Raw genomic sequence first — 56,413 nt, 5'->3', positions numbered from 1 at the left:
CTTGAGGTCCGCGATTTCGGTGATGACGGGCATATCGGGTCTCTTTCTGCCGTATTGGTTAGGTTCTATTACCAATTTGGCAAATTGAGGGCAATCTCAGACTTCGCCCCCCGTCGACGCCCCGTTGCAAAGCTTGGATTTATGCGGCGTGTGGTTCCCCAATGTCTGCGCAAGCGGGGAGCCTCAGCTATGGCTGGTGTCGAGGCCATTTTTGAAGGCAGCGCCGGTCGCGCGCATGTCTTGAGTGGAGTTACACCTGAGGGCGGGGGGCCAAAGGCCCCGGCATAACACGTGCTGTTTCACCGACAGTGTCGGTCAGGCTCTATGGGCGCCATCCGCGAGCGATTTCACGAAGGCCAGTACCTCTGCGGGGCTTTCCCCGTCCGCGATTTTCTGGACGATAGCGGAGCCAACGACCGTCCCGTCAGCCACCCCGGCAATCGCCTCGGCAGTCTCCGGGGTCTTGACCCCGAAGCCCACAATAATCGGCAGGTCTGTGCTCTCTTTCATCCGTGCCACCTCGGGCGCCACATCGCTCGCCTGGGCCTCCGCAGCGCCGGTGATCCCCGTGATCGAGACGTAATAAACGAACCCGGATGTGTTCTGCAAAACCTTCGGCAACCGCTTGGCATCCGTTGTCGGCGTCGCCAGCCGGATAAAGTTCAGCCCCGCGTTCTGGGCGGGGATGCACAGCTCGCTATCTTCCTCTGGCGGCAGGTCCACCACGATCAACCCGTCCACGCCTGCTTCCTTGGCGTCCGCCAAGAAGGCATCCACCCCGTGGCTATAGATCGGGTTGTAATAGCCCATGATCACAATCGGTGTCTCCGCGTCGCCTTCGCGAAAGTCGCTGACCATCTGTAGCGTCTTTTTCAGGGTCATGCCGCCTTCCAACGCCCTTTGCCCGGCCAATTGGATCGTCGCCCCATCCGCCATCGGGTCGGTGAACGGCAAGCCCAGCTCAATGATGTCCACGCCCGCCGCCGGCAGGCCTTTCACAATCTCCAGCGAGGTGTCGTAGTCGGGGTCCGCCGCCATCACATAGGTGACGAAGGCCTTCTTGCCGGCGGCGTTCAGGCGGGCGAATGTGTCGTCGATGCGGGTCATGGCGGTCTCTTTCACTGGTGGTGGCGCAGTCTTGCCGCAGGTGGCGGGGATGTTCAATCGCGCAATCGTGCCTATATGGGGGTCATGAACTACGTTTTGGCCCTTTTTCTGCCCCCGCTGTCGATCCTGCTGCTTGGCAGGGTGTTCCTTGCGATATTCGTGTTCCTCATCTGGATCCCCGCGCTGATCTTTTCGGGCGGGTTGACGCACCCGATGTTCATCGCGCTCGCCTGGCTGCTGATCTTCCAGGCGCAGGAGGACCGGCGCGCCCGCTAAGCCTTGCACGTGCAGGCCCTTCGCCTTAGACGCAGGCGAGAATTACGCCAGAATTACGAGGGAGCGGATCATGGGTTTCAAGATGGGTATCGTCGGCATGCCGAATGTCGGCAAATCGACGCTGTTTAACGCGCTGACCAAGACAGCCGCTGCGCAGGCCGCCAACTTCCCGTTTTGCACCATCGAGCCCAATGTGGGTGAGGTCGCCGTCCCTGATGCGCGGCTCGACAAGCTGGCCGCGATTGCGTCCTCCAAGCAGATTATCCCGACCCGCATGACCTTTGTGGACATCGCCGGTCTGGTGAAGGGGGCCTCCAAAGGCGAAGGTCTGGGCAACCAGTTCCTCGCCAACATCCGCGAGACAGATGCCATTGCGCATGTGCTGCGCTGCTTTGAAGACGGCGACATTACCCATGTCGATGGCCGCGTCGATCCCGTGGCCGACGCCGACACGATCGAAACCGAGCTGATGCTCGCTGATCTCGAATCCATCGAAAAGCGCCTTGTGAACATCGTGCGCAAGGTGCGTGGCGGCGACAAGGAGGCGGTGCAGCAGGAACGCCTGCTCAAGGCAGCCGCAAAGGCTTTAGAAAACGGCAAGCCGGCCCGCACGGTAGACGTGGACGCCGACGACGCCAAAGCCTGGACAGGTCTGCAGCTTTTGACGACCAAACCGATCCTCTATGTCTGCAACGTCGACGAGGGATCTGCGGCAAACGGCAATGCCTTCTCCGATGCGGTCGCCAAAATGGCGGCAGAGCAGGGGGCAGGGACCGTCGTCATCTCTGCCCAAATTGAGGAAGATATCTCCCAGCTTGACGCAGACGACGCAGAGATGTTCCTGGAAGAAATGGGCTTGGAGGAAGCCGGTCTCGACCGCCTGATCCGCGCGGGCTACGAGTTGTTGCATCTGCAAACCTACTTCACCGTGGGTCCCAAAGAGGCCCGCGCCTGGACCATCCGCGAAGGCACATTGGCTCCCCAAGCCGCCGGCGTCATCCACGGCGATTTCGAAAAAGGTTTCATCCGGGCTGAAACGATTGCCTATGACGACTTTGTGGACCTAGGCGGCGAGCAGCCAGCCAAAGAAGCCGGAAAGATGCGCGCAGAGGGCAAGGGCTATACCGTCAAGGACGGCGACGTGTTGCATTTCCTGTTCAACACCTGAACTTCGATACGTCATACGCTCCGCACTTCCGCTTTCAGAAAATTGCCAGCTCTATCCGCCGTACCGCAGAGCCGGAGTTTTGCCAAGTATCGCCAAGCGGTATCAACTTTCGACAAGCGCGCCTAAGCTTAACGGTCAAATCGGGCTCTCCCTGTTCAAGGCGCCGAACCAATGCGTTCGTTGAAGCTAGGATGGGCCGTCATATGCCAGCCGAATTTTTTGCTTCCGAATGTGTTTTGCCACGCGAAGGTGGTTGCCAAATCTGCGGCGTATCTATGCTTGCGGTCCCCAGCCACCCCCGCTAAACGGGTCAACGGAGACGTGGCCGAGTGGTCGAAGGCGCTCCCCTGCTAAGGGAGTAGGCCCGGAAGGGTCTCGAGGGTTCGAATCCCTTCGTCTCCGCCACTTACTGCATTTTGACCTCTGCTTTTTGTAGATATTTGCGGAATTCGGATTTTTCGTTTCCACACCTGTTCCCGCGTTTGGCAATCGGTCGTTTGACCTAGTCTGCCTTCTTCAATCATCTAAGTCGTCTTCCGACTCGCCAGTCACTAGGGCGCGTTGGCGTTCGCGGCTGATTTGGCCGGAGCTGCGCAGTGTCGTGAGAACGTCTTTGTGGCCGAGGTTTATCGAACAGATCGGACTTTGTACGAGGGTAAGCAAATCCGCCATTGAAGAAGACTACCAAAAGTCTAAACCTAACCTTAGCTCATTGGCTTTTTCGGCGAATTTTTTAGTGACTGTTGACGATTCTGATTTTTGGACAGCTGGGCTTGGTGCGCAAGACCTTACCGTTGGCGAGTTTTCTGAGTTGGGCCGCTCCGAAAGGTTCGACGTTGTCCCCTTGAGCGGTCAAATCGGACAGAGTGATGCGGCATTTGTGCCAGAGGCTCTGAATGAGCCGCTGTTTGGCGCGCTTTCCACCTCATCTGATGAGACCTCACCAAAAACCTACGCCATCCTCGATGCGGCCAAAATATTCGGACTGCCTGAACTTCTTGCCACCTCAGGCCTAGAGCATCGGTGTTTCTATAAAGGTGACATGCTCGATGAACTTGGCGATGTAGCCCCATGGATTGTGCGCCTGGAGGCCCAGAATCGATTGACCCAAAACCTCTTCACCCAAGGCGATGCAGCTTGGCATCTTTGGAAAGATGAGGCTGGTATCTTTCTAAGATCTTCCCAAAGTCTCAAAACATTGTGGCAGCATTTTCGGAAATTTACCAAGGTTCAAAACAGCTCCGGCGAGTCCGTTTACTTCCGCTTTTGGGAGCCGCATGTCGCGCAAGCCTACCTCAGCGTGGGCGGGGCAGATGCCAGTGGGAGCCCGTCGCTTTTTCACACCTCAAATGGCAAGATAGTCGACGCCGTGATCTGTTTCGGGACGCAAGATGTCTCGACGGTGCACTATGCGCCAGAGGCCTTTTCGGAGCCGGGCTACCGGCTGACATCCGCGCAAGAACGTGCCCTGGCCCAAGGCGAAGAACGACGGCGGCGTGCAGATATTGCGACCGCTCTGCGTCGATGCTTTCCTGACCAAACGGAAGATGTGCCACAACCAGCATTGATCGATACCGTAGGACGCGTGGCCCACCGAATGGGGGCGTTTGGCATCCGCAAAGTGCGCAACATTCATGTGCTTGCCGGGTGGCAGCTTTTCTACGGCGAACTTTTTGAGCGCCGTGATCCGCACGGAGAGCTTTACAATATCTGTCGGTCTGGGCTGGGCGAGGACGCCAAGCTGGTTCAGATGCAAAACCGCATGGACACGCTGCATAGTGCGGGGGTGTTCTAGATGGCCGATGGCAACCCACAGACGCCTAGCCCCGGCGCGATTGCGGCACAGGCGCAAGCAGGCGCTCCCGCCTCGCAGGGCGAGATGGGCCGCATTTGCTTGCCTTGTTCAGGGCAAGTTATGGTCGAGGCCTGCTATCTGGACGCTTGGAATACCCCACTGACAGACGCCTGTGTGAAAGTGGAGGATTCGACTGGCATTGTCGTCGATGGCGCAATTCGCACTGAACCGCTGGCAGCGCATGGCCAAAAGGACGGCGACGCGCCAACTGCGCCGCTTGTGACGATGGGAACCACGCCGCTCATTGAGGTGGCCCACGGGATCACCGACGTGTCGCTCATCCCCCAAGGGGCGGGGGAGGCCGATAGCGGCATGGCGGAACTTGGCACTGCGCTGACGGCTTTTCGAGATGGTGCCCTAACGAAGTTGCGACCCTACGTGGCCGAATGGGAGCAAAAAGGTCTTCTGTCCATCCCAGAGGCCCGATTGCGCGGCGTCGGCAAAGGTCTGTCGTCTTGGTATGAGGGCGAAGCGAGTTTCTGGGGCGGCGTCAGCGAGAAGGCGATCTCGGCCTACCAAAGCGCGCAGAACTGGCACGACGCCTACGTGGCGCGGCAAAGCCCGCTCGAGCAAGGTCTGCTGAAATGGGGCGGGCCATTGGGGGCCATGGTGGTCTACGGGACCTCACTAGGGGAATCCGCTGTGGAATCGGTGTCGGAATGGATCGGCGGCATTGGCGACTTGTCCGACTACATCGACATCATCATGGCGGCGATCCGCAATCTGGCCTCCGGCACGGTGGATTTGATGGAGGCCGCGCTCGACACGCTGCGTGATCTGCCCGGCGATCTGGGAAAGCTATTCGCGCAGCTCATCGACAACGGCCAAGACTGGATCGAGGCCATGGTGCTGATTGCCAGCGAGACCAACGCGTTCGAATACGTCTTCCACATCGTTATGGCTGTGGCCATGAATATGGTCCCCAACTTCTGGTCCGAGATGGTCGGGGTTGTGACAGGGTTTATCCTGCCTGAAGTGCTGATCGAGATCATTCTCGCGGTCATCGCGGCTCTGACCGTTGGCGGTGGGAGTGTCTTGGTCGCAGGACGTCTGGCGACGTTTGTTATCAAACTGCGCGGTTTGGCGGTGAAGGCCAAAAGCCTTGGTGTCTTGGCTGATATTCTTGAGGCCTTCGGGAAGGCCATCACAGCCCTCGCCAAAATTGGCAAGGGCCTGCATGACGAGATCGAAGCCATGACCCGCGCCGGTGCCGACGGGGTCGCGCGTATTCGGCTTAGGTTGAGGCAGTACAAGCTCGAAGTCGACCAAAACACCTTGGGCATGAACGGTGGCCCCATTCGTCTCAGGCGAAAAATCAACTTAAGCAGACATCGCGCGCCGGGTGTTGATGAACTCGATCAGCGGCGTGTACGACAGTTTACCGCGAACAATGAACAGGGCGGCAAGCCGGATATGGCCGAGGGTATTGGCAGCGCAAGGTACGAAGGGCTTCAAGGGCGCCAAATGCAAAACTCGACAACCGAAGGATTTGATATTGTCGATGGGGATACAAATGTTCAACTCAAGGGGCCGCTTGTCAACAAAAAAACCGGCGAGCTATTATCGATCAACGATCAGATGGTTGAAGGTCTCGCGGACGCTGTTATTCATGATGCAACTTCAAATGTTGCTTCCTCAAGATTGGTCGTAGACACATTGGGAATGACACCCGCACAGCGTAACTCTCTCGTTTCTCGGATAACAGATGGTTTAGCTAACACACCACATCTTGGAAAAGAGATCATTATTCTGGAGTAAAAATGGCGCATTCATTTTTAACATACAAAAACCGATCCGACATGATGCGGGACCGTGATATTTTCATGCTTTTGGGTGTTCTGCGAGCACATGTTGGGCCAGATCAACTTGGTGTACGTAGCTTACTCGACGGATGGTTCTTTAGTTATGACGAAATGCCATCTGGAGCGATTAACCTCAATCTGGATCAAGCTCTTTCTGACGCCCGTGTTGCAGAGGCATTCCGGAAAGCCGTGGACGATGCTATGCAGACAGTTCTTTCTTTAGGCGATACAGTCTCGGCAGAGTGGTTGACGCAGGTTCTAGACGATGGTGACGGCATTGTTTATCAGAGTCTACCAAGCGATGATGTGCTGGATAAGTTAAAGCGTTTTGGCGCGGTGATTGCGTCGAGCTAATGCCGTCCTATCGTAATTAGAACTGCGATTGAAGGCATCAGGAAGCCAGCATTAAGATATCGGCGGCGAAATTGAATCTGCGACCCGCGCCTGTGTAACGGAGTGGCGCTCCATTCTGCACACGGCGGAAAGACCTCACCTGAGACAAAAGCAGAGCGCGATGTCGGTTTCTCATATGGAATTGTAACAAGACTTTAGAATGTCGCTAGATGTTACCCAATACACAGACCTTGAAGAGCCCGAGCACGCAGCAGTCTTGGCGAAACACCTACTTCTGTCTGGTTATTCTGATCGTGAAGATTGGTCGAAGACTTTTCCTGCAGGTCCGTTCGATACAGAAATTCTTCGAGATGAAGAAGTCCGACAAAGCAGCCATGTTATTGAATGATGAAAGATTTGGTGCGTTGGAAGAATGAACTTGTGGCGGTTGGGTTTCTGGCGTTTCTTGGACCCTACTTCAAAGAAATCACATTGTGGGCCTGCGGTTTGACTTCTGCCTTGTTCGCCCAAGCCTGCATCAGTTCGCGACGTTTGTCGAAAAGGTCAGATCGCGCATAAGCCGCTTCGGCCTTGTCTTTGATCCCATGAGCCAGCACCGCTTCGATCCGTTGGCGCACGCGTTTGGCAGTTTCGGGTTTTTGCGACCGGATTGGCTTTAGCGCCCCAACTACATCTGCTGTGGCGATCTTTGTGACCTGCATGCTGCCAAGGGTGGGGAACACGTAAGCCTCTAGGGTCGAGCTCTATTTGGCAGCGTGTTATACATTCTTCCATCCTGGCCGTTTGCTCTGGATCAATTCTAAGGTGGCGTCTTTGAAGGTCTTGGGCTTGGCTTGGCGGCGTTTGGCTATCGGGTCATCTCCTTCCAAGATCAATCGCCTTGCATCTGTCGCCCTTTGGCGCGCCATGGCCAAGGTCACGTCAGGATAGACCCCAAGCCCAAGATCATGGCGTCGCCCCTGTACCTGATACCTGAGAACCGATGAGCGTGCGCCAGTCGGCTTCACATAAAGGAACAGCCCGCGCCCGTCGCCGTGACGCCCAGCCTTTGCCGTTTCAACCTTGTCTTAAGAGGCCTGCTTTGACGCGGGCATTTGCACCACATGTAGCATGCCGCGGAGGCCCAAAAGGCGCGCGGTGACTTCTTGCATTGTGTCGCCTCCTCAGCGCCATCAAAGGGTTCGAGGCCAGCTCACGTCAATTTTGGTCTTCAAATGACCTGCCTCGTAATTAGTTTCATTCCCAAAGCGACAACCAAAGCAATCGCCAAACCAATGTCGATATAGACCACCTTTGCAATTGACGGCTGGTAACTGCCTACGGTCCAAGCCAGAAAAATAAAGCTGGCGACACTGATAAGAGCTGCAATCAGAGCAATCAATTCCAAGTTCGAGTTGAACGTGGCGTAGATTAGAAACGCGCCCAGCAGGCCAAACAGAACAGCGCGGTGACGCATCAGAATTTCCAGATCTGACCCCTCGATACTGACCGCATATAGGGAATGGAGTTGCCCCACACCCAAGGCTCCCATCAGTGGAAGTAGATGGATGACACCTGTGGTGAACAAAACAATCTTAATGATTGCGGGCATAGTGACATCCTGGGTTTGTTTTCAGTACTCAATAATTGCATGCTGGATATGAGTTTGCAACTCAGCTATCATATGGCGATGGAACAAGACGTATATCTTGGGCGCTCTCCCATATCGCCCCGCGAATGCAACTTGGCAAGAGCGCTCGATTTGATTGGCGATCGATGGTCCTTGCTGATCCTGCGCTCCGTGCTCTATGGCGTTTGGCGCTTCGACGACCTGCAAGCTGAGAATGACATTCCGAGATCGGTTCTGAGTGCACGGCTGAAACTTCTCTGCACACAAGGGTTCCTTGAAAGGCGGGCCTACAAGCCCAATAAGGGGCGTACGCGTTTCGAGTATCTGCCGACACCCAAAGCAACGGCATTTATTTTGCCGTTTGTGGCGATCACCCAATGGTCGGATGCCTGGTTGGACGAAAGCGATGAAAAGCCGGTTACTTTTGTAGATGCCAAGGCGTCCAGCCCAATATCCGTCGGCTTTGTTGGCGCGGACGGGCAGGCGGTCCCGTTGGGTCAGGTGAAGCCGGTGTTTTCGAAAGCGCCACAACCTTAGCCACGGCTGAGTGTCGTCAACCTATGCCCGCAGGTCTTGCAATGTGCCGCTTGGCGCAATCTTCTTGCTTGAATCCGAGAATCCGAATTACCTGATTTTACCTAACTGGGCAGCGGGGTGTCTTCCGGACCCGCCCAACGTCTTATGCCGACGTGTGAAATCCCCGAGAAACCGGCCTCAGGATTGATGGCTTATTTCGAACGCCGCAGGGATCGAGACCTGTGCGGAAAATGACGGGGAGTATTCATATGAAGACCGTAGGACTTGTCGGTATCGGCGATATGGGCAGTGGGTTGGCAAAGAACCTGCTGAAGCACGGCTATCAAACAACTGGGACTGATCTCAATGCCGAAAGAATGCGGGCTTTCACCCATATGGGTGGTCTGGCCGTATCTTCCCCAAGTGAGGTCGGCAAAAATTCTGAGGCCGTCTTTGTCATGGTTATGACAGGTGACGAGGCGAAGGCCGTGATCCTCGGGGAAAACGGTTTGCTGTCTCAGTTGCCCAAAGGCGGCGCCGTGATCCTCAGCGCCACGATCAAGCCACGCGAAGCGATTGAGATTGGCGCGGCGATGGATGGGTCCGGTGTACATTTGATCGATACGCCCGTTTCCGGCGGATACCCGGGAGCACAGGCGGGCACGCTCACGATGATGTCCGCCGCGCCAACTGAGGTGTTGGACGAATTTGCACCGGTGATGGAGGCCGTTTCGGCAAACATTCACCGGGTTGGCACGAAACCGGGAGATGGACAGACCGTAAAGGCATGTCTTCAGTCACTGATAGGGGCGCAGTTCTCCGCCACTTTTGAAGCGGCGGCATTGGCCGCAAAGGCCGGGGTGCCGGGTCAAGTCCTGCTGGACGTATTTTCCACCTCATCTGCGGGATGTGGTGTTGTTGACAACGCGCTTGAGAAAATCATCGACCGTCAATTTGAAGGCACCGGCAGCCATATCAACACCATGCATAAGGACCTGACGATATCTATGGACTTGGGGGTCGACTTGGGCGTGCCGCTACACACGGCTGCCGCGGCAATGCAGATATTTCACGCGGGCCGAAGCAAGTATCCAAACGGTGACAATTGGGCGTGCGCGCGCGTCATTGAAGACATTGTCGGGGCCGAGCTGCATCGAAAGACAGCCAAATGAAGTTGGGTGTCATATGTGACGGTATCAGTCGCGATCTAGCCCATGCACTCGATGTGATGGATGAATTTGATCTTGAATATGCGGAGTTGCAATTTGTCGGCGACAAGGAAGTCGGTGATCACTCCCGTGCTGAGATAGCAGAGATAGACGCCTTGTTGCGGGACCGCGGCAAACCCGTTTCCTGTCTATCTCGACACGTATTTGCCGGCATGACCGCAGCGAACACGCCGGGCGATGCATTGCATACTTCACACATGGATGCGCTCAAGCATGTCATCGAGATGGCGCATGTGGTCGGAGCGCCTTTGGTGCGCATCATGACCCAGCGGAAAGAACAGATATTGTGGGGCAAAAACGGCGCCGAGAAATGGAACGTCGCCCACGGCGTCTGGGACACGATGGCACCCATGATTGCGCCTGCGGTCGAGCTTGCAAAGGCCGAGGGTGTGGTGCTGGTCGTGGAAACCGGCAACGGGACGCTTGTGAATTCCAACTATACGGCGCGTAAGCTGATTGACGAGCTGGACGCCAGGGACGTGCTAAAGGTCCTTTGGGACCCCGGGAACAATTGTTGGTGTCATGAACTTGCCTACCCAGACGGCTATGACGAACTACGCGGGGGGTATCTGGGCCACATTCATATCAAGGACGTCCGCGTGGACACGCCGCGTGCGACGCTCGAAGTCTGCCGCCTGGGTGAAGGCCAGCTTGGCGATCTCTTTGAGCCAATCTCCCAAGCGCTCAAGGCGGATGGCTATGCCGGCGTCATTTCGCTTGAGAGTGTATACCATCCGGGGAATGGGGACTTTGAGGAAGGGTTCCGTCTTTGTGTGGAAAAATTCAAAGAGATCTTTGGGTAGTCATTAGGGGCAGTCGGCCGGGACAGTATTTGCATGGATTTTGCTGGAGGAAGGCGACGTTTTGAATAAGGTGGTTGCTCCCCGAAACCGGTTTCGGTTAGGGTTTTGGCAACCAGGGGGATTCGATGTCAGGAAAACCGGTCAGCTTGAAAGTGCTCGCGGCGCATCTGGGGCTTACTGTCGGGACAGTGAGCCGGGCACTGAACGGCTACAAGGACATCAACCGCGATACGCGCGATCGGGTGCAGCGCGCCGCCGACGAATTGGGGTACCGCCCAAACCAAAATGCGCGGCGTCTTTCCATCGGGGTGCCCGAGACGATTTGCTATCTGATGCCCCGGTACAGCAGTTCGCTGGCCCAGCCTTTCGTGGCGCAGTTGCTTCAAGGGCTCGGCGAGGCCTTGAGCAAACGCAACTGGGACCTGCTGGTCAGCCATGCGGAATCTTCCAAGGACGAACTCGCCCAGATTGACCGTCTTGTACGCTCTGGCCGGGTTGGTGGGTTGGTTATCTCTCGGCCATTGAAGAACGACCCCCGGATCAGGTTGATTCAGGATCTGAAATGCCCGTTTGTCGTGCATGGGCGGACGGGATCCTGCGATGACTATGCATGGTACGATGTGGATGGCGATGCTGCGTTTGTTGAGGCGGTAAACCATCTGGTGTCCCTCGGGCACAGTGACGTGGCATTTGTGGGTGCCCCGCTTCAGCATCAATTCGCGCAGGACCGGTTGAACGGTTACCAGCGCGCGGTGGTCGATAACGGCCTGAGCGTTAACCCCGAATATGTTCAGATCACGGATTTCAGTGACGAAGGCGGCGAGATCGCAACCAATATGCTGCTCGATCTCCCGTCCCCTCCCACGGCAATTGTCTGCGTTTCGGACATGGTGGCGCTGGGCGCAATGGCTGCCATTCGCGGGCGCGGGCTTGTCCCCGGCCGGGACATCTCGGTCATCGGGTATGACGGGTTGAAATTCGGCACGCATTCCAACCCGCCACTGTCGACCATGGCGCAACCGCAGGCGCATGCGGGTCGCAGGTTGGGGGACATGCTGTTGTCGATCATCGACGGCGACGACCCGAAAAAGCACCAGGAATTGCAGCGCGCGCATCTGTTGCGCCGCCAATCAGACGGACCAATGCAGCCTGCATCGGCCGAAAATACCGTTTCTGAAAGGGAGGAACTTCAATGAAACGCACGACAACCTTTATGGCCGGATTGCTGGTCTCTACGGCACTGGTCACGGCGGCGAATGCCGACACCATCCGGTTCTGGACCATGGAAGTTCAGCCTGAGCGGATCGCTGTTCAAGAAGAAATGGCCGCAGGCTTCGAGGCCGCGACAGGCCACAAGGTCGAAATCATTCCCGTCGAAGAATCCGACATCCAGACCCGTGCGACGGCGGCCTTTGCGGCAGGCGATTTGCCTGACGTGTTGAACCATACCGTGCAGCACCTGTTGCCATATGCAGAGGCTGGCCTGCTGGACACCGCAGCAGCCACGGAAGTTGTTGAGGATCTGGGCGTTGACAGCTTCGCCTCTGGCCCCGTCCGCATGGCGATGTCTGACGGCGAAATCGTCTCCGTACCGACGGATGGCTGGACCCAGTTGGTGGTCTACCGCTCCGACTTGTTTGCGGACAAAGGGCTTGCAGCTCCGACGACGTTTGAAGCCATGTCTGCGGCGATGGACGCGCTGCACAACCCGCCAGAGATGTACGGCTTTGTGGCTGCAACCAAGATCGACGAAGGCTACATGATGCAGTTGATCGAGCATCTGTCGCTGGCAACAGGCTACTCGCCGATCAATGCAGATGGCTCGATCAACGAGGATACCACAAATCTTGTTCAGCTTCTGGAGCTGTACAAAAAGATGGTCGAGAACTCGCCAGAAGGTGACCTCTACTGGTCGCAATCGCGCGAGCTGTATCTCGACGGCAAGGCCGCGATGGTGATCTGGTCGCCGTCCATCCTGGACGAGCTGGGCGGCCTGCGCGACAGCGCGCCTGTCACGATCTCCGATGATCCAACCACCAAAGAGCTGGCCCAGGCGACAGGCTTCTCTACCGTCATCGCGGGTCCCGGCAACGCGGATGGTGCGGCCTACGCCGACGTTCGCTACCTTGGTATTACGGCAGATGCCAACACGGAAGTCGCGCAGGATTTCGTGAAATACGTGGTGTCCGAAGGCTACGGCCAGTGGCTGAGCCAAGCTCCTGAGGGCAAGTTCCCGGTCCGTCGCGGCAATGCCGCCGGGGACACATCTTACGAGACCACTTGGGCCGGATTGGACGTTGGCGTGGACCGCAAGGCCCCGCTTGCCGACATCTACCCACAGCAAGTGATTGACGACATCGTGGCGGGTCTGTCCGTGGGCGACCGCTGGGGCGTGGCTGATGGCCAACTGGCCACGGCGTCCAAGATCGTCAACAGCCAGGTCATGTCTCAGGTCATTCGTCAGATGACCGACGGCGAATTGTCCGTGCAGGAAGCCGCTGACAAGATCGTCGCAGAGCACAAAGCGCTGGGCCTCTAAGACCATAACGGGTGGCGCGGGGATCTCCCGCGCCACCCGACATTTGGACGCACGTCATGACAGATCAAAGCAAACCGCAGCCGCCAAAAGGCTTGGGGCCACTGGCCAAGCGCGAAATGCGTTTCGCCTATGCGCTGCTGCTGCCCACGTTTTTGATCGTTTTGTCGGTCGTTCTGTTTCCGCTGGTCGCGAATGTGTGGATCAGCTTCAAACCGGTCACATTGGGCGACCTGCGCGCCCCCTCTATCTTGATCAATGAACGGGTCATGGGTGATTTGGAAGCCGTCGGCGACGAGGCCGACATTCGGTACCGCGCCCGCAACTCGTCGCGCAAAAGCGCGATTGCAGATGTGGTCATGACCGACACGTTGCCCGCCTCGCTCACCGTGCTGAGCGTAGACGACCGTTGCACCTTGGATGGCCTCGATCTGCGCTGCGAGCTGGGCGATTACGAGGCAGGGCAGCGCGAGGATATCCTGGTTCGCGTCGCTGCTACCGCCGCGTTTCTAAGTGATCCGCCCAACGTCAAAGATACCAAGCCGGACTTTGACTTCGTCCCCGAAAACATCCTGACCAATAACGACTTCACGCTCGACAACTTCCGCAAGGTTTTCAACGCTTCCGATTTCTGGGCGGTGCTTTGGGCGTCGATGTATTACACCATCGCAGGCACCATCGGCGCGCTGGTCATGGGGCTGTTCGCGGCGCAGCTGATGAACATGGCGTTCCGTGGCCGCAGCGTCTTGCGTGGGTTATTCCTGTCACCCTATGTGGCCCCCGTCATCGCTGTGGCGCTTGCCTGGGTGCTGCTGCTGGACCCCGGCCCGGGCGGCACGTTGAACGCGCTGCTGATCCAGCTTGGCGTCATCGACGGCCCGATCAGCTTTCTCGGCCAGCGCGTGGCAGAGATCAGTTTCCTTGGTCTCACCTTCAACTTCCCTGTCGCCCTGACGGTCGTCATCATCTTCGAGATTTGGCGCTATTTCCCGCTGGCGATGTTGTTCATTCTGGCGCGTATGCAGTCCATGTCGACCGATATCTACGAGGCGGCGGAAATTGACGGGGCGACCCCGTTACAGCAGTTCCGCTTCATCTCCCTGCCGCAGCTGATGGGCATCATGGCGGTGCTGTTCCTGCTGCGCTTCATCTGGACGTTCAACAAGTTTGACGACATCTTCCTGCTCACCGGCGGGGCAGCGGGCACCCGAACCCTGACGGTCAATGTCTACGAACAGGCCTTCGCTATTTCCAACCTCGGCGCGGGCGCGGCGGTCGCGGTCGTCGTGTTCCTGATCCTGCTGATGTTCTCGGTGATCTTCTTCAAGTTCTCGCCGGAGGATGACGCATGAGCCGCTTTGGAAACATCTTCTACCTCTGCCTGCTGTTTGGCGCGCTCTGGGGCGCGATCTCGGCGATCCTGATCACGCTGTTGGCGCTGTTCATCTCGGGCCACCCGTTCCAGCCACAAGTCACCGCAGGCGCGGTTGCGGGCGTTGTCGCGGCAGCGGTGCTGACGGGGCTCGCCCCTGCAAAACGCACGCCCGCCATGGTGGCGCTTGCGGTCTTCGTGTTCGTGTTGGTGCTGACCTTGGCGTCCGGGGCCACGCCGCTCGGCCTTGGGCTGGAAACCTACCCATTTGGTCAGTTGATCTTTACCATCCTCTTGGGCGTCTTCGCGGTGCAAGCCACCAACCTAACGGCCAAGAATTTGGGGCCCGGCACCGAACGCCGCTACAATGTCGAGGTGCTGTGCCTGCGCTTCCTCAAGGGCTTTGGGCTGGTCGTCTTCACCATCGCGGTCGCGCTGCCGTTCTTCGTCATGGTGATGATGAGCCTCAAGAACCAGCAGCTGCTGCTGTCCAACCCGCTCGATTTCTCCATCAACTTCGCCCAAGGGGCGGAGGCGCTGTTTCGCAGCTACATAGAGCTGTTCACCCAGTACCATTTCGGCAGCTACCTGTTGAATTCGGCCATGGTCTCTGTCGCCACCGTGCTGATCACGCTGTTCTTCGCGGTCCCCGGGGCCTACGCCGTGGCGCGGCTGAAATTCCCGGGCCAGAACTTCCTCAGCCGGTCGATCCTCTTGATCTACATGGTGCCCATGATCGTGCTGGTGATCCCGCTCTACGCGATCTTCAGCCAGCTGGGCATGCGCAACACGCTGTGGGGGTTGATGCTGGTCTACCCCGCCACGACGATCCCCGTCGCGCTCTACATGCTGCAAGGCTACTTCCGTGGCATCCCGGCCGAGTTGGAGGAGGCAGGGCTGATGGACGGGCTCACCCGGCTCAATGTCATCCGCAAGATTACCCTACCGCTGGCGCTGCCCGCACTGGCATCCGTCGCGCTCTACGTCTTTATGATCGCCTGGAACGAGTTCCTCTTCGCCTTCATGTTCCTCGACAATGTTGACCTCTACACCCTGTCGCGCGGGATTGCTGAGCTGAATTCCTCCGAGGTGCCGCGCCAGCATCTGATGGCCGGTGCCGTGATTGCCACGGTGCCCGTGTTGGCCCTGTTTCTGTGGTTCGAGCGTTTCCTCGTTGCAGGGCTCACGGCTGGAAGTGTGAAAGGATAACCCATGTCTCTGACCCAAATCGCCATTGATACGCTGGTCAAAAACGACCGCGGGGGGTTCACCATCCCGACGGCTGGCCTGTACCCGTATCAGTGGAACTGGGACAGCGCGTTCATCGCGCTAGGCATCGCCACCTACGACATGGATCGCGCCTGGGCAGAAATCACCTCACTGCTCGACGGCCAATGGCCGGATGGCATGATCCCCAGCATCATTTTTCGCAGCGACGACCCTGCCTATTTTCCCGGCCCGTCTCGCTGGGGCTCAACGCCGGGGGACATACCCTCCACAGGTGTGTCGCAGCCGCCAGTTCTGGCCACGATTGTGCGCCAGTTGACCGAGGACGCCCCCACACGTAGGGCGCAGGTCTTTGACCAAATATTCGCGTGGCACAAATGGTACCACGAGGCCCGCACGGTCGACGGCATCGTGGCGACGGTACATCCGTGGGAAACCGGTCGCGACAATTGCCCCGAATGGAATATTGGGCTGGACCAGATGAACATTGCGCCTGATCTGGCGCCCTACACCCGCATGGACAACAAGCATGTGAACCCCCAGTACCGTCCCACGCAGGAGCAGTACGACAAGTACCTGACCATCGTACAATTCGGCGACAGCATCGGCTGGGACCAGCGCCGGTTGACCGATGAAGGTCCGTTCCTGATGGCCGACCCCAACATTCATTTCGTCCTGCTGCGCGCCGATAAGGACCTTCTGGCCATGGCGCAGCGGCTAGGCAAAGCGGCGGCGGTGCAGGACGAAATCAAGGGCTGGATCGCCAAAGGCGAGGCCGCCACTGATTATCTTTGGAACGACGATTTGGGGGCCTTCACTGCGCGCGACATTCGGTCCGGCGTATTCTCCAGCGGGTTCAGCAATTGCAGCGCGCTGTGTTTCTACGCTGATGCCGGGACGCCCGAGCAGCGCGCCCGGGTGCTGGACAACCTGCGCCGCATCTCGGGGGCGGTCGAGTTCATGCTGCCCAGCTGGGACCCGGACGCCGCCGACTTCGAGCCGCAGCGCTATTGGTGCGGGCCGGTCTGGCCGCAGATGAATTACATGACGGCGCTTGGATTGACCGAACAGGGCGAGCCGGAGCTGGGCCAACAGATCCGCGACGACCTGTGCCGCGCCATTGAAAAGTCGGGCTTCTGGGAATGCTTCAACCCGCTGACGGGGGATGGCTGCGTCGGTGCGAACTTCTCTTGGACGGCCGCCGTGTGGCTGTCGTGGCAGCATGAAACTAAATTGGAAGGTGTGGCGTAATGGGGTCCATTAGCCTGAAATCCGTCGAAAAATGGTTCGGCGACGTGCAGGTCATCAAAGGTGTGGATCTGGACATTCTCGACGGAGAGCTGATCATCTTCGTCGGCCCCTCGGGTTGCGGCAAGTCCACCCTGCTGCGGATGATTTCGGGGTTAGAGGAAACCTCGCGTGGGCAGATACTGCTCGATGGCGAGGACGTCACCCACAAAGTCCCGTCCGAGCGGGAGCTGTCGATGGTGTTCCAGTCCTACGCGCTCTACCCGCATCTCAGCGTCGAAGAAAACATGGGGTTTGCGCTGAAGACGGCGGGCGCGCCAAAGTCAGAAATCACCGAAAAGGTGAACCGCGCAGCGGATATTCTGAAGCTGCAGGACTACATGGACCGACGCCCCAAAGACCTGTCGGGCGGCCAACGTCAACGCGTTGCAATTGGCCGGGCCATTGTACGCAAGCCCAAGGGGTTCCTGTTTGACGAGCCGCTGTCAAACCTCGACGCCTCTCTGCGTGTGGACATGCGGTTCGAGATTGCGCGCCTGCACAAGACGCTCGAAAGCACGATGGTCTATGTGACCCACGATCAGGTCGAGGCGATGACGCTGGCCGACCGTATCGTGGTGCTCAAGGACGGGTTGATCATGCAGGTCGGCACTCCGCGCGAGCTTTATGAAACGCCCGACAACGTCTTTGTGGCGCAGTTCATTGGCAGCCCGAAAATGAACCTGATGTCCTGCGCAACCTCCGGCGCTCGGTTCGAACTTGCCGGGGGCGGAGGCGGCCCAATTGATCCCGGTGCGCAGGCAACGGCAACGCAACTTGGCATCCGGCCTGAACACATTCAGGTGGTCCAAGAAAGAGCGGGCCATTGCACGGGCACCGTGCAGATTAGCGAATATTTGGGCGCGGATTTCTTCCACTACGTGGATTGTGGCCCACTGGGGATTCTCACCGTTCGCGCGCCAGGCGCGTCCGAAGATATCGAAGGCCAGACCGTCGGATTGAAGTTCAACGAAGACAGCCTGCACTTCTTCGACGAAGTCGGCGCGGCGCTTTTGTCTGGTGGTTCATAGCCGCTGGTTCCCGGGGTTTCTCACACTTCTCGAAATGAGTGAAGGTTAATTGTCTTTATTTTTCAATTAATTAGTTCTCAGAGCGCCCATTTTTGAGGTACGCACGTCAAAAATACCTAGACTTGAGGTACGCACCTCATTTAGCGTTTGGATGTCTGATATTGGATTCGGCAGGCCTCAACAGCTGCCGGTCATCACACTGGGAGGACTACCAATGAAAAACCTGAAACTGGCATCTGTCAGTGCGCTCACCCTTGCCGCCGCATCCGTTGGCAGCACCGCGCAAGCTGAAGATCTGACGCTTTGCTGGGCCGCTTGGGACCCCGCGAACGCTCTGGTCGAATTGTCCAAAGAATTTGAAAGCCAATCCGGCCACACCATGAGCTTCGAGTTCATTCCTTGGCCCAACTTCGCCGACCGGATGCTCAACGAGCTGAACTCCGGCGGCAAGCTTTGCGACCTATTGATCGGCGATAGCCAATGGATCGGCGGCGGGGCGGAGAACGGCCACTACGTGAAGCTGAACGACTTCTTCGACAAAGAAGGCATCTCGATGGACGACTTCGCCGATGCGACAGTCTACGCGTATTCGACATGGCCGAAGGGCACCCCGAACTATTACGCCCTGCCAGCGATGGGCGACGCCAACGGCTGGTTCTACCGCAAGGACTGGTTTGAGCGTGACGACATCCGCGCAGCGTTCAAAGACGCCACAGGCCGCGAGCTGGGCGAGCCAAAGACGCAGAAAGAAATGCTCGAAATCGCGCAATTCTTCCAAGGCCGCGAGATCGACGGCAAAACCGTCTACGGCGCCTCGATCTTCACTGAGCGTGGCTCTGAAGGCATCACAATGGGCATCACTTCGGCGCTCTACCCATGGGGCTTCAAATATGAAAACACCCCGGGAAGCTACGACATGGACGGCGCGGTAAACTCGCCCGAAGCCGTCGAAGCGCTGGAATTCTACAAGGAATTCTACGAAACCGCGACGCCGCCGGGCTACACCAACTCCTACATGGGGGAGAGCCTTGATGCGTTCAAATCCGGTCAGGTCGCCATGGCGATGAACTGGTTTGCGTTCTTCCCAGGGCTCTATGCGGACCCCAACACCGGCGGCGACAAGATCGACTTCTTCGTCAATCCGCCGCAGAACCAGGCCGGGTCCACGTTGGGCGGGCAGGGCATCTCCGTGGTGGCCTATTCCGACAAGCAGGACGCGGCGCTTGAATACATCAAGTGGTTTGCCAACCCCGATGTTCAGGCGAAATGGTGGTCCCTTGGCGGCTATTCCGCGCATAACTCGGTGTTGAACGATCCGGGCTTCAAAGACAGCGCGCCGTTTGCGGGCGACTTCCTGGAGGCCATGGGCTCGGTCCAGGACTTCTGGCAGGAGCCGGCCTACGCCGAACTGCTGCTCGCCATGCAAAAGCGCATGCATGACTACGTGGTCGCCGACCAAGGCACTGCGCAGGAAGCGCTGGACAAGCTGGTCGAGGATTGGACCGAAGTCTTCGAAGACGAGGGCAAGCTGTAACCTCCCTTGATGGCCTTCCTCCTGGAGGCTTTCAAATCGACGGGCGGCCCCGGACTTTTGGTCCGGGGTGTGCCCTCCTTTCCCCCTCACGACCGGATCCTGCGACATGTCTGAGACACCCGTCACCCGCGCAGCAAGTGCCACGCCGCCAGGCGTCGCGCGCAAGATCAAGGGCCTAAGCGACCGCGCCATTGCGTGGATATTCGTTGGCCCCACGATCTTCCTGCTGCTTGCGATCAACATCTTTCCGCTGATCTGGACGATCCAACTCAGCTTCACCGACTACAAGGCCAACCGCATTGGTCGCGAGGTGAAGAATATCGGGCTGCGCAACTACGAACGCATCCTGACCGACAGCGACATCTGGCTGAACATGCAGGCCACGGCGCATTTCCTGTTCTGGACAATCTTCTTTCAGGTGCTCATCGGCTTTACGCTGGCCTACCTGATCAACAAGAAATTCAAGGGCAACGACCTGTGGACCACGATCATCGTGTTGCCGATGATGCTCAGCCCCGCCGTCGTCGGCAACTTCTGGAAATTCCTCTATCAGCCGCAAATCGGCCTGTTCAATTACATCGTCGCCTTCTTCTCCGGCAAGGATCCATCCAGCTTCGAGATGCTCGGCTCGGTACAACTGGCCCCGTGGTCCATCGTGATCGTGGACACATGGATGTGGACGCCCTTTGTCATGCTGATCTGTCTGGCGGGATTGCGATCCATCCCCGACTACATCTACGAGGCAGCCGAGGTCGACCGTGCCTCCAAGCTTCGGCAGTTCTTCACGATCACCATCCCCATGGTGCTGCCCTTCCTGATGCTGGCGGTGCTCTTCCGGGGCATCGAGAACTTCAAGATGTTTGATCTGGTGGTGCAGCTGACGGGTGGTGGCCCCGGTTCAACGACCGAGCTGACTTCGATCAACCTCAAACGCGAAGCGTTTGAAAAGTGGCGCACCGGCTATGCGTCGGCCTACGCAATCATCCTCTTTGTCACCGTCTTCGGGCTCGCCTCGATCTACGTCAAAGCGCTGAACAAGGTGAAGGAGCGGTGATGATGCAGATGTTCGCCAACCCGCTCCACCGGCCCGCATGGGCCGAGCCCGACTTCCCCCACGGGAGGGCTTTCGGAGCTGTCCTTCGCAAAAAACGCGTCTTTGATGCTTTCGGGCGATCCACTTTGAACAATCCTTCCACCCGCCCCCCCGAGGTCGGGCTTGGCCCATGCGGGCCTCATCGTCAGGAATTCGACCAATGAGCAGCTTCTCCGTCACCGAACCCTCCAACCGCGCCAAATGGTTTGCGGGCACGATGGTCATCATCTACGCGCTGGTCACCATGGTGCCGCTCGCATGGATCATGCTCACGGGCTTCAAGTCGCCCGCAGACGCGATCAGCTATCCGCCCAAAGTGGTGTTCGAGCCGACGTTGGAGGGCTACGTCAACCTCTTCACCACCCGCACCCGGCAGACGCCGGAGTTTTTGGAAGCCAACCCGCCACAGAACTGGCGCGATGAGATTGTCCGGCAGTATGACATGGTCATTGTCGGGCCTTCGAAATTCGGCGAACGGTTTCTGAACTCGGTCATCATCGGTTTCGGTTCTACCTTCCTAAGTGTCTTCCTCGGAACGCTCGCGGCCTATGCGTTCTCACGCTTCAAGATACCGTTGGCCGACGACCTGCTGTTCTTCATCCTCAGTACGCGGATGATGCCGCCCATTGCCGTGGCCATCCCGATCTTCCTGATGTACCGGCAGTTGGGGTTGTCCGACACGCATCTGGGCATGATCCTGCTCTATACCGGGGTCAATATCTCGCTGGCGGTCTGGCTGCTGAAATCCTTCATGGACGGCATCCCGCTGGAATATGAGGAAGCCGCGCTGATCGACGGCTACACCCGCTTCCAGGCCTTCTACAAAGTGGTGCTGCCACAGGCCGCAACGGGCATCGCCTCGACTGCGATTTTCTGCCTGATCTTTGCGTGGAACGAATACGCCTTCGCGGTTCTGCTGACCACCGGCACGGCCCAGACAGCGCCCCCATTCATCCCGACCATCATCGGGGTTGGCGGGCTCGATTGGCCTGCGATCGCGGCGGGGGTCACGCTGTTCCTGCTGCCGGTCATGATTTTCACCATCCTGCTGCGCAAGCACCTGCTCAGAGGGATCACATTCGGGGCGGTTCGCAAATGAGTATGACAGCCAAGTGTATGTACGGGGTGTGTACAGGGTGTGTACGCGTTGTGTACGTCGGTTTTCGGTCAAATGAGGCCCCGCTATGAGCACGTTTTTCTCCGGCCTTCTGGCCCTCAAACGGGGCCCATGGGAGTTGGTTGCAACCATCCTCATCGGCCTTGGGGTGTTCATGCTGATGCAGCCGTTTGTGCTGTGGCTCTTCACCTATTCCTTCATCGTCACACTGGTCGGAACGGTGATGTTCATCGTCGTCTCCCACTTCAAGGATTAGCGCCGTGGCCCAGATACAAATCAAAAATATCCGCAAGGATTTCGGCGACTTCAACGCCGTGAAAGAAAGCTCTTTCACCATCGAAGACGGCGAGTTTTTCATGCTGCTTGGCCCCTCTGGATGCGGCAAAACCACGACGTTGCGGATGATTGCAGGGCTGGAACTGCCGACCTCCGGCGAGATCTATCTCGACGGCGAAGAGATCAGCCAGCTGCCGCCCTCAAAACGCGATATTGCCTTTGTTTTTCAGATGTTTGCGCTCTACCCGCATATGAATGTGGGCAAGAATCTCAGCTATCCTTTGGTCAGCCAAGGCATGCCCCGCGCGCAGGTCAAAGCGAAGGTGGAAGAGGTCGCGACCATCCTCGGCATCCAGGACATCCTGAAACGTCCCGTCGGCGGGTTGTCAGGCGGCGACCGTCAACGCGTTGCCCTTGGCCGCGCCATCGTCCGAGACCCCAAAGCTTTCATGATGGACGAACCGCTGGGGGCCTTGGATGCCGAGTTCCGCGAACACATGTCCGTGGAACTCCGCGCGCTGCATGATCGCATGAATGCCACCACCGTGTACGTCACCCACGACCAGCTTGAGGCCATGCAGATGGGCGACAAAATCGTGGTGATGAACAACGCCGTTGTCGAACAATTCGGCACCCCGCAAGAGATTTACGACAAGCCTGCCACCATGTTCGTCGCCGACTTCATCGGCTCTCCGTCCATGAACTTCCTGCATTTTGAAGGAGCAGTTTCGGAGGGCGCAAACACCGTTGATCTGAATGGACAAACCCATGGTATTCCCAAACAAATTCAAGGGGCATCGGGCGGGCTGGTGTTCGGCGTGCGCCCTGAACACATCACTATAACGGACAGCGGCAGCTACCGCGGCGAGGTGCTGGCGACGGAGTATTTGGGCACGACTCAAATCATCACGCTGGACACGCCCAACGGGGAACTGAAAGCCCGTATTGACAGCACCCAGATTGCCACGGTCGGTGAAAAAGTTGGCCTCAGTTTTGACCCCAAAACGGTCACGCTGTTCGACCCGTCACATGGCGGCGCGTTGCGCTCCGAGCTGAACAACGAGGTGCTCTCCCATGGCTGAGGTCGTTCTGAAAAACCTGTCTAAATCATTTGGTAATGATGTTGGTGTAGAAGGCATCACGATGACGATTCCCGACGGGGCTTTCGTTGTCCTCCTGGGCCCCACTGGCGCCGGCAAAACCACAACGTTGCGGCTGATCTCTGGACTTGAAAAAGCCGACGCGGGCGAGGTTTGGATCGGTGGGCGCAACGTCGCCAATGAGACGCCTGCCCAGCGCGATGTGGCGATGGTGTTCCAGCAATATTCGCTCTATCCGCATCTGACGGTGAAGGATAATTTGGCCTTCCCGTTGAAGTCACCCATCCTGAACACGCCCCCCGATGAGATAGAGCGCAAGGTGGCGGAGGTGGCGGATGTTCTGCAGATCAGCCACAAGCTCCACAACAAAGCGACAGAGCTGTCGGGCGGCGAAATGCAGCGCGTTTCCATCGGCCGTGCTTTGGTGCGTGAGCCGTCAATTTACTTGATGGATGAACCACTTAGCTCACTCGATGCGAAACTCAGAACAGACCTGCGGGTTGAATTGAAACGCATCCAGGCCGGCCTTGGTGCCACTTTGCTTTATGTGACACATGACCAGATCGAAGCCATGACTATGGCCACCCATGTGGGCGTGCTGAATGACGGGAAACTGGTGCAATTCGGCACCCCGCGCGAGATTTACGAGAACCCCAACTCGCTTTATGTCGCCAGCCGCCTTGGCCTGCCGCGCATCAATGTGCTGCCCGCTGACTTGTTTGGTGGGACGCCTGATGGCACCGATACGATTGGGCTCCGGCCGGAGCATATCTTGCAAGGCGAGGGGCAGGATGCCGAGATTAAGCGGGTAGAACATCTTGGCGATCAAACGCGACTGCATTTGGATCTGCAGGGCCACCTCGTCACCACCTTGGCCAATGCCGACACAACCTACACGCCCGGTGCACATATCAAGATTGCGCCGAAAGACCCGCTTTGCTTCGACACAAACGGCAACCGCATTCGGTGAGGAGAAAGACATGAGCCAATTCATCAACGCCAAGGAAACCCTGGTCACTGATGCCGTGGACGGTTTGATCGAGACGTCAGGCGGGGCGCTGACGCGGTTGGACGGCTACCCCCATATCAAGGTGGTCTGCCGCGCGGATTGGGACAAATCGAAAGTGGCGCTTATCTCTGGTGGAGGATCAGGGCATGAACCGGCGCATGCAGGGTTCGTGGGCGCGGGCATGCTTACTGCCGCGGTTTGTGGCGAGGTCTTTGCGTCCCCCTCCGTCGACGCTGTGCTGGCGGGTATTCTGGCTGTGACGGGCAAGGCTGGCTGCCTGCTCATCGTCAAGAACTACACCGGTGACCGGTTGAACTTCGGGCTGGCGGCAGAACGCGCCCGCGCGTTCGGTTTGCGGGTCTCGATGGTCATTGTCGATGATGACATCGCTTTGCCGCACCTGCCGCAGGCCCGCGGTGTTGCGGGTACGTTGTTCGTCCACAAAGTATCAGGCGCGCTTGCCGAAAGTGGCGCGGACCTGGATGCAGTCACCAAGGCGGCGCAGGCCACCATCGACAATATGGCCTCTATCGGGACGTCACTGGACACGTGCACCGTGCCTGGCTCGGAAAAGGAAGATCGGATTGCCAAGGGCAAAGCGGAGCTTGGCCTTGGCATCCATGGCGAGGCCGGGGTGGAGCAGGTGGCGTTCACTGACGCCCGGACAGCAATGGATCAGGTGCTGGAAAAGCTGGCTCCCAGGATCGGCAAGGGGCCGCATGTTGTAATTTTGAATAACCTCGGGTCGACCACCCCGTTGGAAATGAGCATCCTCGCCCATGAATTGGCCACCTCGCCCCGCGCGGTGAACATCAAACATGTCATTGGCCCGGCGCCCCTGATGACCTCGCTGGATATGCACGGGTTTTCGGTCTCGATCCTGCCGGTTGGCTCCGACAACATCGCGCAGCTGGAAGCGGACGTCGAGCCCTCGGCCTGGCCTGGGATGAAGGCTATCACGCCGGTCACGACCCGGCCTCTGCCGGACGGGTTAAGCCCGATCAAACCGAACCCATCGGTGAACGATAAAACGCGCAAGGTGCTGGCCGATTGCTGCGACTTGCTGATCTCTTGTGAGGATGATCTGAACACGCTCGACGCCAAGTCAGGCGATGGGGACACCGGGTCCACATTGGCCACGGCAGCGCGCGCGCTGAAAGGGCGGTTGGACGATCTGCCCCTCGCAGACGCGACGCAGCTCTTCCGCGCCATCGGCATTGAGCTGAGCCAGACCATGGGCGGCTCGTCGGGCGTGATCCTCGCGATCTTCTTCGAGGCGTCAGGCGATGCCTGCGCCGGCGGGCTGCCAGTGTCCAAAGCGCTGCTTGCGGGGCTTAACCGTATCAGCCAGGTCGGCGGGGCGACGGAAGGTGATCGCACAATGATTGATGCCCTTGGTCCGGCCCTAAAGGCTATGCCAGACGGCATCGACAAAGCGGCAGCTGCCGCGCGTGACGGCGCTGACGCGACTGCAAAAATGACTCGTGCAAATGCAGGCCGTGCCGCATATGTCCCCGAAGAAAATCTCGTCGGGTTCAACGATCCAGGCGCGGAAGCTGTTGCGCGGCTGTTTGAACAGCTGGCGCGCTAACCCAAAGGACGCAGATGAACAGCGAAAACCGATCAACCCCCAAACCCACGTCGCAAGACGTCGCCCGCGAAGCGCGGGTCAGTTTGGCGACCGTTGATCGTGTCCTCAACAAGCGCGAAGGCGTGCGAAAGGCAACTGTCGAGCGGGTCAATGAGGCCATCGAAAAGCTGGGTTACGTGCGTGACTTGTCCGCTGCCAATCTGGCACGGCAACGCACCTACCGGTTTGTCTTTGTGCTGCCCGACGGCAAGGGCCAATTCCTGACAGGGCTGCGCAACTCGATTGCCGAAGCGGTCAAGAACGCGCTCTATGACCGTATCTCGGCGCGTACCATCCTAATTTCCAGCCGCAACCACACGGCTTTGGTGAAAGAGCTGACCGCGCTGGACCCGGCCGAAATTGACGGGCTGGCCATCATGGCCCACGAGACACCAATTGTGCGTGACACGATTGCCCGCCTGAAAAAGAGCGGCGTTGCGGTTGTCTCCCTCGTGGCGGACCAGCCCAATTCAGAACGGGACCATTTCGTGGGATTCGACAACCGCTCAGCTGGCCGCACCGCTGGCAGGCTGCTGGGGCGCTTTGTGGGCGACCGGGTTGGAAAAGTGGCGGTCGTGGTAACCTCCATGCATGCCCGCGACATGCTGGAACGGCGGTTGGGCTTTGACACCGTGATGACCGAGCAATTCCCGAACCTGACACCGCTGCCCAGCATCGAGGCCTATGACGACCCCGAAGTTGCGCAAGCGCTGACCCGCCGCTGTTTGCAGGAAAACGAAGATGTGGTCGCCGTCTATTCTGTCGGCGCAAGTGTACGCGGCATAGCTGATGCCTTGGTTGAACACAAAGCGCCCGAACGCCTGATCTGCATTGACCACGAGCTGACCGATAATTCCCGTGACCTCTTGGAGGAAGGTGTCCTTGACGCCGTGATCAACCAAAACACCGGCCACCTGGCTCGCAGCGCATTGCGGGTCATGCGCGCCAAATGTGACGAGGCCCCGGTTCTGGCCTCGCAAGAACATATTCGGATCGAAGTCTTAATTCGGGAGAACCTGCCGCCGCGGGTCTGACCCAAGCATCTCAAAAATTGGAGGGACAACATGAAAACGATCAAAGGCCCGGCGCTCTTTCTGGCGCAGTTCGCAGGCGACGAGGCGCCGTTCAATTCATGGGATGCTATCACCAAATGGGCGGCCGATTGCGGCTACAAGGGCGTGCAGGTCCCCAGCTGGGACGCGCGGCTGTTTGATCTGGCCAAGGCGGCTGACAGCAAAGACTATTGCGACGAGTTTAAAGGGCAAGCAGTTGAGAATGGCGTGGAGGTGACCGAGCTTTCCACCCACCTGCAAGGCCAGCTGGTCGCGGTGCATCCGGCATATGACGCGGCCTTTGACGGCTTCGCCGACCCATCCGTGCATGGCAATCCGAAGGCGCGCCAGGAATGGGCGGTCGATCAGGTGATGAAGGCAATATCGGCGTCGGCCAATATGGGCATCAAGAACCATGTGTCCTTCTCTGGTGCATTGGCATGGCCATACATCTATCCATGGCCGCAACGCCCCGCCGGGTTGGTGGAAACGGCATTCGATGAGCTGGCCAAACGGTGGCGGCCCATTCTGGATCATGCTGACGAACATGACGTCAACATTTGCTACGAAATTCACCCCGGCGAGGACCTGCATGACGGCGTCACGTTCGAGATGTTTCTGGAGCGGGTGGACAACCATGCCCGCTGCAACATGCTGTATGATCCCAGCCACTACGTGCTGCAATGTCTCGACTATCTAGACAACATCGACATCTACAAAGACCGGATCAAGATGTTCCACGTCAAGGATGCGGAATTCAATCCGACCGGCCGCCAAGGCGTATATTCCGGCTACCAGCCGTGGGTCGACCGGGCTGGGCGGTTCCGCTCGCTTGGCGATGGACAGGTCGATTTTGCAGCCATTTTTTCAAAGATGGCGGCCAACGACTTTGACGGCTGGGCCGTGGTCGAATGGGAATGCTGCCTGAAACATCCGGAGGACGGGGCACGCGAAGGCGCGCAGTTTGTCAAAGACCACATCATCCGGGTCACAGAGCGCGCCTTTGACGATTTCGCCGACGGAGGAACGGATGAGGCGGCAAACCGCAAAATGCTGGGGATCGGATAAATGGAACGCATCAGACTTGGCATGGTCGGCGGCGGTAATGACGCCTTCATCGGCGGTGTCCACCGCATCGCGTCACGTATCGACGACCGGTATGAGCTGGTCGCAGGGGCCCTCAGTTCAACCCCCGAGAAGTCGCAAGCATCCGGCGAGGCGCTGGGGTTGCCACGCATCTACGGTGACTTCAAAGCCATGGCGATCCGGGAAGCGCGACTGAAGAACGGGATCGAAGCCGTGGCCATCGTCACCCCCAACCACGTGCATTATGCAGCCGCGCGGGAGTTTTTGAAACGCGGCATCCACGTGATCTGCGACAAGCCGCTGACCTCCACACTGGCCGATGCCAAGAAGCTGGTGAAAGCGGCGGAGGCATCTGATGCGCTGTTCATCCTGACCCACAATTACACCGGCTACCCCATGGTCCGGCAAGCGCGGGAGATGGTCGCGGGTGGGGCGATCGGCAAGGTTCGGGTGGTGCAGGTCGAATACCCGCAGGATTGGCTGACCCAGCATGAGGATTTCAAACAAGCCGAATGGCGCACTGATCCAGCGCGGTCTGGGGCTGGCGGGTCCACCGGTGATATCGGTACCCATGCCCATAATTTGGCGCGGTTTGTCACGGGGCTGGAGGTTGAAAGCCTTGCTGCCGACCTCGACGCATTTGTGCCGGGTCGTCAGGTGGACGACAATGGCCACGTCATGTTGCGCTTTGGGGGCGGGGCGAAGGGCATGCTTTGGTGCTCTCAAGTGGCTCCAGGCAATGAGAACGCGCTGCGCATCCGGGTCTATGGTGACAAAGGTGGCCTTGAATGGGCGCAGGAGGACCCGAACTACCTCTGGCATACGCCCTTTGGCGAACCGAAGCGGTTGATCACCCGAAACGGGGCGGGTGCGGGGACCTCAGCCGCCCGGATGAGCCGCATCCCACCGGGCCACCCCGAAGGCTATTTGGAAGCCTTCGCCAACATCTACTCCGAAGCGGCGGAGGCTATCGTGGCGCACAGGAACGGCAAGACCCCAACAGGTGAGGTCACATACCCGACAATCGACGACGGTTTGCGCGGGGTGCAATTCATCGACGCCTGCGTGCGGTCATCCGCGCGCAACGCGGCTTGGGTGAAGCTCTAGTCGGAGGTCGTGAAGTCGATCTGTACTTTGACCGCCTGATTGCGGTCAGAGGCCAATTCAAATGCGGCGGCAAAATCGCCCAGCGGCGTGTTGTGCGTGATCAGCGGCTTCACATCGATTTGTCCGCCTCTCATCAGTTTGACGGCGGTGAAGAATTCGCCATGGAACCGGAATGACCCTTTCAGCACCAGCTCCTTGGCGGTCATGGCTTGCACCGGCAACGTCATGTCCCCCCCAAGGCCAAGCTGAACGATAGTGCCGCGTGGCCGAAGGGCGGGGACCGCTGACGCGACAACGGCGGCCACGCCGGTGCATTCGAACAAAACGTCGAAATGCCCTTTGTCGGCTGAATACTGCTCCAACGCCGCGGGGTCGTCGCCGACGTTGTGGGACATGTCCGCGCCGACCTTACGAGCCATTTGTGTGGTGAAGTCCGTGATGTCGGTGGCGACAACCTCAACCGCGCCAGCGGCGCGCGCGACGATCACGGCCAAAAGGCCAATTGGCCCGCAGCCCGTTACCAGCACCCGTTTGCCCATTAGATCGCCCGCCTGCTTGGCCGCGTGCAAGACCACGGCCAACGGCTCTGCCATGGCGGCTTCTCCGGCGGTCAACCCATCGGCAGGCGCGCATTGCGTGGCGTCGGCAATCAGCGTTTCGCGGAATGCGCCCTGAATATGGGGGAACGGCATGGCCGATCCGTAGAAGCGCATGTTCATGCAATGGTTTTGCGCGCCGCCATGGCAATACTCGCAGGCATTGCACGGGCGCGACGGGGAGACCGCAACCAACTGACCAACCTCATGGGAGGTTACATTTTCCCCAATAGCATCAACGATGCCCGACACTTCGTGGCCCAGAACCATCGGTTCTTTCAACCTGACAGCGCCAAACCCGCCGTGGTTGTAGTAATGCAGATCGGATCCGCAGATGCCGCCGGATTGAAGCCGGATGCGTAGCTGGCCAGATCCAAGGTTTGGCACCGGCTGGTTTTCAAGCCGAAGGTCCTTGGCGGCATGTGCGACGATGGCTTTCATGTGCGTTCCTTGGTCTTGCGGGGTGCTTGCGGATGCAAATAGCACCAGATGACTGGTTCGCCCAAGGCCGCAATTCCTTGCTTGACAGGTGGTGTTATCGGTAACATGTTATCGGTAACATTTCCACAAAGTCAAGCCACGGATGAGGTCCGCCGATGTCAGAACTATTCTCCCTGAAGGGGCGTCGCGCGCTCATAACCGGGTCGTCGCAGGGGATCGGTTTTGCCTTGGCAAAAGGCCTGATCGATGCCGGGGCCAGCGTCGTTTTGAACGGGCGCAACACCGACAAGCTTGCGGCTGCAGCCGCCGCAATCGGAGGAGATACAAAGACCCTCGCCTTTGATGCCACCGACCATGATGCGGTGCGAAAGGCCGTTGACGGGTTCGAAGCCGAACATGGCGCCATCGACATATTGGTGAACAATGCGGGCATGCAGCACCGCACCGAGCTGGAAAACTTCCCGGCAGACGCGTTCGAAAAAATCCTTCAGACCAACGTGGCCAGTGTGTTCCATGTAGGGCAAGCCGTTGCGCGCCACATGATTGGTCGTGGCGCAGGCAAGATTATCAACATAGCATCCGTTCAAACCGCGCTCGCCCGCCCCGGCATTGCGCCCTACACGGCGACAAAAGGCGCTGTTGGCAATCTGACCAAGGGTATGGCGACGGACTGGGCCAAGCACGGGTTGCAATGCAACGCAATTGCGCCGGGCTATTTCGACACACCACTCAACGCAGCACTTGTAGCGGATCCAGACTTCTCAGCGTGGCTTGAGAAACGGACCCCGGCCGGCCGGTGGGGAAATGTTGATGAGCTGGTCGGGGCATGCGTGTTCCTGTCATCCAACGCATCGAGCTTTGTAAATGGCCATGTGCTCTACGTGGATGGCGGTATCACGGCGTCGCTGTGAGCCGCTGTTTCGTTTTGATGGGGGTGTCCGGCTGCGGCAAAACAAGCGTGGGGCAGGCTCTGGCGGCGGATGGATTTGTCGCGTTTTTCGACGGTGACGACCTGCATCCCAAAGAGAACATTGCCAAGATGACGCGCGGCGAGCCGCTGGACGACGCGGATCGCGGGCCATGGTTGGCCAAGGTCGGGCAGACACTTGCCCAGCATGAAGGACCGATTGTTGTTGGTTGTTCAGCCCTGAAGAAACAGTACCGCGATATTATCCGCGCTGAGGTCAAGGAGGACGTCCACTTCCTGCATCTTGATGCACCCAAATCGGTGCTGGTCGACCGGGTCGCCAATCGGCCGGGACACTTCATGCCAAGCTCGTTGTTGGATAGCCAATTTGCGGCCCTTGAACATCTCATGCCTGGCGAGAGCGGCACGCGCATAGACATATCCCAATCCTTCGAAGGAGTGATGCGGCAGTCGAAGGCATATCTGCGGGACACACTTGGATGATCGGGAAAGTTGCAACCTTCGAAGGCGCGCCCAAATGCGGGATTTCAGAACCTCGGGGCGGGCGGCGGTGACGGGTCGGGTCACAATGCGCGATGTGGCGCAGGCAGTCGGGGTGTCGCCGATGACGGTTTCACGCGCCTTGCGCGACGACAAAACCGTCAGTGCGGAGACCCGCAACTTGATCCAGAAGGCGGCGCACGAGCTGGGCTATCGGTACGACACGACGGCGCTTGCGTTTCGCACTCAAAAGAGCGGGTTTGTGGCGATCACCTTGCCGTCGGTCAACAACGCGAATTTTGCGGAAACGTTTCGCGGGCTTTCTGACCGGCTGACAGACAGCGGCGTTCAACTGCTGTTGGGCAGCACAAATTACAGCGTTGAAAGGGAGGAGAGGTTGGTGCGCCAACTTCTCGCCAGAAACCCGGAAGCCATCGTCCTGACGGGCGGCACGCATACAGACGCAACACGGAAGATGTTGGCTGCTGCAAACCTGCCGTTGGTTGAGATTTGGGATTTGCCAAAGTACCCGCTCGGGCATGTGGTGGGATTTTCAAACGCTGATGCGATGGATCAAGTCGTGGCTCATTTGGCAGGCCGAGGCCGCACCAAGCTTGCATTTGTCGGTGCACAGGACGGGGATGATATGCGCGGCGCGGCGCGCCGCGCCGGTGTTATTCGTGCGGCGCGCACGCATGGGCTTGATGAGGTCGAACTTATCAATGCAGGCCCGGCACCTATTTCCATGCGCCAAGGCGCGGCGGCGGTCCGCATAATTGGCCCGGACATTGCCCGGTTCGACGCGGTCCTTTGCGTGTCGGATCCCGTGGCTTTCGGCGTGCTGAGTGAGTGCCGCCGCATGGGGTTATCGGTGCCGGAGGATTTGGCCATCACCGGCTTTGGTCAGTTCGATGTCGCGACGGTATCTGACCCGCGCATCACAACGGTTGGCGTGGACGCGCATGGTATCGGAGTTCGGACGGCGGCGTTGCTACAGAACCTTTTTGATCTGGGCGACGTTGCGCCCCGCTACGTCGATGTTGGATCGCATCTGGTGATCGGTGAGACCAGCTAGCCGATCTGCAGCGGGCAGTTCTGTATGGTGTGAAGCGCATATTTGCGCCACGCTGGGCTAATCCATGAATCCTGGGATGCCCGGCCGAAGAAGAAAGGAAACGAAGATGTTCGGAGTGATCGAGGGGACGGGATTTGAGCCCATTGATCCGCGATTCAACGACTGCCTTATCGGCCACGCACGGGTTGAACGGCTGTGGACCGGCGCGCGCTGGTCGGAAGGCCCTGTCTGGATTGCGGCGGGCCGGTATCTTCTGTGGTCCGACATCCCGAATAACCGCATCCTGCGGTTTGACGAAACCGACGGCTCCGTCTCGGTATTCCGGGACCCGTCGAACAATTCCAACGGTCAGACCGTGGATCGGCAGGGCCGTCTGGTGTCGTGCGAACATCTCGCCCGCCGCGTCACCCGGACTGAGCTTGATGGCTCCATCACTGTGATCGCAGACCGCTATGATGGCAAGCGGCTCAACTCGCCCAATGATGTGGTGATCAAGTCTGATGGCTCCATCTGGTTCACCGACCCAAGCTACGGCATTTTGATGGACTACGAGGGCAACCGCGCCGATAGCGAAATCGGGGCCTGCCATGTCTACCGCGTGGATCCTGACACTGGCGATATCGCGATCGTGGCGGACGACTACATGAAGCCCAACGGGCTGGCTTTCTCTCCAGACGAGAAAACGCTCTATATCGCTGATACCGGCGTCACGCACACCGAAGGTGGGCCCGCCCATATCCGGGCGCATGACGTGTCGGATGGCGGCGCGCTCAGCGGCGGCAAAGTCATTGCCGATTGCACAAATGGCGTTTTCGACGGCTTCCGCCTCGACCGTGACGGCCGCATCTGGAGCTCGGCGGGTGACGGCGTGCATTGCCTGACGGCTGACGGGACGCTCATTGGCAAAATCCACATCCCAGAAATCGTGGGCAATGTCTGCTTCGGCGGTCCCAAGCTGAATCGGCTGTTTATCTGCGGCACGACGTCACTTTATTCTGCCTATCTCAACGTCAACGGCATTTCCCCCGTCTAGAAAAGGCGCATCCCGTGCGATCCGCAATTGGGTGCCCTACCTGGACAGCCTGACAGTTGGCCCTTTGCCTGCCGGCGATTTTCGTAGAACCTGTCTGCCAAGAAGACCGAGGGGGAGACGCCCGTGCCTGCGGAGCAAGATTCAAAAACCAACATTCTGTTCATCATGTATGACCAGCTGCGCTTTGACTATTTGTCATGCGCGGGCCATCCGCATCTGGAAACGCCCAACTTTGACCGGGTGGCAAAACGCGGCGTGCGGTTTTCCAACGCCTATGTGCAGTCGCCCATTTGCGGGGCGTCGCGCATGTGTTTCTACACGGGCCGCTACACGTCGTCCCACGGCGCGCAATGGAACGGGTTCCCGCTGCGCGTCGGTGAACAAACGCTAGGCGATCATCTGCGCCGCCAAGACATGTCCTGCTGGCTGATCGGCAAAACCCATATGAAGGCCGATGCGGATGGTATGGCGCGGCTGGGCCTAAGCCCCGACAGCCAAATCGGCGCGCGGCAGGCGGAATGTGGGTTTGACCCCTGGACCCGCGACGACGGGCTGTGGGGATACGGCCCGGACGGATTCTATGATGAGAAACGCTCGCCATATAACGAATACCTGAAATCCAAAGGCTACCCGTCGGAAAACCCGTGGGCCGATTTTGCCAATGCCGGCGTGGACGAGGCAGGCGATATCGCCTCCGGCTGGATGTTTGCCAATGCTGACAAACCCGCCAACATCCGCGAAGAAGACAGCGAAACCCCGTGGCTGACCCGCGAAACCATCAACTTCATCGAGCAGGCGGAGGATGGTTGGTGCGCCCATGTCAGTTTCATCAAGCCGCATTGGCCCTATATCGTGCCCGCGCCTTACCATGACATGTACGGGCCCAACCACGTCCCCGCGCCGGTACGCCATGATGCGGAACGCGACGATCCGCATCCGGTCTTCGGGGCCTATATGGGCAACAAGATCGCGCAAGCGTTCCAACAAGACGAGGTCCGACAAAAGGTGATCCCCGCCTATATGGGGCTGATCAAGCAATGTGACGACCAACTCGGCGTGCTGCTGGATTACCTGGAAGACAGCGGCCGGTTGGACAAAACCATGATCGTGCTGACCTCTGACCATGGCGACTATCTGGGCGATCACTGGCTGGGAGAGAAAGATCTGTTTCACGAGCCCAGCGTGAAGGTGCCGCTCATCATCTCCGATCCGCGACCAGAGGCAGACGTCTCACGTGGCACCGTGTGCGATGCTTTGGTGGAAAGTATCGACCTCGCCCCGACCTTCGTAGAAGTGGCCGGCGGCAAGGTGCCGGATCACATTCTTGAAGGGCGGTCCCTCCTGCCATGGCTGCGCGGGGAGGTGCCGGACTGGCGGGACTACGCGATCAGCGAGTTTGACTATTCCCCGACCCCCCAATGCGTCAAACTTGGGTTAGAGCCGCGCGATGCGAGGCTCTTTATGGTTTTCGATGGCCGCTACAAACTGATGCATGCCGAAGGTGGCTTCCGCCCGATGCTCTTTGACCTGCAGACCGACCCGGAGGAGTTTCACGACCTCGCCAAAACAGGCGACCATCAGCCGCAGATCGACCAGATGTACGACTACTTGGCTCAGTGGGGCCGTCGCTTGGCGCAACGGGTTACAAAGTCAGAGGATGACATCAAAGCCATGCGAGGCCGCTCCCTACGGCGCGGGATATTGCCGTTCATGGTCGATGGGTCCGAGGTTTCGGCAGAGCTGACGGAGAAATACAACGGCCCCGCGCCGGGCAACTATTTGAAAGACGACACCTCGTCAGGCTCTTAGCGGCACCTCAAGGATCTCACGCGCCTGCTGCCACGTTGCGACGGGGCGTTCGTATTTTTCGCAAAGATCAACGGCCCGGCTGACCAGCGCGGCGTTTGACGGGGCAAGCGTGTCCCGATCCATCCGCATATTGTCTTCCAGCCCCGTGCGGGTGTGCCCGCCTGCGGCAATGGCCCATTCGTTGATCACCACCTGTCCGGGGCCGACGCCCGCCGCACACCATTCGGCCTCTGGCGCGCGGGCTTTCATCGTCTGCACGTAGAAATCGAAGACAGCGCGATCCACCGGCATCGCGTTTTTGACCCCCATGACGAACTGCACATACAGCTTGCCATGCAACAGGCCTTCTTCGCTCATCCTGATGGCCTGCAGGATGTGGCTCAGGTCGAACGCCTCCACCTCCGGTGTCACCTCATATTGGCGCATCTCGGAGGACAGCCAGGCCACCAGATCGGGGCTGTTCTCATAGACCCGCGTCGGGAAGTTGTTGGACCCGACCGACAGCGAGGCCATGTCCGGCTTCAACGGCAGCATGCCGCCGCGTTCATGTCCTGCGCCTGACCGTCCGCCGGTCGAAAGCTGGACAATCATTCCGGGGCAATGCGCCTCGATCCCCTCTTTCAGGGCCGCGAATTTCTCGGGGTCTGAAGTAGGCGTTTGGTCCTCATTGCGCACATGGCAATGCGCGATGCTGGCCCCGGCCTCAAAGGCCGCATGGGTGCTTTCAATCTGCTCGGCTACCGTGATCGGCACCGCCGGGTTGTTTTCCTTTGTCGGAACCGAGCCGGTGATGGCCACGCAGATGATGCAGGGTTTGGTCATGGGGTCTCACATGTCAAAGAAGATGGTTTCCGCGTCGCCTTGCAGGTGGATATCAAACCGGTAGCCCCCATCCGTCTGCTTGCGCCCCATCAACGTGGGAACGCGCGATTGATGCTCAATGCGCGACAGGATCGGGTCCTGGGCATTGGCCTCTGGCTCGTCGTCGAAATACATCCGCGTGTGCAGGCCTACGTTGATGCCGCGTGCGACGATCCAAAAGGTGATATGCGGGGCCTGCATCCGCCCGTCAACGTAAGGCACCGCGCCGGGTTTGATGGTCTCGAACGAAAACTCGCCGGTGGTCATGTCGCAGGCGCAGCGGCCCCAGCCGGTGAAGTTCTTGTCGGCTTTGCCGCGTTCCTCGTGCGCTGCGTTGAACAGCCCCTGCGCGTCGGGTTGCCAGATTTCCACCATCGCGTCCTTCAGCGGCGTGCCGGTGCCGTCAAACACCGCGCCGCTGAGCGTGAACACCTCTCCTTTGACCTTGCCGGTGATCATCGACCCGCCAAGGTCCTCAGGGTACACACCTTCAATGCCCGCAAAGTTTGGCGTGCAGCCGATATGCACGTAAGGCCCCGCCGTCTGTGAAGGGCTCTCTTTCCATGTCTTCACCATGTCACATCCCCTCCCAGCGGTTTTCAAAGAAGGTCTGTCGGCGGCCGCGTAGCACCATGTCGAACGTGTAGACCCGCGCGTCCATGGGCAGGGTCTGCGACATGTCCAACGCGGCGACCAGTGTTTCAACCGCCTCGCGCTGATCAATCGCGCCAACAATAGGACATTGCCAGATCATCGGGTCCCCTTCGAAATACATCTGCGTGATCAGCCGCTGCGCAAAGGCATGGCCCATCAGGGAGAAATGGATATGCGCGGGCCGCCAATCCGCCATGCCGTTGGGCCAGGGGTAGGGGCCGGGCACCACCGTGCGGAACTCGTAGCTGCCGTCCTCCCCGGTGATCACCCGCCCGCAGCCGCCGAAATTGGGGTCAAGCGGCGCCAGATAGGCCTCCTTCTTGTGGCGATACCGCCCACCGGCATTGGCCTGCCAAACTTCCAGCAAAACGCCGGGGAGGCCTTTGCCGAACTCGTCCATCACCCGGCCTTTGACGATGATGCGCGGGCCCAACGCCATTTCGCCCGGCTGGGCAAAGTTGAGCACTAGGTCGCTGTCCAGTGGCCCCATCAGGTCGTGGCCAAAGACCGGAGCCGTTTGCTCGCTCATGGTGGTCGGGAAGGACAACAATGCGTGGCGCGGCGCGCGCGCCACCGTGGTCTTGTAGGCCGGCGTCAGCGCGTCGGGATGCCAGTCGCGGTCGCGTACACGGTAGCCGTTGCCCTTGGGAGGGGTGGTCATGGGTCCTGCTCCATCTCAGCATAGGTTTGTTTGGCCAGCTTCAGAGCTTGGTTGGCGCGTGGCACGCCTGCGTAGATGGCCACGTGCTGGAACGCCTCCAGCACATCCTGCTTGCTGGCCCCGGTGCGCGCCGTTGCGCGGATATGCATGGGAATTTCGTCGAAATTGCCCAGCGCGGCCAGCAGCGCCAATGTCAGCATGGACCGCTCGCGCTGCGGGATGCCGTCGCCCGACCACACGGTGCCCCACGCGCCTTCGGTGATCAGCGTCTGAAACTGGGTGTCCATGTCGGTCTTTGCGGCCTCAGCCCGGTCCACATGCGTGTCGCCTAGCACCGCGCGGCGAGTGGCCATGCCTTGGTCGTAGCGGTCGGTCATCCTCATCTCCCTAGTAGGGTAGGCCTACGTAATTTTGCGCCAGCACGGCCTGCGCATTGGCGTTGTCGCGCAGGAAGGCGACGTCGGCCTGTTGCATCTTGATATCAAACTCTTTCTGGTCGGGGAAACGGTGCAGCAGGCTGGTCATCCACCAGCTGAACCGTTCAGCCTTCCAGACCCGGGCAAGCGCTTTCTGCGAGTACCCCTCAATTCCACTGTTATCGCCGTCCTTGTAATGCGCGATCAAGGCTTGGCTCAGGTAATGCACGTCGCTGGCCGCTGTGTTGAGGCCCTTGGCCCCGGTCGGCGGCACGATATGGGCGGCGTCGCCGCACAGGAACAGTCGGCCCCATTGCATCGGCTCGCACACGAAGGACCGCAAAGGCGCGATAGACTTCTCAATCGACGGACCCGTCACCAGCATCTCGGCATGCTCGGCCGGGATCCGGCGGCGCAGCGCGTCCCAGAAGGCATCATCGCTCCAATTGCGGACGTCGTCGTCCATGGCACATTGTATGTAGTAGCGGCTTAGGTTTGCATTCCGCATAGAACACAGCGCAAACCCCGCATCCGAGCTGGCGTAGATAAGTTCCTCATGCACGGGCGGGGTTTCTGACAGGATGCCAAGCCAGCCGAAGGGATAGACCTTCTCAAACTCCTGGCGTTTGTCCGTGGGAATGGACTGGCGGCTGACCCCATGAAACCCGTCGCACCCCGCGACGTAGTCGCAGTCAATCCGGTGTCCGGTGCCATCCTTTTGATAGGTTACATAGGGTTGATCGGTATCGGCGTCCTTGATCTCGACATTTTCCACGTCGAAGACAAACGCTCCGCCCATCTCTTCGCGGGCGGCGTATAGGTCGCGCGTCACCTCGGTCTGGCCGTAGACGGTGACCGTCTGGCCGGTATGTGCGGCGAAATCGATGCGGATCTGCTCATCACCGTAGGAGATGACTGTGCCGTCATGGGTGATCCCGTCCGCATCTAGCCGTTCCCCCACCCCGGCTGCGCGTAATTGGTCAACCAGCCCGACCTCCAATACGCCTGCCCTGATCCGGCCAAGCACATAGTCTTTGGTCTTGCGCTCCAGTACGACCGAGGAGATGCCCTGCAGATGCAGCAACTGTGCCAGCAGCAGGCCAGACGGCCCTCCACCTACAATTGCGACCTGCGTTCTCATACGTCTTCCTCCCGGTCATGAGCCTGATATGGGAGGTCCTGAATGTAAACGGAAAGATGGCGGCCAGGGTGTTTGACCTCCGGTTTTGTTACCGATAACAATCAGGCGAACACGAGGGAAGTCGCGACACATGGCTCAGTCTGAGATCGGCCTCATTGGCCTTGGAACGATGGGGGCCATGCTGTCCCTGAATATCGCTGAAAACGGGTTCCCGATTTCGGTCTTCAACCGCACCACAGCACGTACGACCGAATTCAAAGCGAATGCTGGCGACCTGGCTGATAGGATCACCGCCTGCGAAACGCTGGAAGAGCTGGTCGCCAGCATCAAATCCCCCCGAGCGATCATTCTGATGGTGCCCGCAGGCGAAATTGTAGATGCACAAATCGCGGCACTGCGCCCCTTTCTGGATGATGACGACATGATCATCGACGCGGGTAACGCCAACTTCCGCGACACCCAGCGCCGCGCCGCTGATGCAGACAAGGCAGGCGTGCCGTTTCTCGGCATAGGCGTTTCAGGCGGCGAAGAAGGCGCGCGGTTCGGCCCGTCCATCATGGGCGGCGGTCCCAAGGAGGCGTGGGACCATGTGGCCCATATTCTCACCGCTATCTCCGCAAAATACGAAGGCACAGCCTGCGCCACCTGGATGGGCAAAGGCGGGGCCGGGCATTTCGTCAAAGCGGTGCATAACGGCATCGAATATGCCGACATGCAGATGATTGCAGAGACCTACGGCATTATGCGCGACGGCCAAGGCATGACCGCGCAACAATGTGCCGCTGTTTTCGACGCTTGGAACGATGGCGTCCTTCAATCTTATCTGGTTGAAATCTCAGGCAAGGTCTCCGCCGCCTCAGACGATAGCGGCGCGCCGATGCTCGACATCATCATGGATAAGGCCGGGCAAAAGGGAACCGGCCGCTGGACTGTGATCGAAGCCCAGCACCTCGGTGCTCCCGTACCTGTGATCGAAGCCGCAGTCGCGGCCCGCAACCTGTCTGCGCTGAAATCTCAACGCGAACAGGGGGAAGCCGCCTATGGCGCGGCCCCTGTCGCATTGGCCGATGGCGCGTTGTCGGATGACGATCTGGAGCAAGCGCTGATCGTCGGCAAGATCATGTGCTACGCGCAAGGCTTCGCGCTGCTCAACGCAGCAAGCGCGGAATTCGGCTGGGATCTTCCCATGCCCGAGATCGCGCGCGTCTGGCGCGAGGGCTGCATCATCCGGTCTTCCATGCTCAACGACATGGCAAGCGCGTTGACCGAGGCCCCGGACGGCAACCTGCTGTTTGCGCCGTATTTCTCGGACCTTATCCGTCGGAACGAGCCGTCTTTGCGTAAAACGGTGACAACCGCGCTCGCCCATGGGCTGCAAGTCCCGGCGCTGTCGGCGGGTCTCGCCTATTTCGACGCGATGCGCACGGGGCGGTCGACTGCCAACTTGATCCAGGCGCAACGCGACTTCTTTGGCGCGCATGGGTTTGAACGCACCGACAAAGATGGCAAGGGTTTCCACGGGCCGTGGGGCGGCCAGCTTTAGCGCGCGAGCTTCGCCACCTTTTCGTGGCAATGGCAGCTGACAAGGTGGTCGTTGACCAGCCCAGTCGCCTCCATGAAGGCGTAAACAATGGTCGGGCCGCAGAACTTGAACCCCTCTTTCTTGAGGTCCTTTGACACCCGTTTGCTCAGTTCAGTCTCAGGCGGAACCTCGTCCACGGTGCGGAACTGGTTTTGCAACGGTTTGCCGTCCACATATTTCCATAAGAACTGGTCAAACCCTTCGCGCTGTTCGATCACCTGCCAAGCCCGCGCGTTGCCGATGGTGGCCTCGATCTTGCCACGGTGCCGGATGATGCCGGCGTCGCCAAGCAGCCTGGTGACCTCAGGTTCGCCCCAGCTGGCAATGACATTGGGGTCAAACCCCTCAAAGGCGGCGCGGAAGTTGTCGCGCTTCTTGAGGATGGTGATCCAGCTCAGACCCGCCTGAAATCCGTCGAGAATCAGCTTCTCCCAAAGGGTGCGGCTGTCATATTCGGGGACGCCCCATTCGGTGTCATGGTAATCTACGTAAATTGGTTCCAGGCCGCACCAGCCGCATCTCTCTGTCATTTTGGCATTGCTTTCAAAGGGTTTGATCGTTGCTGGGCAGTTTAGTCGAATTAGAACAAAATTGGAACATTAACCCGACCTTAATCTGCGGGCTATTAGGTGATCCCGTCACTAATCGGAGTAAGCGGACGTGTCGGAGAACCAGGATTGGGCCATTGCGGACAACCCGCTTGCCGCAGCGGTCCAGCAGCGCGATGCCGACATGCTGCAGATGGTGCGCCATGGCCTGGAAACCCGCAACGTCATGCTCGCATTTCAGCCGATTGTGCAGGCCGCAAATGTCGGTGTCCCCGCGTTTTACGAAGGCCTGATCCGGGTGATGGATGATACGGGGCGGGTCATTCCTGCGCGCGACTTCATCTCGGCCATTGAACCGCTGCCGGAGGGGCGCATCATAGATTGTTTGGCGCTTGATATGGGGTGCAATGCGTTGATGGAAAACCCAAGTCTGCGGTTGTCCATCAACTTGTCGCCGCGAAGCATCGGCAACCCTCAATGGGAACAGGTGCTAGAAACGGCGCTGGGGCAGGATCCGACCCTGGGTGAGCGCCTTATCCTCGAAATTACGGAAGCGTCGGCGATGGTCATGCCCGACGCGGTCGTCAACTTCATGGACCGTATCCACGACAAGGGCATCTGCTTTGCGCTTGATGATTTCGGCGCCGGATACACGGCGTTCCGGTATTTCAAGGATTTCTACTTTGATCTGGTCAAGATCGACTGCGGCTTCATCCGCAACATTGATCGCGACCCGGACAACCAGATCCTCACCGAAGCGCTGGTCTCCATCGCGCAGCATTTCGACATGTTCACCGTCGCCGAAGGCATTGAAGCTGCGGCGGAGGCGGAATATCTGATCGGTGCTCAGGTTGACTGCCTGCAAGGCTACCTCTTCGGGGCGCCGAAACTCAGATTGCCCGAAAATGCCAAAGGTTCCTTTTCCCGCGCAGGGTAGGTCAACGCGCCGCGCTGCCACAGGCCCGGTGCTCCGGGCAATATCTCAAAAATCACAAGAAGCGGACACCGTCCCCGCGTGCCTTGGATGGGAAAATTTGCCTCCGTCCATTTGCCCTGATACCAAGTGTTTGCAGGTGCAGCATTTGCGCCAGATATAGAATCGTTCATCGACGACCTCCGTCGGAAAGGGAAACCCATGACCAATGTTGTAATCGCCTCCGCTGCCCGCACGGCTGTCGGGAGTTTTCTTGGTTCCTTCGCGAACACCCCAGCGCATGACCTCGGGAAGGCCGTGCTGGAAGCTGTGGTCGACCGTGCTGGTATCGACAAGTCGGACGTCTCCGAAACCATCATGGGGCAGGTTCTGACCGGTGGCCAGGGCCAGAACCCGGCGCGCCAGGCGCATATCAATGCGGGCCTGCCGCAGGAAAGCGCCGCCTGGAGCATCAACCAGGTGTGCGGCTCCGGCTTGCGCGCGGTCGCGCTGGGTGCACAGCATATTCAACTGGGCGACGCGTCCATCGTGGCCGCTGGCGGTCAGGAAAACATGACTATGTCGCCCCATGTGGCGAACCTGCGCCAAGGCCAGAAAATGGGCGACATGAAATACATCGACTCGATGATCCGCGACGGTCTATGGGATGCGTTCAACGGCTACCATATGGGGCAAACCGCTGAAAACGTCGCCGAGAAGTGGCAGATCAGCCGCGAGATGCAGGATGAATTCGCCGTCAGTTCGCAGAACAAAGCTGAAGCGGCGCAAAAGGCCGGCAAATTTGCTGACGAGATCACGCCGTTCGTTATTTCCACCCGAAAAGGCGACATTACTGTCGATTCTGATGAATACATCCGTCACGGCGCAACCATGGAGGCCATGCAAAAGCTACGCCCCGCCTTTACCAAGGACGGCTCGGTAACGGCTGCAAACGCCTCGGGCCTGAACGATGGCGCGGCGGCAACCCTGCTGATGAGCGCAGACGACGCCGAAAAACGCGGCATCCAGCCGCTGGCCCGCATCGCGTCCTACGCGACCGTGGGTCTGGACCCATCCATCATGGGTGTCGGCCCGATCTACGCGTCCCGCAAAGCGCTGGAGAAAGCCGGTTGGAAGCCGGAAGACCTCGATTTGGTCGAGGCCAACGAAGCCTTCGCCGCGCAGGCCTGTGCTGTGAACAAGGACATGGGCTGGGACCCGTCCATCGTGAACGTCAATGGCGGCGCGATTGCGATTGGCCACCCTATTGGCGCTTCCGGTTGCCGTGTGCTGAACACGCTGTTGTTCGAAATGCAGCGCCGCGACGCAAAGAAAGGTCTGGCGACGCTTTGCATCGGGGGCGGCATGGGCGTCGCTATGTGTCTCGAGCGGGACTAAATCACGCAAAACAGGTTGCGCATGAAAATTGCGCAACTTACAGTTTTACCGAAATATAATTAGCTTTCTGATTCTGGAGGAATCTCTCATGTCCCGTGTTGCTCTTGTCACTGGTGGTTCGCGCGGTATCGGCGCGGCGATCGCGCAAAAACTGAAGGCGGATGGCTGCACTGTTGCCGCAACCTATGCTGGTAACGATGAAAAAGCCGCGGCTTTCACCGCAGAAACCGGCATCAAAACCTACAAGTGGAATGTGGCCGATTATGACGCTTGCGCCGCGGGCATCGCCCAGATCGAAGCCGATCTTGGCCCCGTTGACATTCTGGTCAACAACGCCGGCATCACCCGTGACGCGCCGTTCCACAAGATGACGCCGCAGCAGTGGCATGAATGCATCGATACCAATCTGAACGGTGTTTTCAACATGACCCACAACGTTTGGGGCGGCATGCGCGAACGCAAGTTCGGTCGCATCGTGACGATTAGCTCGATCAACGGGCAGAAGGGGCAGTTCGCGCAAGCCAACTACGCCGCGACCAAAGCGGGCGACATCGGCTTCACCAAAGCATTGGCCCAGGAAGGCGCACGTGCAGGCATCACCGTGAACGTTGTAGCACCCGGCTACATCAACACCGAGATGATGAGCACCATTCCTGAAAAAGTGATGAACGAAGTCATCCTTCCGCAGATCCCGGTTGGCCGTCTCGGAGAAGCGGACGAGATCGCCCGCACCGTCGCATTCCTGACATCCGACGACGCGGGCTTCATCACCGGCTCGACCATCTCCGCCAATGGCGGACAATATATGTCCTAACAACGCGTAAAATTAAGTCTTAACGACGCGTTTAGAAAGTTTGTACAAATTGGGTTTTGGCTCGTTCAGAGTTGCCCCAATTTGTACAATTTCGGTCCTGCGGCCGCTGTTTTGGCCCGAAAGGTTAAGTTTGTCATAAGCCGTGGCAACGCACCCAAGATGGCTGCAAAAACCTCTGCACGTTCCTTATGCGCAAGCCGCTGAGCTTCGTTGATACGCGGGCTGTAATGTGTCTCGAACATGTGTTCATTCCTTCGTAAGCATTTGTATTTCTGATCTGTCGCCAATATGGGCTGTTGTTTTGCTTGCGACAAACGAGACTTCCCCTCGCTTCAATTAAGTAATACTTGTGTGAGATGAGTGACCGACTTCCGCCCCTGACAGCCCTGCGCGCTTTTGAGGCTGCCGCCCGCCATATGAGCTTTGCCATGGCGGCGGCAGAACTGAACGTCACGCCCGCCGCTCTCAGCTTTCAGATCAAGTCGCTCGAAAAACACCTCGGAGCCCCTGTTTTCAAACGATTAAACCGCGCCGTCGAGCTTACCGAAGAGGGCGCATTGTTGCGGCCGGGCGTCGAAGACGGCTTCGCCGCCCTTCAATCCGCCTGGCGCAGCGTTCAACGCAAGCTGGACAGCGCAACGCTCACCGTCACCGCTGGCCCAGGGTTCACGGCGAAGTGGTTGGCCCCAAGGCTTTTTTCCTTTGCGCAGGCCAACCCGGACATTGAATTGCGTTTCTCTGCCAGCCTTCAGATGATGGATTTCGCCCGCGACGATGTGGATGTCGCCATCCGCTTTGGGCAAGGCGACGATACAGGATTATACTCAAGAAACATTATCGACGAATGGGCCTCCCCCATGGTCACGCCTGCACTGGCTGAGCGGCTAAGGACCATCGAAGATTTGCAAGAGCTGCCACTGCTCCATGATGATCATGTGGCGTTCCTGAGCCAGAACCCCAATTGGGATTACTTCTTCCAACTCAATGAGTTGCCGCCAAATTCAGATCACGGGCCAAGGTTTAGCCAGTCCGACCACGCGATCGACGCAGCACTGGCCGGGGCGGGGGTCGTGTTGGGCCGTATCTCCATGACAGAGGCGCATTTGCGGGATGGCAGGCTGGTCATGCCGTTGAATGTGGGAATCCGGCTGAATGCGTCATACAGGTTGTTATGCCCGCTTGGATCCGAAACCCGGTCTCAGGTCGCACGGTTCATAGATTGGGTGTCTGAAGAGACAAAGGGCATTGGGCAATATGCGGAAGGCGTGACCTTCCTAAATAGCGAGAGTTAAATGAAAAAGGCCGCGACCGATTTGCGTCGGTCGTGGCCCCAAATGGCGCCTTACGTTGGCGCGAAGGTTAGCTTTGCATCAATGCGCCAGTCGGGTCATTTCCTCCTTAAGGCGCAGTTTCTGCTTCTTCAGTTCGACAATAGAAAGGTCATCTGTACCAGGGCTGCGTTGTGCCGCCTCAACCTGTTGTGACAGGGCCTCGTGCTTACGTTTCAGCTCCGACAAATGCGAACTGATGGTCATTAGCAATCCTCCTATGTTGGGTGTCGTGGGTTCAGTCCACCATATATAGTGCGTTCTGTCATCAATTTAAGTCGCGGCATCGCAGCGATAATCCTTAAAATTCAATAGATGCGCCGTCCCGCAGGATCGCCCTGGCTGCGGTTGTGTAGCTGTCAGCGTCGCCAGAGTGGCTCGCGCCCTCATGTAAAATCAGCGGGTTACACAAAACCGCTTTTGATTTTGACCCTTTCCGTGCGCGCAAAATCACGCGTGTGGCGGGTTTGTGCTCTCGCGGCGAGAGCGGCTTAATTTCTATGCCACCTGCACGATTATGGAGCGATGCGATGATATCCGGAAGCCGGTCGGTCAGGTGAATGATGGTGATCCAACCTCTTTGCCGCAGCCGGCGCAGGCCGGCATCAATCCAATGACGCAGATCAGTCTGCGCTTGCCGGGCCATTGCACGACCATGGTCAGCGGGCTTTGCACCAGGACCAAAGAACGGAGGGTTCATTATTACGTGATCGAATGTGCGGGCCTTCAATGCGTCGGGCATCTGCGCAAGGTCGCCATCGAGGATCTCAAGCTCGATTTGGTTTTGCGCGGCGTTTCGTCTCGCCAGTTCGGCATATTCTGGTTGTATCTCTAACCCGGTCACGGACACGGGTACCCGCGCGGCAAGACATAATCCTGCTGTTCCGGCGCCGCTCCCTAGATCCAGCACCGAGTCCCCTTGCTTTGCTGGGCATGCCGCTGCCAGAAAAACCGGATCAGTGGCGGCGCGATAGCCGGTTTTGGGTTGCAGGACGTGTAGTTTTCCACCCAGAAATCTGTCTTTGGTCAGCTCAGCATCAGTGAATGACATCGACCTTAGCCGTCGATTTCAATGTCGTTGTCGCGCAAGACGGCGCGGGCCATGAACAGGTCCCGGTCCACAACCATGAGGCGGCGCGGCATTATGCCTATGCTACCTTCAAGCGCACTCATATGGACGTCCAATTCAAACACGCCTATATCCTCTCCCTGAAGGAGTGCTTTTGCAAAGGCTATAACGGTGGGGTCGTTGCTGCGCAGGAGCTCTTTCATATCCGGGAGATAACGGCAGCCCGAACGGTTTGTCGAGAGGTGAGGCAGACGTGACCATCCAGACAGAAATGAGTGTCAAACCGCATGACCGGTTAGCGGCTGCCCTGCGCGACGATTTGACGGCGGTGAATGATTTGATCCGCGAACGGATGGCGTCCGAGAACGCACCGCGTATTCCAGAGGTAACAGCGCATCTAGTTGAGGCTGGCGGCAAGCGGGTGCGACCGATGCTGACCTTGGCGGCGGCGGGGATCTGTGGCTATCAGGGCGCCTTCCATGTGCACCTTGCCGCGACGGTGGAGTTTATCCATACGGCGACCTTGCTTCACGACGACGTGGTTGACGAGTCTGACCAGCGGCGGGGGCGGCCCTCGGCGAACTTGTTGTGGGACAACCAGTCGAGCGTGCTGGTGGGCGACTACCTGTTCGCCCGGGCATTTCAGTTGATGACAGAGCCGGGGCGGATGGACGTTCTACGCGTGCTGTCGAACGCGGCGGCGACGATTGCGGAGGGCGAGGTGCTGCAGCTAACGGCGGCGCAAAACCTTTCGACGACGGAAGAGACCTATCTGAAGGTGGTGCGCGGGAAGACGGCGGCGTTGTTTTCGGCGGCGACTGAGGTAGGTGGCATGATTGCCGACGCCGACACGGGCGTTGTGAAGGCCCTTCACACCTATGGCGATGCTTTGGGGGTGAGCTTTCAGATCGCCGATGACGTGTTGGATTTCGACGGTGACGCCGCGCAGACCGGAAAAAACGTGGGCGACGACTTCCGGGAGAAGAAACTGACGCTGCCGTTGATCAAGGCGATCTCGAAGGCAGATGAGGCGGAGAGAAGCTTTTGGAAGCGCACGATTGAGCAGGGCAAGCAGGGTGACGGGGACCTTGAGGAATGCCTGGCTTTGTTGGCCAAACATGGGGCGATCGAAGAGGCTCGGACAGAGGCGCTGAGTTGGGCTGAGACAGCCAAGGCGGCGCTGGACGGCGTGCCGGATCATCCGATGAAAGAGATGCTGGCTGACCTCGCTGATTACGTTGTTGCGCGGATCAATTAGGGGTCTCCGAGCTCAGTTTTTGCCGCCCAACATGCAGGCGCGGACCCACCACTGAGGGTGCAGCTGCGCCAAACGGGTGGCGGCGGCCTGGGCAAAACGCTCGTTGTCATAGAGGCCAAAGCAGGTAGCCCCTGACCCTGACATGCGGGACAGTTTGCAGCCATTGCTGAATTCTATCGCGCGCAGGACGTAGCCGATTTCGGGAACCAAGGTGACGGCGGGGCGCTGCAAATCATTGCGACGCTCAGACACCCAAGAGATGAGGTCCTGCACGCGACCAAATTGTTCAGGCGGCGTGGGCATCGGGCTGCCCTTCTTCGAGATCAATGCGCGAAACACATCCGGGGTGGAGACCTCGATCCGGGGATTAACCAGAACGGCGAAGACCGAGGGTAGGTTTGGCAAAAGCCGTAGCTGTTCACCAATTCCGGACATATGGGTGGTTTGAGAGTAAAGGCAGACGGGTACGTCGGCGCCCAATGTGGCAACTGTTGCTATCTCAATGGGATCGGGGAGGCGGGGTGAACCCCGCCCTACCAAGCTGCGATAGGTTGCGGCGGCGTCGGCACTGCCGCCGCCGATGCCAGATGCGACCGGCAGGTTCTTCGTTAACGTGATAGAAGCGGTACAATCGGGATCAGCAAGACGCGCGGCGTGCAGAACAGAGTTGTCGTTGGTGACCGGCAGGCTGCCAGCTTCTGGTCCGTCGATCTCGAGGCTAAGACTTGTGCCGTCTGCCACAGTTACTTCGTCACCCACATCGGCAAACATCACCAAACTGTCGAGCAGATGATATCCGTCGTCGCGTTGCCCTGTGATGTGGAGGGTCAGGTTGACCTTTGCGGGCGCGAATTCTGAGGTCATAACTTAGTTGTCAGCGGTTTCGGTGGTGCCGTTTGCGGCTTCCTCTTCCAACACCACATCCAGCCCGATTTCCAGTTTGCGGCGGATGCGCTCCGCCTCTTCTTCTTCGGGATCAAAGGAAAGTGCGCGTTTCCATTGGAATTCGGCCTCCCGCTTGCGGTCCACTTTCCAGTAGACGTCACCAAGATGGTCGTTGACGATTGGGTCCACCGGCAGCAGTGACACGGCCCGTTCCATAGGTCCCACGGCTTCTTCATAGCGACCAAGGCGGTAGAACACCCAGCCCAGCGAATCCGTGATGTAGCCGCTGTCTGGGCGCTCTGCGACGGCGGTTTCAATCATGCCCAGCGCTTCGTCCAACTTGATCTGCTGTTCAACCAGTGCGTAGCCCAGATAGTTCAAGATGTCGGGGTGGTTGGGTTGCAGCTCCAGCGCTTTGCGGAAGTCGGATTCCATTGCCGCGAAATCATCATTGCGTTCATGCACGATGCCGCGCGCATAATAGACCGGCCAAGAGGCCCGGTTGTCTTCACCACGCAATTCAATGGACTTAGAATAGGCGGCAATTGCTTCATCGTCGCGGTCAGCGCGGCCCAGATAGTCGCCATGGGCGGCGTGCACCATCGCAATGTCGGGGTGGCTTTTGGCCAAGGCTGACAGGACTTCAGTCGCGGCGTCTTTGCGATCGTCGGCGTAGAGCGCATTTGCGCGTCCCATTTCAGCCAGGAAATACGCGGCGTGATCGTTGGGCACATCCGCATAGGCGGTTTCCGCCAAAGTGTACTGCCCAAGATCTTCCAGCATCTCGGCGCTGATCAGTGCCGCCTGCGCATGATCGGGACGTAGAAATGTGGCGAGGCGCGTGTAGATCAACACATGTTCAGGGGCCGCACGGCCCTGCAACAAGGCGGCCAGAGTAAAGAGGACCTCTGCCGCGCCTTCTTGCGGTGTTGTGACGAATGTGTAGTCGGTGCCGGTCCCGGCTTCGACCTTGGCCTTGAAGGCCTGCAATTCCGGGCTGAAGCCGCCTTGCAGCGCGGCGTTCAACAGCTCTAGCGCGTCGTCTACGCGCTCCAGCTGCATCAGCACTTGGGCATGGGATTCTAGTCCGCGCGGGCTGAGGGTCAGCGGGCCGTAGCGCGCACCTGACAGGATGTTATCGGCGGCCTCAAAGTCACCCACCTGGGCGAGCGCCAAGGCTTCGTGATAATAGGCGAGGGGCGCGAAATCCGGCTGCGCCGCCACTTCCGCAAAGGCGGCGGTCGCGTCGGACATTTGCCCCTTGCCGAGCAGGGCCCAGCCTTGCAGCAACCCGTCCAGCAGGGGGGCCAGACCCTCTGCCTGTTCGCTTTTCTGTGCGGCCAGATCATACGTTCCATCTTTCAGCTCAGCCATGTTGACTACCAGCGTGGCGATCTGGTTGTTGCCGCCAGCGTCTTGAAAGGTCTTACTGATGCGGGCCGCTGTTAAGACATCTCCCTCGCCGACGTTTGCCACGACCGCGTTTTGAAGCAGCGCCAAATTGGTTGGGTCTTCGACGATGGCCTGTGCGTAGTATTTCACCGCCTCCTCATAGTCGAAGACAAGACTGGCCTGCCGCGCCGCCAGGTATGGGCCAGAGATGTCCGCTTTGAGCGGCGCTGCGAATGTAGCGGCCGCCATCAGAATAGCAGTTGTATGACGAAGGTTCATTTTTGCCCGGCCTCAGAATGATCTGTTTGACCAGAAGCTAAGCGTGGAGGGGCGCGTTGTCCATGCGCCCCTCGGTCACAACCCGGTGGGTTTTTGCTTACATATTTGGGTAGTTTGGCCCGTCACCGCCCTGCGGCACCGTCCAGACGATGTTCTGGCTGGGGTCCTTGATGTCACAGGTCTTGCAGTGCACGCAGTTTTGGAAGTTGATGACAAACTTTTCGTCTACCACTTCGTAGACGCCTGCGGGGCAGTAGCGCTGCGCGGGCTCCGCGTATTTGGGCAGGTTTACGTCGATGGGTATCGACGCGTCCTTGAGGTGGAGGTGGGCCGGCTGGCTTTCCTCGTGGTTGGTTGCGCTGAAGCTGACATTGGTCAGGCGGTCAAAGCTGAGCGTTCCATCGGGTTTTGGGTAATCGATGGGCTGGTGCATTGACGCTTCTTCGGTGCTGTCGGCGTCGTTCTTTTTATGCGCGATGGTGCCGAAGAGGGAGAAGCCCAGCGTGTTGGTCCACATGTCGAACCCACCAAGGACGAGCGAAGCGGTGAAGCCATAGTTCGACCACAGCGGCTTGACGTTGCGCACCTTCTTGAGGTCCTTGCCGATGGGGCCGGTTTTGACCTCGTCGTTGTAGTCCACCAGCGTGTCGCCCGCGCGGCCATCCTGGATGGCCTTGTAGGCGTGTTCGGCGGCTGCCTTGCCAGACAGCATGGCGTTGTGGTTGCCCTTGATGCGCGGCACGTTGACCATGCCTGCGGAACAACCCAACAGCGCGCCGCCGGGGAACGCGGTGTTGGGCATAGATTGGTAGCCGCCCTCGGTAATTGCCCGCGCGCCGTAAGCCACCCGTTTGCCACCTTTGAGCAGGTCAGCCACCAGTGGGTGATGCTTGAACCGCTGGAATTCCATATAGGGGAACAGGTGCGGGTTTTTGTAGTTCAGGTGCACCACGAAGCCGACATAGACCTGGTTGTTGTCGAGGTGGTAGATGAACGACCCGCCGCCCGCGTTCTTGCCCAGCGGCCAGCCGGAGGTGTGGGTGACGGTGCCTTCGGAATGTTTCTCAGGGTCGATTTCCCAGATTTCCTTCATGCCGAGGCCGTATTTCTGCGGGCTGGCGTCTTTGGCGAGGTCGTATTTCTCGATCACCTGCTTGGACAGGGAGCCGCGCACGCCCTCGGACAGGAAGACGTATTTGCCGTGCAATTCCATGCCGGGCTCAGTGTTTTCGCCGATGGAGCCGTCAGCCTCCAGACCGAAGACACCGGCGACGACGCCTTTGACTTCGTCATTGTCGCCGAAAACCAGATCAGAACATGCCATGCCGGGGAAGATTTCGACGCCCAGGCCTTCGGCGATTTCACCCATCCAGCGGCAGACATTGGCCATGGAGACGATGTAGTTGCCGTGGTTGTTCATCAAAGGTGGCATGGGGAAGTTGGGGATGCGAACCTGACCGGCCTCGCCCAGAATGTAGAAGTTGTCCTTCTTGACCGGCACTTTGATGGGGGAACCCATGTCGCGCCAATCAGGCAGCAGCGCGTCGAGGCCGCAAGGGTCCAGAACTGCACCGGACAGGATATGCGCGCCGACCTCGGAGCCCTTTTCTAGCACCACCACATTCAAGTCAGCGTCGAGTTGTTTCAGACGAATGGCCGCCGACAAACCGGCGGGGCCAGCCCCGACGATGACAACGTCATATTCCATGCTTTCGCGTTCAATCTCGGCCATATCATTCATCCTTCAACATCACCCAAGCAGGCGTTTTACGCTTTCTAACGGCGTATGTAGTTGAAGCAAGGCTGATTGTACCCCGCAATTGCGACGTAGCGTCGCCCGTCTAGGCTTTACGCAACGGCGTGTTGGCCGGAAATCTGGGTCTCGGGCGCTCTGCGGTTCGCCCAAATGCGCAAGCCAAACCAGACCCCAAGAACCGCCGCGAAGGAGAAGTAGCCGTCAATCGCGTAGTGCCAGCCGATATAAACGGAGCAGAACTGGATCGCTGCCAGGAAGGCGATGCCCACGGGCGCCAACCATTTGGAGCGTTCGCACAGATACAACATGGTCAGGGTTGAGACGCCAACATGCACCGACGGGAAGGCGGATATGCCAGAGCCGATGGATTGCGAATATTCCGAATAGATACGCCACAGCCCGTCCTGCACCACGCCGATCTTGCCGCCGGCGATGCCGCTGGCGCCAAGTGCCCCGATCAGGTCGGCAAATCGTTCGCCGCCCAAAAGGCGGTCGTAATAGACCGGGCCGACAGAACTGCCGAGCAAGGCCACCACGTTGCCGAGGCCGATCCATACGAAGCAATAGAGGATGACGAAGCGGCGTTTGCGCGCCTCGTCGTTATCTGTGGCGGCAATGATGAAGGGCAGGAAAGCGGCGGGCAGGCCCCAAATGATGAAGTAAAGCGTCGCGACAGCTTTTTCGGAGATGTATGGCGCAAACTTATGCGTCCACACCCACGGATCGACGCCGCCATGCAGGGCTTTGTCCCAATTGGCGAACAGAACGTCAGCGTAGAAGGGCTGGATATAGGGCATTGAGGTCTTCACAAAGGTGAAGGCGGTCGAGAAGATCAGGCAGCCTGCGAAGGCCCATGCGGCCTCCTTCGCCATGTTTTTGTTGGCGAATTGGCGGGTTGCGAGGAAAATCGCGCCCAGAGCTACAGCCAAGTAGGGGAAGTATTTCACGAAGGCGCTGACCGTGTCCTTGGTGCGGGCGACGGAATCAACCAGTTGGGTCACTGGCGCGTCGCGGAACATGAACAAGATGATCATGGCCAGCACCAAATAGGTGACGGAAAACAGGAAAAAGCGCTTCATACCCACTACTCGCCTTTGGCTCGTTTCTTCGTTCCGCCCGAAATAGCCGCCAAATTGGGCCTGTTTGTGGCATATCCACGGGGTTTTACAGGCAGAGATTTTGCACTAGATGCAGGGTTCTGATTGGTTTGCCGAGGCGACGCCCATGTCCGTGTTACGCATGATTTATCTGGCCCTGGCCGTTTGGGGGGCCATTCACCCGATGAGCTGGTTCATCGCATGGTTCAACGAAAATGGCTATTCCCTGTCCGAAATGGTCAATGCGTGGCACGCCAATGCCGCAACATCCGGGCTTGTGTGGGACCTGACGATTGCCGCGATTGCGCTGACCGTCTGGATCATCGCCGAGACATGGGTGCGCAAAAACTGGATCGCATTGGTCGCCATTCCGGCCACGTTTTGCATCGGTGTCAGCTGCGGCTTGCCGCTTTACCTCTTCCTAAGAACAAGGCCCGTCTGAATGGACCATTTCCTGTATCGCGACGGTGAGCTTTACGCCGAAGACGTGCCGCTGCGCGAGATTGCGGCCTCTGTCGGCGCGCCGTTCTATTGCTATTCCAGCGCGACATTCACCCGCCATTTCAAACTGTTGGACGAGGCGTTGGAGGGCATGGACCATCTGGTCTGCTACGCCATGAAGGCCAATTCCAACCAGGCCATTCTGAAGCTGCTCGGCGATCTGGGTGCAGGCATGGACGTGGTGTCGGGCGGCGAGTATCGCCGGGCAAAGGCCGCTGGCGTGCCGGGCGACCGGATCGTGTTTTCGGGCGTCGGCAAGACCGAAGCCGAGATGCGTTTGGCCATAGAAGGCGGTATCCGCCAGTTCAACATCGAGAGCGAGCCGGAAATGGCGATGCTGTCGCGGGTGGCGGCCTCGATGGGGGCTGAGGTGCCTGTGACCGTCCGGGTGAACCCGGATGTGGATGCGAAGACGCATGAGAAGATTTCGACGGGCCGCAAGGGCGACAAGTTCGGCATCCCCATTTCGCGGGCGCGGGAGGTGTACGCCTTGGCTGCATCCCTGCCGGGACTGAAGGTCATAGGCATCGACGTGCATATCGGCAGCCAGATGGTGGATTTCGAACCCTACCGGCTGGCCTATCGCAAGGTGGCGGAACTGACCGAGGTCCTGCGCGGCGACGGGCACGAGATTTCCCGGCTGGACCTCGGCGGCGGCATGGGCATCCCCTATGAGCGGACCAACGCCGACCCTCCTTTGCCGCGCGACTACGGCCAAATTGTGCGCGAAGAGGTGGGCCATTTGGGTTGCGAGATCGAGATTGAGCCGGGGCGGCTGATTGCAGGCAACTCGGGCGTGTTGGTGTCGGAGGTGATTTACGTCAAATCCGGTGAAGACCGGGAGTTTTTGATCCTGAACGCCGCGATGAACGACTTGATCCGGCCCGCCATGTATGGCGCGCATCACGATATTGTGCCGGTGAAGGAACCGGCCGTGGGCGAATTGCCGACCAAATATGACGTGGTTGGCCCGGTCTGCGAAAGCGGCGACACCTTTGCCAAGGGGCGCGCCATGGCGCGCATGCAAGCGGGCGATTTGGTGGCGTTCCGCACCGCGGGCGCCTACGGCGCGGTGATGGCGTCGGAATACAATTCGCGGCCCATGATTCCTGAAGTTTTGGTGCATGGGGATCAATTCGCCGTCATTCGCGCACGTCCGACCTTTGACGAGATGATAAATCGAGATACCATTCCTGAATGGCTGTAGCGCAATGGTGTGCTGCAGCCGTGGGATAACGCGTTGAACAAGCACGACCGCCAGATTGCACTCCACGAGCTGAGCCGCCCCCTGGGGCTGACCCGGCTGGGTATGATTGCCGAGCAAGCGGTGCGCGGGTTTTGGCCATTGTGGTCGGTGCTGCTGGCGCTGTTTTTTGTGCTGTCCTTCGGGCTGCATACCGCTGTGTCCGTGGAAGTGTTCTGGATCGGCGGCGCGGCCCTGCTGGGCGGGCTGAGCTTTGGCGTGTGGTACGCTTGGCGCAACTTTTCATGGGTGAGCGAGGCCGACGCCATTGACCGGCTGGACCGCTCGATGCCAGGACGCCCGCTGACGGCGACGTTTGACGACATGGCGATTGGTGGGGACGACGCGGCCTCCCGTTTAGTGTGGGATGCGCATGTGCTGCGGACCCGCAAGCGGCTTGCGAAGGCCAAGCCGGTGGAGCCCGACCTGAAGATCGCCGCCCGTGATCCGTTTGCGCTGCGCTACGCGGCGCTGCTGTTTTTCGGCATTGCGGTAATGTTTGGCTCCATTTGGCGGCTCGGCGCGCCGGAGATTTCGTTGCCGGGCACCCCGGGTGAGGCCGTGATTGCGGGGCCAAGCTGGGAAGCATGGGTGGAGCCGCCGGCGTATACTGGAAAGCCCACGATCTATCTCAATGACGTGCGCACCGATGCGCTGACCGTACCAACGGGCAGCCAGATCACCATGCGCCTGTATGGGCAGGTCGGATCAATCCCGTGGTCTGAGACCCTGTCCGGCAAGCCGGCGCCTGAAGTGGCCAAGTCAGCCTTCACCATCGACGTCGCGCAAAGCGGCAGCTTGACCGTCGATGATCAAGTCTGGACCATTACCGCCCGTGCGGACGCGCCTCCGAAAGTGTGGTTCCAGGGCGCGATTGAACGCGCGTTGAACGGGGAAATGAAGCTGCCGTTTAACGCGTCGGACGACTACGGCGTGGAGTCGGGTACCACCACCATCACATTGAACCTAGCGGATGTCGACCGGCGCCACGGTTTGGCAGTGGAGCCAGAGCCGCGCGAGGCGTTGGTTCTTGACCTGCCGATGCCGATCAACGGCCAACGGGACAGTTTCTCGGAGCT

The 56,413-nt window shown here is 58.9% G+C and carries 56 protein-coding genes, 1 tRNA gene and 1 pseudogene (2 of these 58 only partly in view); 39 read left to right on the top strand and 19 right to left on the bottom strand.

From position 1 onward, the window contains the following. Positions 1-33, bottom strand: partial view of an alpha-hydroxy acid oxidase gene (locus Q0899_RS10975; RefSeq protein WP_299192796.1) — the beginning only. Its footprint begins 1,131 nt before the window's first position; 33 of the gene's 1,164 nt are visible here — the first part of the coding sequence; the start codon lies at positions 31-33; its stop codon lies off the left edge, out of view. 282 nt (positions 34-315) lie between these two features. Further along, positions 316-1,107, bottom strand: coding sequence for a tryptophan synthase subunit alpha (gene trpA / locus Q0899_RS10970; protein WP_298361936.1), 792 nt, complete (start codon positions 1,105-1,107; stop codon positions 316-318). A gap of 84 nt (positions 1,108-1,191) precedes the next feature. Between trpA and Q0899_RS10965 the strand changes: the two genes are divergently transcribed. The 6 genes from Q0899_RS10965 to Q0899_RS10940 all read left to right on the top strand — a co-directional run bounded on the left by Q0899_RS10965 (position 1,192) and on the right by Q0899_RS10940 (position 6,562). Then, positions 1,192-1,383, top strand: coding sequence for a hypothetical protein (locus tag Q0899_RS10965; protein WP_299192794.1), 192 nt, complete (start codon positions 1,192-1,194; stop codon positions 1,381-1,383). Between the two features lie 70 nt (positions 1,384-1,453). Further along, the gene (ychF, locus tag Q0899_RS10960; protein WP_299192792.1) at positions 1,454-2,551 is read left to right on the top strand and encodes a redox-regulated ATPase YchF; all 1,098 of its coding nucleotides are present in this window, start codon (positions 1,454-1,456) and stop codon (positions 2,549-2,551) included. A 315-nt stretch (positions 2,552-2,866) separates the two neighbouring features. Next, positions 2,867-2,956 (top strand) — tRNA-Ser (locus Q0899_RS10955). A gap of 196 nt (positions 2,957-3,152) precedes the next feature. Next, the gene (locus Q0899_RS10950; RefSeq protein WP_299192790.1) at positions 3,153-4,346 is read left to right on the top strand and encodes a DUF4123 domain-containing protein; all 1,194 of its coding nucleotides are present in this window, start codon (positions 3,153-3,155) and stop codon (positions 4,344-4,346) included. Then, positions 4,347-6,164: a hypothetical protein gene (locus tag Q0899_RS10945; protein WP_299192788.1), complete on the top strand. Its 1,818-nt coding sequence runs from the start codon at positions 4,347-4,349 to the stop codon at positions 6,162-6,164. Between the two features lie 2 nt (positions 6,165-6,166). Continuing rightward, positions 6,167-6,562 carry a hypothetical protein gene (locus tag Q0899_RS10940; RefSeq protein WP_299192786.1) on the top strand — a complete coding sequence of 132 codons (396 nt, stop codon included), beginning with the start codon at positions 6,167-6,169 and terminating at the stop codon, positions 6,560-6,562. Between the two features lie 452 nt (positions 6,563-7,014). Here the strand turns inward: Q0899_RS10940 and Q0899_RS10935 are convergent, their stop codons facing one another. From Q0899_RS10935 to Q0899_RS10930, 3 genes and pseudogenes are all read right to left on the bottom strand, one after another. Next, on the bottom strand, positions 7,015-7,284 hold the full coding sequence (locus Q0899_RS10935; protein WP_298361928.1) for a hypothetical protein: 270 nt from the start codon (positions 7,282-7,284) through the stop codon (positions 7,015-7,017). Between the two features lie 36 nt (positions 7,285-7,320). Further along, positions 7,321-7,605 (bottom strand): annotated as a pseudogene (locus Q0899_RS19410) (Arm DNA-binding domain-containing protein); the annotation flags it as partial. Between the two features lie 167 nt (positions 7,606-7,772). Beyond that, complete coding sequence (locus Q0899_RS10930; protein WP_298293687.1) at positions 7,773-8,078, bottom strand: hypothetical protein; 306 nt, start codon at positions 8,076-8,078, stop codon at positions 7,773-7,775. A gap of 27 nt (positions 8,079-8,105) precedes the next feature. On the opposite strand from Q0899_RS10930, the gene Q0899_RS10925 reads away from it, so the two are divergent. The 19 genes from Q0899_RS10925 (at position 8,106) to Q0899_RS10835 (ending at position 29,176) form a co-directional block, all read left to right on the top strand. Next, positions 8,106-8,708 (top strand): helix-turn-helix domain-containing protein, encoded by a 603-nt coding sequence (locus Q0899_RS10925; protein WP_298293685.1) that lies wholly within the window; start codon positions 8,106-8,108, stop codon positions 8,706-8,708. Positions 8,709-8,938: 230 nt separating this feature from the next. Next, positions 8,939-9,859 carry an NAD(P)-dependent oxidoreductase gene (locus Q0899_RS10920; RefSeq protein WP_299192783.1) on the top strand — a complete coding sequence of 307 codons (921 nt, stop codon included), beginning with the start codon at positions 8,939-8,941 and terminating at the stop codon, positions 9,857-9,859. Beyond that, on the top strand, positions 9,856-10,719 hold the full coding sequence (locus Q0899_RS10915) for a sugar phosphate isomerase/epimerase (RefSeq protein ID WP_299192781.1): 864 nt from the start codon (positions 9,856-9,858) through the stop codon (positions 10,717-10,719). The genes Q0899_RS10920 and Q0899_RS10915 overlap by 4 nt, the downstream gene beginning before the upstream one ends. Positions 10,720-10,844: 125 nt before the next feature. After that, entirely contained in the window at positions 10,845-11,915 is a 1,071-nt protein-coding gene (locus Q0899_RS10910) for a LacI family DNA-binding transcriptional regulator (RefSeq protein WP_298293678.1), read from the top strand. Beyond that, positions 11,912-13,258, top strand: coding sequence for an extracellular solute-binding protein (locus tag Q0899_RS10905; RefSeq protein WP_298293676.1), 1,347 nt, complete (start codon positions 11,912-11,914; stop codon positions 13,256-13,258). Before Q0899_RS10910 ends, Q0899_RS10905 begins: the two co-directional genes overlap by 4 nt. A gap of 56 nt (positions 13,259-13,314) precedes the next feature. After that, positions 13,315-14,607 carry a carbohydrate ABC transporter permease gene (locus Q0899_RS10900; protein WP_298361916.1) on the top strand — a complete coding sequence of 431 codons (1,293 nt, stop codon included), beginning with the start codon at positions 13,315-13,317 and terminating at the stop codon, positions 14,605-14,607. Then, a complete protein-coding gene (locus tag Q0899_RS10895) occupies positions 14,604-15,836 on the top strand; it encodes a carbohydrate ABC transporter permease (protein ID WP_299192778.1) in 1,233 nt (410 codons plus the stop codon). The genes Q0899_RS10900 and Q0899_RS10895 overlap by 4 nt, the downstream gene beginning before the upstream one ends. A gap of 3 nt (positions 15,837-15,839) precedes the next feature. Beyond that, on the top strand, positions 15,840-17,105 hold the full coding sequence (locus tag Q0899_RS10890) for a hypothetical protein (RefSeq protein WP_298293670.1): 1,266 nt from the start codon (positions 15,840-15,842) through the stop codon (positions 17,103-17,105). Next, positions 17,105-18,172 carry an ABC transporter ATP-binding protein gene (locus Q0899_RS10885; protein ID WP_298293668.1) on the top strand — a complete coding sequence of 356 codons (1,068 nt, stop codon included), beginning with the start codon at positions 17,105-17,107 and terminating at the stop codon, positions 18,170-18,172. Before Q0899_RS10890 ends, Q0899_RS10885 begins: the two co-directional genes overlap by 1 nt. Positions 18,173-18,386: 214 nt before the next feature. Continuing rightward, on the top strand, positions 18,387-19,706 hold the full coding sequence (locus tag Q0899_RS10880) for an extracellular solute-binding protein (protein WP_298293666.1): 1,320 nt from the start codon (positions 18,387-18,389) through the stop codon (positions 19,704-19,706). Between the two features lie 106 nt (positions 19,707-19,812). Beyond that, entirely contained in the window at positions 19,813-20,760 is a 948-nt protein-coding gene (locus Q0899_RS10875) for a carbohydrate ABC transporter permease (protein ID WP_298293664.1), read from the top strand. A 199-nt stretch (positions 20,761-20,959) separates the two neighbouring features. Continuing rightward, positions 20,960-21,898, top strand: a complete 939-nt coding sequence (locus Q0899_RS10870) for a carbohydrate ABC transporter permease (protein ID WP_299192775.1) — start codon at positions 20,960-20,962, stop codon at positions 21,896-21,898. A gap of 85 nt (positions 21,899-21,983) precedes the next feature. Next, positions 21,984-22,172 (top strand): hypothetical protein, encoded by a 189-nt coding sequence (locus Q0899_RS10865; RefSeq protein ID WP_298293660.1) that lies wholly within the window; start codon positions 21,984-21,986, stop codon positions 22,170-22,172. A gap of 4 nt (positions 22,173-22,176) precedes the next feature. Continuing rightward, a complete protein-coding gene (locus Q0899_RS10860; protein WP_298293658.1) occupies positions 22,177-23,274 on the top strand; it encodes an ABC transporter ATP-binding protein in 1,098 nt (365 codons plus the stop codon). Next, positions 23,267-24,262 (top strand): ABC transporter ATP-binding protein, encoded by a 996-nt coding sequence (locus Q0899_RS10855; protein WP_299192772.1) that lies wholly within the window; start codon positions 23,267-23,269, stop codon positions 24,260-24,262. Before Q0899_RS10860 ends, Q0899_RS10855 begins: the two co-directional genes overlap by 8 nt. A 10-nt stretch (positions 24,263-24,272) precedes the next feature. Then, the gene (locus Q0899_RS10850) at positions 24,273-25,892 is read left to right on the top strand and encodes a dihydroxyacetone kinase subunit DhaK (protein WP_299192770.1); all 1,620 of its coding nucleotides are present in this window, start codon (positions 24,273-24,275) and stop codon (positions 25,890-25,892) included. A 14-nt stretch (positions 25,893-25,906) separates the two neighbouring features. Then, positions 25,907-26,965, top strand: coding sequence for a LacI family DNA-binding transcriptional regulator (locus Q0899_RS10845; RefSeq protein WP_298293651.1), 1,059 nt, complete (start codon positions 25,907-25,909; stop codon positions 26,963-26,965). Between the two features lie 30 nt (positions 26,966-26,995). Further along, entirely contained in the window at positions 26,996-28,051 is a 1,056-nt protein-coding gene (locus tag Q0899_RS10840; RefSeq protein ID WP_298361901.1) for a sugar phosphate isomerase/epimerase, read from the top strand. Next, the gene (locus tag Q0899_RS10835) at positions 28,052-29,176 is read left to right on the top strand and encodes a Gfo/Idh/MocA family oxidoreductase (RefSeq protein ID WP_299192767.1); all 1,125 of its coding nucleotides are present in this window, start codon (positions 28,052-28,054) and stop codon (positions 29,174-29,176) included. Here the strand turns inward: Q0899_RS10835 and Q0899_RS10830 are convergent. Then, complete coding sequence (locus tag Q0899_RS10830) at positions 29,173-30,213, bottom strand: L-idonate 5-dehydrogenase (RefSeq protein WP_299192765.1); 1,041 nt, start codon at positions 30,211-30,213, stop codon at positions 29,173-29,175. The two genes, Q0899_RS10835 and Q0899_RS10830, sit on opposite strands and share 4 nt — an antisense overlap. A 155-nt stretch (positions 30,214-30,368) precedes the next feature. Between Q0899_RS10830 and Q0899_RS10825 the strand changes: the two genes are divergently transcribed. The 5 genes from Q0899_RS10825 to Q0899_RS10805 all read left to right on the top strand — a co-directional run bounded on the left by Q0899_RS10825 (position 30,369) and on the right by Q0899_RS10805 (position 35,538). Further along, the gene (locus tag Q0899_RS10825) at positions 30,369-31,124 is read left to right on the top strand and encodes an SDR family oxidoreductase (protein WP_298293644.1); all 756 of its coding nucleotides are present in this window, start codon (positions 30,369-30,371) and stop codon (positions 31,122-31,124) included. Continuing rightward, positions 31,121-31,624: a gluconokinase gene (locus Q0899_RS10820; RefSeq protein ID WP_298361893.1), complete on the top strand. Its 504-nt coding sequence runs from the start codon at positions 31,121-31,123 to the stop codon at positions 31,622-31,624. The genes Q0899_RS10825 and Q0899_RS10820 overlap by 4 nt, the downstream gene beginning before the upstream one ends. A gap of 34 nt (positions 31,625-31,658) precedes the next feature. Continuing rightward, positions 31,659-32,696 (top strand): LacI family DNA-binding transcriptional regulator, encoded by a 1,038-nt coding sequence (locus Q0899_RS10815; RefSeq protein WP_299192762.1) that lies wholly within the window; start codon positions 31,659-31,661, stop codon positions 32,694-32,696. 106 nt (positions 32,697-32,802) lie between these two features. After that, the gene (locus Q0899_RS10810) at positions 32,803-33,729 is read left to right on the top strand and encodes an SMP-30/gluconolactonase/LRE family protein (protein WP_299192759.1); all 927 of its coding nucleotides are present in this window, start codon (positions 32,803-32,805) and stop codon (positions 33,727-33,729) included. 123 nt (positions 33,730-33,852) lie between these two features. Beyond that, the gene (locus Q0899_RS10805; protein WP_299192757.1) at positions 33,853-35,538 is read left to right on the top strand and encodes a sulfatase-like hydrolase/transferase; all 1,686 of its coding nucleotides are present in this window, start codon (positions 33,853-33,855) and stop codon (positions 35,536-35,538) included. Here the strand turns inward: Q0899_RS10805 and Q0899_RS10800 are convergent. Genes Q0899_RS10800 through pobA form a run of 5 tightly spaced genes read right to left on the bottom strand, consistent with a single transcriptional unit; the run spans position 35,527 to position 39,271 of the window. Beyond that, a complete protein-coding gene (locus Q0899_RS10800; protein ID WP_298361882.1) occupies positions 35,527-36,360 on the bottom strand; it encodes a 3-keto-5-aminohexanoate cleavage protein in 834 nt (277 codons plus the stop codon). The two genes, Q0899_RS10805 and Q0899_RS10800, sit on opposite strands and share 12 nt — an antisense overlap. A 6-nt stretch (positions 36,361-36,366) precedes the next feature. After that, the gene (pcaG, locus tag Q0899_RS10795) at positions 36,367-36,975 is read right to left on the bottom strand and encodes a protocatechuate 3,4-dioxygenase subunit alpha (RefSeq protein ID WP_299192754.1); all 609 of its coding nucleotides are present in this window, start codon (positions 36,973-36,975) and stop codon (positions 36,367-36,369) included. A gap of 1 nt (position 36,976) precedes the next feature. Further along, positions 36,977-37,714, bottom strand: a complete 738-nt coding sequence (pcaH, locus tag Q0899_RS10790) for a protocatechuate 3,4-dioxygenase subunit beta (protein ID WP_298293630.1) — start codon at positions 37,712-37,714, stop codon at positions 36,977-36,979. Beyond that, positions 37,711-38,091, bottom strand: coding sequence for a 4-carboxymuconolactone decarboxylase (gene pcaC, locus Q0899_RS10785; protein WP_299192752.1), 381 nt, complete (start codon positions 38,089-38,091; stop codon positions 37,711-37,713). The genes pcaH and pcaC overlap by 4 nt, the downstream gene beginning before the upstream one ends. Positions 38,092-38,101: 10 nt before the next feature. Continuing rightward, the gene (pobA, locus tag Q0899_RS10780; RefSeq protein WP_299192750.1) at positions 38,102-39,271 is read right to left on the bottom strand and encodes a 4-hydroxybenzoate 3-monooxygenase; all 1,170 of its coding nucleotides are present in this window, start codon (positions 39,269-39,271) and stop codon (positions 38,102-38,104) included. Between the two features lie 130 nt (positions 39,272-39,401). Between pobA and gndA the strand changes: the two genes are divergently transcribed. Beyond that, on the top strand, positions 39,402-40,814 hold the full coding sequence (gene gndA / locus Q0899_RS10775; RefSeq protein ID WP_299192749.1) for an NADP-dependent phosphogluconate dehydrogenase: 1,413 nt from the start codon (positions 39,402-39,404) through the stop codon (positions 40,812-40,814). Here the strand turns inward: gndA and Q0899_RS10770 are convergent. Next, complete coding sequence (locus Q0899_RS10770) at positions 40,811-41,383, bottom strand: DNA-3-methyladenine glycosylase I (protein ID WP_298293622.1); 573 nt, start codon at positions 41,381-41,383, stop codon at positions 40,811-40,813. The two genes, gndA and Q0899_RS10770, sit on opposite strands and share 4 nt — an antisense overlap. A gap of 130 nt (positions 41,384-41,513) precedes the next feature. On the opposite strand from Q0899_RS10770, the gene Q0899_RS10765 reads away from it, so the two are divergent. The 4 genes from Q0899_RS10765 (at position 41,514) to gcvA (ending at position 45,818) form a co-directional block, all read left to right on the top strand. Then, positions 41,514-42,338 (top strand): EAL domain-containing protein, encoded by an 825-nt coding sequence (locus tag Q0899_RS10765; protein WP_298293620.1) that lies wholly within the window; start codon positions 41,514-41,516, stop codon positions 42,336-42,338. 198 nt (positions 42,339-42,536) lie between these two features. Continuing rightward, positions 42,537-43,712 (top strand): acetyl-CoA C-acetyltransferase, encoded by a 1,176-nt coding sequence (locus Q0899_RS10760; protein WP_298293618.1) that lies wholly within the window; start codon positions 42,537-42,539, stop codon positions 43,710-43,712. A gap of 88 nt (positions 43,713-43,800) precedes the next feature. After that, positions 43,801-44,526 carry an acetoacetyl-CoA reductase gene (gene phbB / locus Q0899_RS10755; RefSeq protein WP_298293616.1) on the top strand — a complete coding sequence of 242 codons (726 nt, stop codon included), beginning with the start codon at positions 43,801-43,803 and terminating at the stop codon, positions 44,524-44,526. A 356-nt stretch (positions 44,527-44,882) separates the two neighbouring features. Further along, a complete protein-coding gene (gene gcvA, locus Q0899_RS10750) occupies positions 44,883-45,818 on the top strand; it encodes a transcriptional regulator GcvA (protein WP_299192746.1) in 936 nt (311 codons plus the stop codon). Positions 45,819-45,896: 78 nt separating this feature from the next. Here the strand turns inward: gcvA and Q0899_RS10745 are convergent, their stop codons facing one another. The 3 genes from Q0899_RS10745 to Q0899_RS10735 all read right to left on the bottom strand — a co-directional run bounded on the left by Q0899_RS10745 (position 45,897) and on the right by Q0899_RS10735 (position 47,126). After that, positions 45,897-46,061, bottom strand: coding sequence for a DUF465 domain-containing protein (locus Q0899_RS10745; protein WP_298293612.1), 165 nt, complete (start codon positions 46,059-46,061; stop codon positions 45,897-45,899). A 94-nt stretch (positions 46,062-46,155) separates the two neighbouring features. Beyond that, a complete protein-coding gene (locus Q0899_RS10740; protein ID WP_299192744.1) occupies positions 46,156-46,905 on the bottom strand; it encodes a methyltransferase in 750 nt (249 codons plus the stop codon). A gap of 5 nt (positions 46,906-46,910) precedes the next feature. After that, positions 46,911-47,126 carry a DUF2007 domain-containing protein gene (locus tag Q0899_RS10735; protein WP_298293608.1) on the bottom strand — a complete coding sequence of 72 codons (216 nt, stop codon included), beginning with the start codon at positions 47,124-47,126 and terminating at the stop codon, positions 46,911-46,913. Between the two features lie 68 nt (positions 47,127-47,194). Between Q0899_RS10735 and Q0899_RS10730 the strand changes: the two genes are divergently transcribed. Then, complete coding sequence (locus tag Q0899_RS10730; RefSeq protein ID WP_298362382.1) at positions 47,195-48,181, top strand: polyprenyl synthetase family protein; 987 nt, start codon at positions 47,195-47,197, stop codon at positions 48,179-48,181. Between the two features lie 12 nt (positions 48,182-48,193). On the opposite strand, the gene Q0899_RS10725 is transcribed toward Q0899_RS10730, so the two are convergent. The 4 genes from Q0899_RS10725 to Q0899_RS10710 all read right to left on the bottom strand — a co-directional run bounded on the left by Q0899_RS10725 (position 48,194) and on the right by Q0899_RS10710 (position 53,572). Beyond that, positions 48,194-49,045, bottom strand: a complete 852-nt coding sequence (locus Q0899_RS10725) for a 4-(cytidine 5'-diphospho)-2-C-methyl-D-erythritol kinase (RefSeq protein WP_299192742.1) — start codon at positions 49,043-49,045, stop codon at positions 48,194-48,196. A gap of 3 nt (positions 49,046-49,048) precedes the next feature. Beyond that, the gene (locus Q0899_RS10720; protein WP_299192740.1) at positions 49,049-50,737 is read right to left on the bottom strand and encodes a tetratricopeptide repeat protein; all 1,689 of its coding nucleotides are present in this window, start codon (positions 50,735-50,737) and stop codon (positions 49,049-49,051) included. Between the two features lie 97 nt (positions 50,738-50,834). After that, positions 50,835-52,469, bottom strand: coding sequence for an electron transfer flavoprotein-ubiquinone oxidoreductase (locus tag Q0899_RS10715; RefSeq protein WP_298293602.1), 1,635 nt, complete (start codon positions 52,467-52,469; stop codon positions 50,835-50,837). A gap of 116 nt (positions 52,470-52,585) precedes the next feature. Next, complete coding sequence (locus tag Q0899_RS10710) at positions 52,586-53,572, bottom strand: phosphatase PAP2 family protein (RefSeq protein WP_299192737.1); 987 nt, start codon at positions 53,570-53,572, stop codon at positions 52,586-52,588. A 145-nt stretch (positions 53,573-53,717) separates the two neighbouring features. Between Q0899_RS10710 and Q0899_RS10705 the strand changes: the two genes are divergently transcribed. The 3 genes in view from Q0899_RS10705 to Q0899_RS10695 are tightly spaced (at most 33 nt apart) and all read left to right on the top strand, a layout consistent with a single transcriptional unit that may run on beyond the window. After that, positions 53,718-54,032, top strand: a complete 315-nt coding sequence (locus tag Q0899_RS10705) for a DUF2834 domain-containing protein (RefSeq protein WP_298295898.1) — start codon at positions 53,718-53,720, stop codon at positions 54,030-54,032. Continuing rightward, positions 54,033-55,298 carry a diaminopimelate decarboxylase gene (gene lysA / locus Q0899_RS10700; protein ID WP_298293598.1) on the top strand — a complete coding sequence of 422 codons (1,266 nt, stop codon included), beginning with the start codon at positions 54,033-54,035 and terminating at the stop codon, positions 55,296-55,298. A gap of 33 nt (positions 55,299-55,331) precedes the next feature. After that, positions 55,332-56,413, top strand: partial view of a TIGR02302 family protein gene (locus Q0899_RS10695; RefSeq protein ID WP_366942101.1) — the 5' end (the start) only. 1,498 nt of this gene lie beyond the right edge of the window; the window shows 1,082 of its 2,580 coding nt (coding positions 1-1,082); it begins with the start codon at positions 55,332-55,334; the stop codon falls past the right edge of the window.

It is taken from the genome of uncultured Litoreibacter sp., from assembly GCF_947501785.1.
Lineage (GTDB): Bacteria > Pseudomonadota > Alphaproteobacteria > Rhodobacterales > Rhodobacteraceae > Litoreibacter.
The sequence above is the reverse complement of the archived record's forward strand: the minus strand, read 5'-3'. Positions and strand labels throughout refer to the sequence as shown.

Excerpts from the sequence above, each read along its gene's own strand:
- trpA (WP_298361936.1), bottom strand. The coding sequence starts at position 1,107 with ATGACCCGCATCGACGACACATTCGCCCGCCTGAACGCCGCCGGCAAG.
- Q0899_RS10965 (WP_299192794.1), top strand. The coding sequence starts at position 1,192 with ATGAACTACGTTTTGGCCCTTTTTCTGCCCCCGCTGTCGATCCTGCTG.
- ychF (WP_299192792.1), top strand. The coding sequence starts at position 1,454 with ATGGGTTTCAAGATGGGTATCGTCGGCATGCCGAATGTCGGCAAATCG.
- Q0899_RS10945 (WP_299192788.1), top strand. The coding sequence starts at position 4,347 with ATGGCCGATGGCAACCCACAGACGCCTAGCCCCGGCGCGATTGCGGCA.
- Q0899_RS10940 (WP_299192786.1), top strand. The coding sequence starts at position 6,167 with ATGGCGCATTCATTTTTAACATACAAAAACCGATCCGACATGATGCGG.
- Q0899_RS10925 (WP_298293685.1), top strand. The coding sequence starts at position 8,106 with ATGGATGACACCTGTGGTGAACAAAACAATCTTAATGATTGCGGGCAT.
- Q0899_RS10920 (WP_299192783.1), top strand. The coding sequence starts at position 8,939 with ATGACGGGGAGTATTCATATGAAGACCGTAGGACTTGTCGGTATCGGC.
- Q0899_RS10915 (WP_299192781.1), top strand. The coding sequence starts at position 9,856 with ATGAAGTTGGGTGTCATATGTGACGGTATCAGTCGCGATCTAGCCCAT.
- Q0899_RS10910 (WP_298293678.1), top strand. The coding sequence starts at position 10,845 with ATGTCAGGAAAACCGGTCAGCTTGAAAGTGCTCGCGGCGCATCTGGGG.
- Q0899_RS10905 (WP_298293676.1), top strand. The coding sequence starts at position 11,912 with ATGAAACGCACGACAACCTTTATGGCCGGATTGCTGGTCTCTACGGCA.
- Q0899_RS10900 (WP_298361916.1), top strand. The coding sequence starts at position 13,315 with ATGACAGATCAAAGCAAACCGCAGCCGCCAAAAGGCTTGGGGCCACTG.
- Q0899_RS10895 (WP_299192778.1), top strand. The coding sequence starts at position 14,604 with ATGAGCCGCTTTGGAAACATCTTCTACCTCTGCCTGCTGTTTGGCGCG.
- Q0899_RS10890 (WP_298293670.1), top strand. The coding sequence starts at position 15,840 with ATGTCTCTGACCCAAATCGCCATTGATACGCTGGTCAAAAACGACCGC.
- Q0899_RS10885 (WP_298293668.1), top strand. The coding sequence starts at position 17,105 with ATGGGGTCCATTAGCCTGAAATCCGTCGAAAAATGGTTCGGCGACGTG.
- Q0899_RS10880 (WP_298293666.1), top strand. The coding sequence starts at position 18,387 with ATGAAAAACCTGAAACTGGCATCTGTCAGTGCGCTCACCCTTGCCGCC.
- Q0899_RS10875 (WP_298293664.1), top strand. The coding sequence starts at position 19,813 with ATGTCTGAGACACCCGTCACCCGCGCAGCAAGTGCCACGCCGCCAGGC.
- Q0899_RS10870 (WP_299192775.1), top strand. The coding sequence starts at position 20,960 with ATGAGCAGCTTCTCCGTCACCGAACCCTCCAACCGCGCCAAATGGTTT.
- Q0899_RS10865 (WP_298293660.1), top strand. The coding sequence starts at position 21,984 with ATGAGCACGTTTTTCTCCGGCCTTCTGGCCCTCAAACGGGGCCCATGG.
- Q0899_RS10855 (WP_299192772.1), top strand. The coding sequence starts at position 23,267 with ATGGCTGAGGTCGTTCTGAAAAACCTGTCTAAATCATTTGGTAATGAT.
- Q0899_RS10850 (WP_299192770.1), top strand. The coding sequence starts at position 24,273 with ATGAGCCAATTCATCAACGCCAAGGAAACCCTGGTCACTGATGCCGTG.
- Q0899_RS10845 (WP_298293651.1), top strand. The coding sequence starts at position 25,907 with ATGAACAGCGAAAACCGATCAACCCCCAAACCCACGTCGCAAGACGTC.
- Q0899_RS10840 (WP_298361901.1), top strand. The coding sequence starts at position 26,996 with ATGAAAACGATCAAAGGCCCGGCGCTCTTTCTGGCGCAGTTCGCAGGC.
- Q0899_RS10835 (WP_299192767.1), top strand. The coding sequence starts at position 28,052 with ATGGAACGCATCAGACTTGGCATGGTCGGCGGCGGTAATGACGCCTTC.
- Q0899_RS10830 (WP_299192765.1), bottom strand. The coding sequence starts at position 30,213 with ATGAAAGCCATCGTCGCACATGCCGCCAAGGACCTTCGGCTTGAAAAC.
- Q0899_RS10825 (WP_298293644.1), top strand. The coding sequence starts at position 30,369 with ATGTCAGAACTATTCTCCCTGAAGGGGCGTCGCGCGCTCATAACCGGG.
- Q0899_RS10815 (WP_299192762.1), top strand. The coding sequence starts at position 31,659 with ATGCGGGATTTCAGAACCTCGGGGCGGGCGGCGGTGACGGGTCGGGTC.
- Q0899_RS10810 (WP_299192759.1), top strand. The coding sequence starts at position 32,803 with ATGTTCGGAGTGATCGAGGGGACGGGATTTGAGCCCATTGATCCGCGA.
- Q0899_RS10800 (WP_298361882.1), bottom strand. The coding sequence starts at position 36,360 with ATGACCAAACCCTGCATCATCTGCGTGGCCATCACCGGCTCGGTTCCG.
- pcaG (WP_299192754.1), bottom strand. The coding sequence starts at position 36,975 with ATGGTGAAGACATGGAAAGAGAGCCCTTCACAGACGGCGGGGCCTTAC.
- pcaH (WP_298293630.1), bottom strand. The coding sequence starts at position 37,714 with ATGACCACCCCTCCCAAGGGCAACGGCTACCGTGTACGCGACCGCGAC.
- pcaC (WP_299192752.1), bottom strand. The coding sequence starts at position 38,091 with ATGACCGACCGCTACGACCAAGGCATGGCCACTCGCCGCGCGGTGCTA.
- pobA (WP_299192750.1), bottom strand. The coding sequence starts at position 39,271 with ATGAGAACGCAGGTCGCAATTGTAGGTGGAGGGCCGTCTGGCCTGCTG.
- gndA (WP_299192749.1), top strand. The coding sequence starts at position 39,402 with ATGGCTCAGTCTGAGATCGGCCTCATTGGCCTTGGAACGATGGGGGCC.
- Q0899_RS10770 (WP_298293622.1), bottom strand. The coding sequence starts at position 41,383 with ATGACAGAGAGATGCGGCTGGTGCGGCCTGGAACCAATTTACGTAGAT.
- Q0899_RS10760 (WP_298293618.1), top strand. The coding sequence starts at position 42,537 with ATGACCAATGTTGTAATCGCCTCCGCTGCCCGCACGGCTGTCGGGAGT.
- phbB (WP_298293616.1), top strand. The coding sequence starts at position 43,801 with ATGTCCCGTGTTGCTCTTGTCACTGGTGGTTCGCGCGGTATCGGCGCG.
- gcvA (WP_299192746.1), top strand. The coding sequence starts at position 44,883 with ATGAGTGACCGACTTCCGCCCCTGACAGCCCTGCGCGCTTTTGAGGCT.
- Q0899_RS10745 (WP_298293612.1), bottom strand. The coding sequence starts at position 46,061 with ATGACCATCAGTTCGCATTTGTCGGAGCTGAAACGTAAGCACGAGGCC.
- Q0899_RS10740 (WP_299192744.1), bottom strand. The coding sequence starts at position 46,905 with ATGTCATTCACTGATGCTGAGCTGACCAAAGACAGATTTCTGGGTGGA.
- Q0899_RS10735 (WP_298293608.1), bottom strand. The coding sequence starts at position 47,126 with ATGAAAGAGCTCCTGCGCAGCAACGACCCCACCGTTATAGCCTTTGCA.
- Q0899_RS10730 (WP_298362382.1), top strand. The coding sequence starts at position 47,195 with ATGAGTGTCAAACCGCATGACCGGTTAGCGGCTGCCCTGCGCGACGAT.
- Q0899_RS10725 (WP_299192742.1), bottom strand. The coding sequence starts at position 49,045 with ATGACCTCAGAATTCGCGCCCGCAAAGGTCAACCTGACCCTCCACATC.
- Q0899_RS10720 (WP_299192740.1), bottom strand. The coding sequence starts at position 50,737 with ATGAACCTTCGTCATACAACTGCTATTCTGATGGCGGCCGCTACATTC.
- Q0899_RS10715 (WP_298293602.1), bottom strand. The coding sequence starts at position 52,469 with ATGGCCGAGATTGAACGCGAAAGCATGGAATATGACGTTGTCATCGTC.
- Q0899_RS10710 (WP_299192737.1), bottom strand. The coding sequence starts at position 53,572 with ATGAAGCGCTTTTTCCTGTTTTCCGTCACCTATTTGGTGCTGGCCATG.
- Q0899_RS10705 (WP_298295898.1), top strand. The coding sequence starts at position 53,718 with ATGTCCGTGTTACGCATGATTTATCTGGCCCTGGCCGTTTGGGGGGCC.
- lysA (WP_298293598.1), top strand. The coding sequence starts at position 54,033 with ATGGACCATTTCCTGTATCGCGACGGTGAGCTTTACGCCGAAGACGTG.